General features: G+C 60.3%; 51 protein-coding genes and 1 pseudogene (2 of these 52 cut by a window edge). 23 read left to right on the top strand and 29 right to left on the bottom strand.

The genetic code is table 11. The annotated features are described in order from the left end of the window. Positions 1–199: the 5' end (the start) of a glycine--tRNA ligase gene (locus Q4B98_RS01580; RefSeq protein WP_303194956.1), read on the bottom strand. It extends 1220 nt beyond the left edge of the window; 199 of the gene's 1419 nt are visible here — the first part of the coding sequence; its start codon is at positions 197–199; its stop codon lies beyond the left edge, outside the window. Positions 200–401: 202 nt separating this feature from the next. On the opposite strand from Q4B98_RS01580, the gene Q4B98_RS01575 reads away from it, so the two are divergent. After that, complete coding sequence (locus Q4B98_RS01575) at positions 402–836, top strand: Fur family transcriptional regulator (protein WP_303194954.1); 435 nt, start codon at positions 402–404, stop codon at positions 834–836. Here the strand turns inward: Q4B98_RS01575 and Q4B98_RS01570 are convergent. Beyond that, positions 814–1488: a response regulator transcription factor gene (locus tag Q4B98_RS01570; RefSeq protein WP_303195578.1), complete on the bottom strand. Its 675-nt coding sequence runs from the start codon at positions 1486–1488 to the stop codon at positions 814–816. The genes Q4B98_RS01575 and Q4B98_RS01570 overlap by 23 nt on opposite strands. Before the next feature lie 250 nt (positions 1489–1738). Here Q4B98_RS01570 and Q4B98_RS01565 point away from each other — a divergent pair, with 250 nt between their 5' ends. Then, the gene (locus Q4B98_RS01565; RefSeq protein WP_303194953.1) at positions 1739–1948 is read left to right on the top strand and encodes a hypothetical protein; all 210 of its coding nucleotides are present in this window, start codon (positions 1739–1741) and stop codon (positions 1946–1948) included. A gap of 43 nt (positions 1949–1991) precedes the next feature. Further along, positions 1992–3170, top strand: a complete 1179-nt coding sequence (locus Q4B98_RS01560; protein WP_303194951.1) for a sensor histidine kinase — start codon at positions 1992–1994, stop codon at positions 3168–3170. Between the two features lie 59 nt (positions 3171–3229). Here Q4B98_RS01560 and recO read toward each other — a convergent pair whose 3' ends face one another. Continuing rightward, positions 3230–3970, bottom strand: coding sequence for a DNA repair protein RecO (recO, locus tag Q4B98_RS01555; RefSeq protein ID WP_303194949.1), 741 nt, complete (start codon positions 3968–3970; stop codon positions 3230–3232). A gap of 145 nt (positions 3971–4115) precedes the next feature. Here recO and Q4B98_RS01550 point away from each other — a divergent pair, with 145 nt between their 5' ends. Continuing rightward, positions 4116–4781 (top strand): hypothetical protein, encoded by a 666-nt coding sequence (locus tag Q4B98_RS01550; RefSeq protein WP_303194948.1) that lies wholly within the window; start codon positions 4116–4118, stop codon positions 4779–4781. 271 nt (positions 4782–5052) lie between these two features. Then, on the top strand, positions 5053–5754 hold the full coding sequence (locus tag Q4B98_RS01545; RefSeq protein WP_303195577.1) for an isoprenyl transferase: 702 nt from the start codon (positions 5053–5055) through the stop codon (positions 5752–5754). A gap of 25 nt (positions 5755–5779) precedes the next feature. On the opposite strand, the gene leuA is transcribed toward Q4B98_RS01545, so the two are convergent. After that, positions 5780–7504 (bottom strand): 2-isopropylmalate synthase, encoded by a 1725-nt coding sequence (leuA, locus tag Q4B98_RS01540; protein ID WP_303194947.1) that lies wholly within the window; start codon positions 7502–7504, stop codon positions 5780–5782. A 210-nt stretch (positions 7505–7714) separates the two neighbouring features. Between leuA and Q4B98_RS01535 the strand changes: the two genes are divergently transcribed. Continuing rightward, the gene (locus Q4B98_RS01535; protein WP_303194946.1) at positions 7715–9211 is read left to right on the top strand and encodes an amidohydrolase; all 1497 of its coding nucleotides are present in this window, start codon (positions 7715–7717) and stop codon (positions 9209–9211) included. 9 nt (positions 9212–9220) lie between these two features. Here the strand turns inward: Q4B98_RS01535 and era are convergent, their stop codons facing one another. The 4 genes from era to Q4B98_RS01515 are packed head-to-tail and all read right to left on the bottom strand — an operon-like array spanning position 9221 to position 13020. Continuing rightward, complete coding sequence (gene era, locus Q4B98_RS01530; RefSeq protein ID WP_303194944.1) at positions 9221–10249, bottom strand: GTPase Era; 1029 nt, start codon at positions 10247–10249, stop codon at positions 9221–9223. Then, positions 10236–11531, bottom strand: a complete 1296-nt coding sequence (locus Q4B98_RS01525) for a hemolysin family protein (RefSeq protein WP_303194942.1) — start codon at positions 11529–11531, stop codon at positions 10236–10238. Before Q4B98_RS01525 ends, era begins: the two co-directional genes overlap by 14 nt. After that, positions 11528–11995, bottom strand: coding sequence for an rRNA maturation RNase YbeY (gene ybeY, locus Q4B98_RS01520; RefSeq protein ID WP_303194941.1), 468 nt, complete (start codon positions 11993–11995; stop codon positions 11528–11530). Before ybeY ends, Q4B98_RS01525 begins: the two co-directional genes overlap by 4 nt. After that, positions 11992–13020: a PhoH family protein gene (locus Q4B98_RS01515; RefSeq protein WP_303195575.1), complete on the bottom strand. Its 1029-nt coding sequence runs from the start codon at positions 13018–13020 to the stop codon at positions 11992–11994. The genes ybeY and Q4B98_RS01515 overlap by 4 nt, the downstream gene beginning before the upstream one ends. 104 nt (positions 13021–13124) lie before the next feature. Between Q4B98_RS01515 and Q4B98_RS01510 the strand changes: the two genes are divergently transcribed. Beyond that, positions 13125–14201 (top strand): phosphotransferase family protein, encoded by a 1077-nt coding sequence (locus tag Q4B98_RS01510; protein WP_303194940.1) that lies wholly within the window; start codon positions 13125–13127, stop codon positions 14199–14201. A gap of 67 nt (positions 14202–14268) precedes the next feature. Here Q4B98_RS01510 and pip read toward each other — a convergent pair whose 3' ends face one another. Next, positions 14269–15273: a prolyl aminopeptidase gene (pip, locus tag Q4B98_RS01505; RefSeq protein WP_303194938.1), complete on the bottom strand. Its 1005-nt coding sequence runs from the start codon at positions 15271–15273 to the stop codon at positions 14269–14271. 37 nt (positions 15274–15310) lie between these two features. Between pip and Q4B98_RS01500 the strand changes: the two genes are divergently transcribed. Continuing rightward, complete coding sequence (locus Q4B98_RS01500; protein ID WP_303195573.1) at positions 15311–16084, top strand: queuosine precursor transporter; 774 nt, start codon at positions 15311–15313, stop codon at positions 16082–16084. Positions 16085–16108: 24 nt separating this feature from the next. On the opposite strand, the gene tgt is transcribed toward Q4B98_RS01500, so the two are convergent. Beyond that, on the bottom strand, positions 16109–17362 hold the full coding sequence (gene tgt / locus Q4B98_RS01495) for a tRNA guanosine(34) transglycosylase Tgt (protein WP_303194937.1): 1254 nt from the start codon (positions 17360–17362) through the stop codon (positions 16109–16111). A gap of 357 nt (positions 17363–17719) precedes the next feature. On the opposite strand from tgt, the gene Q4B98_RS01490 reads away from it, so the two are divergent. The 3 genes from Q4B98_RS01490 (at position 17720) to Q4B98_RS01480 (ending at position 21749) form a co-directional block, all read left to right on the top strand. Beyond that, complete coding sequence (locus tag Q4B98_RS01490) at positions 17720–18937, top strand: UDP-N-acetylglucosamine pyrophosphorylase (RefSeq protein WP_303194936.1); 1218 nt, start codon at positions 17720–17722, stop codon at positions 18935–18937. Between the two features lie 83 nt (positions 18938–19020). After that, positions 19021–21171 (top strand): RecQ family ATP-dependent DNA helicase, encoded by a 2151-nt coding sequence (locus tag Q4B98_RS01485; protein ID WP_303194934.1) that lies wholly within the window; start codon positions 19021–19023, stop codon positions 21169–21171. A 158-nt stretch (positions 21172–21329) separates the two neighbouring features. Next, positions 21330–21749, top strand: coding sequence for a DoxX family protein (locus Q4B98_RS01480; protein WP_303194932.1), 420 nt, complete (start codon positions 21330–21332; stop codon positions 21747–21749). Between the two features lie 110 nt (positions 21750–21859). Here the strand turns inward: Q4B98_RS01480 and Q4B98_RS01475 are convergent, their stop codons facing one another. Genes Q4B98_RS01475 through hrcA form a run of 3 tightly spaced genes read right to left on the bottom strand, consistent with a single transcriptional unit; the run spans position 21860 to position 24789 of the window. Further along, positions 21860–22594, bottom strand: a complete 735-nt coding sequence (locus tag Q4B98_RS01475; protein ID WP_303194930.1) for a 16S rRNA (uracil(1498)-N(3))-methyltransferase — start codon at positions 22592–22594, stop codon at positions 21860–21862. Further along, positions 22591–23766, bottom strand: a complete 1176-nt coding sequence (gene dnaJ, locus Q4B98_RS01470; RefSeq protein WP_303194928.1) for a molecular chaperone DnaJ — start codon at positions 23764–23766, stop codon at positions 22591–22593. Before dnaJ ends, Q4B98_RS01475 begins: the two co-directional genes overlap by 4 nt. 3 nt (positions 23767–23769) lie before the next feature. Beyond that, positions 23770–24789 carry a heat-inducible transcriptional repressor HrcA gene (hrcA, locus tag Q4B98_RS01465; protein WP_303194926.1) on the bottom strand — a complete coding sequence of 340 codons (1020 nt, stop codon included), beginning with the start codon at positions 24787–24789 and terminating at the stop codon, positions 23770–23772. 143 nt (positions 24790–24932) lie between these two features. On the opposite strand from hrcA, the gene Q4B98_RS01460 reads away from it, so the two are divergent. Continuing rightward, positions 24933–25616, top strand: a complete 684-nt coding sequence (locus Q4B98_RS01460) for an MBL fold metallo-hydrolase (RefSeq protein ID WP_303194925.1) — start codon at positions 24933–24935, stop codon at positions 25614–25616. 22 nt (positions 25617–25638) lie between these two features. Here the strand turns inward: Q4B98_RS01460 and Q4B98_RS01455 are convergent, their stop codons facing one another. The 3 genes from Q4B98_RS01455 to hemW form a co-directional block, all read right to left on the bottom strand. Next, positions 25639–26400 (bottom strand): inositol monophosphatase, encoded by a 762-nt coding sequence (locus Q4B98_RS01455; RefSeq protein ID WP_303194923.1) that lies wholly within the window; start codon positions 26398–26400, stop codon positions 25639–25641. Continuing rightward, positions 26397–27275 carry a DUF3097 domain-containing protein gene (locus Q4B98_RS01450; RefSeq protein WP_303195571.1) on the bottom strand — a complete coding sequence of 293 codons (879 nt, stop codon included), beginning with the start codon at positions 27273–27275 and terminating at the stop codon, positions 26397–26399. Before Q4B98_RS01450 ends, Q4B98_RS01455 begins: the two co-directional genes overlap by 4 nt. An 83-nt stretch (positions 27276–27358) precedes the next feature. Beyond that, complete coding sequence (hemW, locus tag Q4B98_RS01445) at positions 27359–28537, bottom strand: radical SAM family heme chaperone HemW (protein WP_303194922.1); 1179 nt, start codon at positions 28535–28537, stop codon at positions 27359–27361. Between the two features lie 150 nt (positions 28538–28687). On the opposite strand from hemW, the gene Q4B98_RS01440 reads away from it, so the two are divergent. The 3 genes from Q4B98_RS01440 to Q4B98_RS01430 are packed head-to-tail and all read left to right on the top strand — an operon-like array spanning position 28688 to position 31819. Beyond that, entirely contained in the window at positions 28688–29980 is a 1293-nt protein-coding gene (locus tag Q4B98_RS01440) for an ABC transporter substrate-binding protein (protein WP_303194920.1), read from the top strand. Beyond that, entirely contained in the window at positions 29977–30972 is a 996-nt protein-coding gene (locus Q4B98_RS01435; protein WP_303194919.1) for a carbohydrate ABC transporter permease, read from the top strand. Before Q4B98_RS01440 ends, Q4B98_RS01435 begins: the two co-directional genes overlap by 4 nt. Beyond that, the gene (locus Q4B98_RS01430; protein WP_303194917.1) at positions 30965–31819 is read left to right on the top strand and encodes a carbohydrate ABC transporter permease; all 855 of its coding nucleotides are present in this window, start codon (positions 30965–30967) and stop codon (positions 31817–31819) included. The genes Q4B98_RS01435 and Q4B98_RS01430 overlap by 8 nt, the downstream gene beginning before the upstream one ends. Positions 31820–32027: 208 nt before the next feature. On the opposite strand, the gene Q4B98_RS01425 is transcribed toward Q4B98_RS01430, so the two are convergent. After that, on the bottom strand, positions 32028–32495 hold the full coding sequence (locus tag Q4B98_RS01425) for an AMP-binding protein (protein ID WP_303194915.1): 468 nt from the start codon (positions 32493–32495) through the stop codon (positions 32028–32030). A 223-nt stretch (positions 32496–32718) separates the two neighbouring features. Here Q4B98_RS01425 and Q4B98_RS01420 point away from each other — a divergent pair, with 223 nt between their 5' ends. The 4 genes from Q4B98_RS01420 to Q4B98_RS01405 all read left to right on the top strand — a co-directional run bounded on the left by Q4B98_RS01420 (position 32719) and on the right by Q4B98_RS01405 (position 36738). Next, positions 32719–33267, top strand: coding sequence for a rhomboid family intramembrane serine protease (locus Q4B98_RS01420; RefSeq protein WP_303195570.1), 549 nt, complete (start codon positions 32719–32721; stop codon positions 33265–33267). Positions 33268–33317: 50 nt separating this feature from the next. Then, entirely contained in the window at positions 33318–34253 is a 936-nt protein-coding gene (locus tag Q4B98_RS01415; RefSeq protein ID WP_303195569.1) for a 1,4-dihydroxy-2-naphthoyl-CoA synthase, read from the top strand. 39 nt (positions 34254–34292) lie between these two features. Further along, a complete protein-coding gene (locus Q4B98_RS01410) occupies positions 34293–35459 on the top strand; it encodes an AMP-binding protein (RefSeq protein WP_303194913.1) in 1167 nt (388 codons plus the stop codon). Positions 35460–35547: 88 nt separating this feature from the next. Beyond that, entirely contained in the window at positions 35548–36738 is a 1191-nt protein-coding gene (locus tag Q4B98_RS01405) for an isochorismate synthase MenF (RefSeq protein WP_303194911.1), read from the top strand. 29 nt (positions 36739–36767) lie between these two features. Here the strand turns inward: Q4B98_RS01405 and menD are convergent, their stop codons facing one another. The 3 genes from menD to lepA are packed head-to-tail and all read right to left on the bottom strand — an operon-like array spanning position 36768 to position 41171. Then, positions 36768–38312 (bottom strand): 2-succinyl-5-enolpyruvyl-6-hydroxy-3-cyclohexene-1-carboxylic-acid synthase, encoded by a 1545-nt coding sequence (gene menD / locus Q4B98_RS01400; protein WP_303194910.1) that lies wholly within the window; start codon positions 38310–38312, stop codon positions 36768–36770. A 4-nt stretch (positions 38313–38316) separates the two neighbouring features. Beyond that, the gene (locus tag Q4B98_RS01395; RefSeq protein WP_303195568.1) at positions 38317–39300 is read right to left on the bottom strand and encodes an o-succinylbenzoate synthase; all 984 of its coding nucleotides are present in this window, start codon (positions 39298–39300) and stop codon (positions 38317–38319) included. A gap of 23 nt (positions 39301–39323) precedes the next feature. Further along, positions 39324–41171 carry a translation elongation factor 4 gene (lepA, locus tag Q4B98_RS01390; protein ID WP_303194909.1) on the bottom strand — a complete coding sequence of 616 codons (1848 nt, stop codon included), beginning with the start codon at positions 41169–41171 and terminating at the stop codon, positions 39324–39326. Between the two features lie 128 nt (positions 41172–41299). Between lepA and Q4B98_RS01385 the strand changes: the two genes are divergently transcribed. After that, positions 41300–43213 (top strand): alpha-amylase family protein, encoded by a 1914-nt coding sequence (locus Q4B98_RS01385; RefSeq protein ID WP_303194907.1) that lies wholly within the window; start codon positions 41300–41302, stop codon positions 43211–43213. A 125-nt stretch (positions 43214–43338) separates the two neighbouring features. Continuing rightward, positions 43339–43605, top strand: a complete 267-nt coding sequence (gene rpsT / locus Q4B98_RS01380; protein WP_303194905.1) for a 30S ribosomal protein S20 — start codon at positions 43339–43341, stop codon at positions 43603–43605. 121 nt (positions 43606–43726) lie between these two features. Here the strand turns inward: rpsT and holA are convergent, their stop codons facing one another. The 5 genes from holA to leuS form a co-directional block, all read right to left on the bottom strand. Continuing rightward, positions 43727–44725 carry a DNA polymerase III subunit delta gene (gene holA, locus Q4B98_RS01375; protein WP_303194904.1) on the bottom strand — a complete coding sequence of 333 codons (999 nt, stop codon included), beginning with the start codon at positions 44723–44725 and terminating at the stop codon, positions 43727–43729. Positions 44726–44757: 32 nt separating this feature from the next. Beyond that, the gene (locus Q4B98_RS01370) at positions 44758–46467 is read right to left on the bottom strand and encodes a DEAD/DEAH box helicase (RefSeq protein WP_303195566.1); all 1710 of its coding nucleotides are present in this window, start codon (positions 46465–46467) and stop codon (positions 44758–44760) included. A gap of 142 nt (positions 46468–46609) precedes the next feature. Then, positions 46610–48889 carry a ComEC/Rec2 family competence protein gene (locus tag Q4B98_RS01365; RefSeq protein ID WP_303195564.1) on the bottom strand — a complete coding sequence of 760 codons (2280 nt, stop codon included), beginning with the start codon at positions 48887–48889 and terminating at the stop codon, positions 46610–46612. A 40-nt stretch (positions 48890–48929) separates the two neighbouring features. Further along, positions 48930–49778 carry a helix-hairpin-helix domain-containing protein gene (locus Q4B98_RS01360; RefSeq protein WP_303194902.1) on the bottom strand — a complete coding sequence of 283 codons (849 nt, stop codon included), beginning with the start codon at positions 49776–49778 and terminating at the stop codon, positions 48930–48932. A gap of 151 nt (positions 49779–49929) precedes the next feature. Continuing rightward, a complete protein-coding gene (leuS, locus tag Q4B98_RS01355; protein ID WP_303194900.1) occupies positions 49930–52410 on the bottom strand; it encodes a leucine--tRNA ligase in 2481 nt (826 codons plus the stop codon). Between the two features lie 206 nt (positions 52411–52616). Here leuS and Q4B98_RS01350 point away from each other — a divergent pair, with 206 nt between their 5' ends. Continuing rightward, positions 52617–53372 (top strand): VIT family protein, encoded by a 756-nt coding sequence (locus Q4B98_RS01350; RefSeq protein ID WP_303195562.1) that lies wholly within the window; start codon positions 52617–52619, stop codon positions 53370–53372. A gap of 9 nt (positions 53373–53381) precedes the next feature. On the opposite strand, the gene Q4B98_RS01345 is transcribed toward Q4B98_RS01350, so the two are convergent. Together Q4B98_RS01345 and Q4B98_RS01340 are read right to left on the bottom strand one after the other, a co-directional pair. Next, positions 53382–54374 carry a DUF4192 domain-containing protein gene (locus Q4B98_RS01345; protein WP_303194898.1) on the bottom strand — a complete coding sequence of 331 codons (993 nt, stop codon included), beginning with the start codon at positions 54372–54374 and terminating at the stop codon, positions 53382–53384. A 171-nt stretch (positions 54375–54545) separates the two neighbouring features. After that, positions 54546–54848 (bottom strand): annotated as a pseudogene (locus Q4B98_RS01340) (hypothetical protein); the annotation flags it as partial. Here Q4B98_RS01340 and Q4B98_RS01335 point away from each other — a divergent pair. Beyond that, positions 54829–55086 (top strand): hypothetical protein, encoded by a 258-nt coding sequence (locus tag Q4B98_RS01335; RefSeq protein WP_303194897.1) that lies wholly within the window; start codon positions 54829–54831, stop codon positions 55084–55086. The pseudogene Q4B98_RS01340 and the gene Q4B98_RS01335 sit on opposite strands and share 20 nt — an antisense overlap. Before the next feature lie 110 nt (positions 55087–55196). On the opposite strand, the gene Q4B98_RS01330 is transcribed toward Q4B98_RS01335, so the two are convergent. Both Q4B98_RS01330 and Q4B98_RS01325 read right to left on the bottom strand, forming a co-directional pair. Continuing rightward, entirely contained in the window at positions 55197–56903 is a 1707-nt protein-coding gene (locus Q4B98_RS01330) for an NAD-dependent malic enzyme (protein WP_303194896.1), read from the bottom strand. Between the two features lie 41 nt (positions 56904–56944). Beyond that, positions 56945–57671 carry the 3' portion of an L-lactate dehydrogenase gene (locus Q4B98_RS01325; RefSeq protein WP_303195561.1) on the bottom strand. 242 nt of this gene lie beyond the right edge of the window, so only the last 727 of its 969 coding nucleotides appear in the window; its start codon lies off the right edge, out of view; the stop codon is at positions 56945–56947.

Raw genomic sequence — 57671 nt, 5'->3', positions numbered from 1 at the left:
GGGTGACCATGTAACGCCACCACTGCCTCTTAATGTTCTCCTTAAGTTCGACACCGAAGGGGCCGTAATCCCAGGCGGCTCGGGTGCCGCCGTAAATCTCCCCGCACGGGAACACGAATCCGCGCCGCTTACAGAGGTTGATAACGTTGTCGAGTGTGCTGGTGGAGGCCACAGCCGTCCCTTTCTTCCAAGTCCTCATTGGAGTGGACACCCGGATGGTGCCCACGCGGGCAGCGCCACCAACGGATCTGTGTGTCCGGGCAGCGAGGCCGGTGACTAGCCTACCGGCAACCACGCGATATCAGGACCTACGGAACTGGTGCTGCCCGCGAGAATGGACTTCGGAAACCCCCAACAGACCGCTGGAGTAGATTTGAGCCAATTCCACGCCCAGCAGTGAGGTGATCGTAGTGGAGAATCGACGCCGTACCACCAAACAGCGCGTTGCCATCCGTGCTCTGTTTGACGACGAGTCATTCTTCCTTACCGCCCAGCAGGTCCACGACCAGCTGAGGGAACGCGGGGATCAGGTCGGTCTGGCCACGGTGTATCGGAACCTGCAAACGATGGCCGAGGACGGCGAGCTTGACGCCATTCGCTCCGTGGATGGCGAAATGACCTATCGACGCTGTTCGTCAGCTCACCATCACCATCTCGTGTGCCGCAAGTGTGGCAAGGCCGTCGAGATTGGCCCGGAGAAGATACTGGAGGACTGGGCACGTGACGTTGCCGCTGAGCACGGGTTCAGCGACACCGGCCACGAACTAGAACTGTTCGGGGTCTGCTCGGACTGCTCAGCCAAACGCGAGCTGGTCAGCGACGAAGCCGAGGGGTAACGAGTCCCATCTCGCAGGCGCGCACCAGCACCTCGAGGCGACTGCGTACCCCCAGTTTCTTCGCCAGATGGCCGAGACGCTGTTTGACTGCGGACTCGCTGAGGCACAGTTCCTTGGCGATGGCCGCATTCGGCAACCCTTCAGCGAGAAGTTTGAGGACGTCGTCGTCAGCCTCAGAGAGTTCTACTGGCGTCATGTCAACGTGACGAGGTGCTCCATTGCCCCCGGTCTGAGCTGTGAGTGCCGCAACTACCCCTTGGGCAACTTCTGGAGAGACAGTCACCTGACCGGCCATGACGGCGCGCACCCCGGCGATGACGGCTTCAGGCTCAGACTCCTTGAGGAGATATCCGGCTGCGCCAGCCAGGATGGCTTCAACAACAATGTCTCGGCGGGCGAAGGTCGTCAACGCAACGACACGGACTGACGGGTGACGGGAAACGATCATTCGGGTGGCGGTCAGACCATCCATCTCAGGCATCTTGAGATCCATGAGGACGATGTCGGGCAACAGCTGGTCGACGAGCTGGACGGCTTCACGTCCATTGGAGGCCTGACCGACAACCTCCATCTCCTCTAACCGTGAGAAATAGCCCGCCAGAGCCTGCCTCATGATCGGATGATCGTCAGTAACGACGAGTCGAACTGACACCACGCCTCCCTATGCTACCGCTGGACTTACTGCGTCCTTGGCCAAGAAAATGACCACCCGAACATATGTCGCCAGCGCTCAGTCATGTACCGCCATCAACTCGAGGTATCCGGATAACCCCGCCGGGCTTACATCCTCGCACATCCTCTCACCCGACAACGGCGATCGCATGACTCTCATCACATTAATCACTCTGAAAAACACGCTAAGGCCGTTGTAGGTGAACCTGCCCGACGATAAGGTGGCTGCCATGAAGAAAGTGATCGCCACTGCCCTGGCCACCCTAGCCGTCAGCTCCTTCTCCATCGCCGCCGTTCCTGCTCAAGCTGCTCCGGAGCCCACCGCCGTTGAGAACGCCGTTGCCGCTCAGCCCAAGACTCAGGTCAGGGGAATTGCTTATGCCCTGTGCTCCTACTACCCCGACTGGTGTGGCCCACAGTGGCAAATTCCCCAGAAATGAGATAGATCTCACTATTGAATGACATATCTGGGACTCCATTCACATGAGTTCTCCTAGCCCATCGAAAACGAGCCCCGCACGTAAGGAAACTCAAACTCGACGCAGTATCGGTGTGGCGACTATAGTCATCACCGTTCTAATACTGTCGGGTATTGATGATATCCGCATTGCCGCGACACTAGGCGGTCACCATTATGCCTTTGTATGGGTCTTGGTGGCTTACGCTTTGAGTATCGCGGCATTGTTCTGCGCACGATGGCCACAGGCACAGGAGATATTACTCCTCGTTTCACTCATCGGATGCATTGTTATCGAGAATTTTGCACTAGGCTTGCTGATCTTGGGTCTGTTGGCTTTCCTCGCTAGCCAACATGGACTAAAGAAACATGGCTTGGCCATTTTTCTTGGTATTGCGGTGATGACTTCACCATCAATCATTTCTCCAACACATACCCCTTGGATATCGGCTCTTTTAATAGCCTTGACCGCCGCCGGTATCGGAACAGCCCTCGGCTCAGCCTTCCGCTGGATGGACAACCGCCGTGAAAAAGCCGAGGCCCAAGCCGCCGAAGCCTTGAAACAGGCGGCCCGCGCCCGCGCGGAAGAGCGTCAACAGTTGGCAGCCGAACTCCACGACGTCGTGGCCAAGGATCTCACTGTCATCACAATGCTGGCAGCTTCTCTGCGTCTCAATAGCGCTGACAAGGAAGTCGTCACGGCGTCGAAGTCCATTGAAACGACGTCCCGGACAGCTCTCGACGACCTTCAGCGTCTGTTATTGGTGCTGCGAAACCAGGATATTCCACTGGTGTCCTCCCCCACCCATGAAAGCTCTGTCGAGGCCACCGTGGCCGCCATGGTGAGACGACTGGAAACCTTAGGGTGGCACGTCGATTGGTCGGTTGATTGTGAACCAATGCCGATCAGTGTTTCTGACGCCGTCAACCGGATATTGGACGAATCGACGGCGAACGCCATCAAGCACAACGGACCGGCCACCGCAAAGATCATTGTTCGAGACGATGACGATGATGTCGTCGTCACCGTCTCGAACCCTGTTACTGAATCCGATATTGACCCCGTCCGCTCCACTGGAATGGGCATCGAGCGGCTCAATGAGCGCGTCTCTTTGCTGCGCGGAAAAATCTCTATTGGCCTGCGCAATGGCTGGTGGGTCGTCAATGCACGAATCCCACGCGCAAAACCCCTTCGCGAAACCTGATTGGACTTCCAAGTACTGATTCAGCACATACTCTTGCCGTCGCCGTTGGCCACTAGTTGCTACCGCTCCAGGAATGGCAACGAACGCAACCCTCGATCCATGTGCCAAGACACGAATGCCGCAACGAGGCCCGACCCCTCCCGGATTCTCGGCCATGTCACCTCCCGCGTAGCAGGCCAATCCCCCACCAGCAGCGCCCGCAAATAGGCGATTGTCTCCTCATGAGGATGAGGCGTACCCGGAGGCTGACAGTTAATGCAAACCACACCTCCCAGGCTGGGCGAAAACCCAGGGTGCGGCCCAGGTGCTCCACAGCGAACACAATCAACGAGGTCCGGGGCATATCCCGATGCCGACAACGACCTCAACAGGTAGGAATCCAGCACCATTTCAGGTGGACGCGGGCCGTCATTGGTCCCCTGTCCGAGAACCCGCAAGGCACCAGCAAGAAGCCGATACTGGGCTGGGGCTGGCTCCCGATCCACCGGGACCAAGTGGTCGGCGGCCTCGACCATGACTTCCGCAGCCGTGAACAGCCCATAATCCTGACGCAGAGGTGCGGAATAGGGGTGCAAGCACTCCACCTGTGCAACCACGTCAAGGTTTCGTCCTTGAACAAGCTGCAGATCGACGAGGTTAAAAGGATCGAGCCGGGCCCCAAATTTGCTGGACGTGCGTCTAACCCCTCTGGCCACCGCGCGAATCTTCCCGTGCTCCCGCGACAACATGGAGACGATTCGATCAGCCTCGCCCAACTTATGAGTGCGCAAGACAACAGCTTGATCGCGGTAAGTGGGCATGACCCTTATTGTCCCTCCGACACGGCGTTCACCTGAAAATGCTCTGCGCAAAATCGTCGCAGATGGCGTTTCAGAGGGTGTCCGCAAGCCTTGAACCTGCCCCACCCAGTAACGTTGTAGACACCCTTGGACCAGGAGAAGCCCCATGGATACCTTTGTCGCGCTGCTCGGCAGCGTGTGGTATCTGGTGCTCGTGGCAGCTGTCAGTCCGGTCATGATCCTCAATGCCAGCGCCGCTGTTCATGGCCAAAAACAAAACCATGGCTGGGCCTTCGTGTCTGGGGCAGGCCTGGTACTCGGCGCGATCGGTATCACGAGTTTTGGTTTGCTTGGAAGTGCCGCCACTGACTTCGCCTCCCGTCAGCTGGCCTCCCACACCGTTGACCGCGTGCTGGGTATTCTGCTGTTCCTCTTCGGCTGTTACTTGGCGTGGAAAAAATGGGGATCCCGCAGTATCCGAGGATTGCGACGCAAGAAATCGTCAGGTCCGCGATCCACAGGGACTCATGGCATGTTCACGTGGGGAGCCCTTGGCATGGCCACTAATTTCACGACGATTCCGCTGTTCATCTCGTCTAGCCAACGCATCGGAACAGCTGATTTGCCGCTCATCGTGCGTATCCTTACCCTCATCGTTTCCTGGTGGATCGTCCTCATTCCAGCATGGTTACCAGTCGTGATTGATCGCCTGCGGCCCAATTCCTCCGGTATCTCCGGACGAACTCGAGAACGTATCGGCCACTGGACCAGCGTTGCCTCAATCATCGCTTGTCTCGGATCGGGAATCATCATCGTCTGGACCACCCTGTGACGCAGCAAGTACACAGGCGGCGTCATGTTCCATGTGGCCGCCATGACGGACAACGGTTCGTCATCATCGTTTATCCGAATTGAAGCTGTTGACCCCGCCGACTTCAAGCAAGCATGTGCTGGGAACCAGGAAGTTTCGCGACGCCACTACGCTGTAACCCATGGCCCACACCACACCGCGACCCCCAAAGCGCGGCCCACTGCCGCATCCGTCTGGAGTTCGTCCCCCGCAGCTTCCCCCCGAGCTCATCCCCCAGCACGTCGCCATCGTCATGGACGGCAACGGACGCTGGGCCAAGCAGCGCGGACTCAAACGCACAGCGGGACATGCCCGTGGCGAAGACGCTCTCTTCGACGTGATCGAGGGTGCCATCGAGATGGGCATTCCGTACCTGAGTGCCTACGCCTTCTCGACCGAAAACTGGAAACGCTCCCCCGACGAAGTGCATTGGCTGATGGGGTTCAACCGCGACGTCATCCATCGTCGTCGCGACCAACTCGACGCCATGGGTGTTCGTATCCGCTGGGCCGGACGTCGGCCTAAGCTGTGGAAGTCGGTCATCAAAGAGTTGGAGTCGGCCGAAGAGCAATCGGCTGATAACACGGTTCTGACCCTGCAGTTCTGCGTCAACTACGGTGGTCGCGCAGAAATCGTCGACGCAGTGCGAGACATCGCTCGACTGGCCGCCGAAGGCAAAATCAACCCCGATCACATCACCGAGAAGACTTTCCGCACCCACCTCGACGAACCGGAGATCCCTGACGTCGACCTATTCTGGCGCTCCTCGGGAGAACAACGAACCTCGAACTTCCTGCTGTGGCAGTCGGCCTATGCCGAGATGGTGTTTTCCGACGTTCTGTGGCCCGACGTGGATCGCCGTGACTTGTGGGACGCCGTCCTGGAGTACGCCAAACGGGATCGCAGATTCGGTGGGGCCGTGCCCAACGAGGTAAACCCCACCGATAATCGCTGATTGGCCCTACCACTGATCGGCCATGTCAGCGTCGGGAGCGATTCACCGCACTAACAACGGCTTTGAAAGACGCCTGCGTGATGTCGGGATCAATTCCGACGCCCCACAGGATCTGCGAGGTCTCTCCGTTTCCAATCTCGCATTCCACATAAGCGGCCGCCTTCGCGGTACCGCCGGAGGTCATGGCGTGCTCGGAGTAGTCGAGCACCTGGACGGCGATGTCGAGGGAAGCCAGAGCGTCGATGAAGGCCGAGACCGCCCCGTTGCCCTCGCCATGGATCTGGGTTTCCTTGCCGTCATTTCTCAGGTTGGCAGTGAGCTGGTAAGTACCAGACTCCGTCGAGGTTGTGCTGCTGACCAACTCGATACCGGGGGCCTGAAGGTATTCGCGGTTGAACAGATCCCAGATCTCGTCGTGGGAAATCTCGCGGGCCTGGTCGTCGGTGTAGCTCTGCACCGCGTGAGAAAACTCGATCTGCAAACGACGCGGCAGGTCAACCTGGTGCTCGGTCTTCATGAGGTACGCCATGCCGCCCTTGCCAGACTGGCTGTTGACGCGGATGACGGCCTCATAGGTACGACCCAGGTCGTGCGGGTCGACAGGCAGGTACGGGGCCTCCCAGTCAATCTCGTGGATACCGATACCCTGTTCCTCGGCGCGACGTTCCAGGTCCTCCAGACCCTTCTTGATGGCGTCCTGGTGAGATCCGGAGAAGGCGGTGAAGACCAGATCGCCCGAGTATGGTTGCCGAGCGGGAACCGGCAGACCGGTGCAGTACTCGACGGTGCGCCGGATCTTCGGCATATCGGAAAAGTTGATACCAGCGTCAACTCCCTGGCTGACCAGGTTCATGCCCAGAGTGACCAAATCAACATTGCCGGTACGCTCACCGTGCCCGAAAAGGCAGCCCTCGACGCGATCGGCGCCAGCCATCTGGGCGAACTCGGCGGCTGCGACTGCGGTCCCCCGGTCGTTGTGGGGATGCAGAGAGACGCACACGTACTGTCGGTCACGGATATTGCGGCAGAAATACTCGATCTGATCGGCGTAGGTGTTCGGCGTGCTCATCTCAACGGTGGCCGGCAGGTTGAGGATGATCTCACGGTCCGGTCCGGGCTGCCAGACGTCCATAACAGAGTGGCATACCTCAATGGCGAAGTCGGTCGGGGTCTGGGTGAAAATCTCCGGGGAATACTCGTAACCAAACTCAACGTCGTCCAAGTACTTCTCGGCGTACTTGACGACCCATTCAGTGCCGCGGTGAGCCAGGTCAATGCACTGTTTTTCGTTAATCTTGAACACGACGCGACGGAACAGTTCGGCAACCGCGTTGTACATGTGAATGGTGGCGCGGTGAGCACCAACGAGACTCTGTGCGGTGCGTTCAATGAGATCTTCGCGAGCCTGGGTCAGTACAGAGATAGTGACGTCGTCAGGGATGATCCCGGACTCAATGACTTGACGCACGAAGTCGAAGTCAGCCTGGGACGCCGACGGAAAACCAATCTCGATTTCCTTGTAGCCCATCTCGATGAGCAGCTCGAACATACGCATCTTGCGAGCCGGCGTCATGGGGTCAATCAATGCTTGGTTGCCGTCGCGCAGATCTGTAGACAGCCAGCGAGGGGCGTGATCGAGGGTCTTGTCGGGCCAAGTGCGGTCAGGCAGCTTCTGTGGAACGAAAGGCTTGTAACGACCGATAGGCATATGGCCGGTCAGCTGACATGGGCGGGGCTGAATTCGCGTCATCAGTAGTGATCTCTCCGAACGTGTGTGGTTTCTCGGGCAGCCCGATCACCCGCAGCGAGGAGGCCACCCTTTCAACGGGCCCCGCTGCGGCACACAAGCAGGAGCGCGCGCGACATGGCTGTCACAGTACACCGAGTCGCGAGAACTCGCAGTGGTTCTCAAAATCGTCCGAAGTATGACATAGACCTCAGACGGTGGGACCATCTGGACATGCTGCTGCTTCACGACGCCCGCATTCTCGACCTGGTTGACGGGTCAGCCGGCGAACCCACCGATGTGCTGCTGAATGGTCGCGTCGTCGCCGTGGGTCCACAAGCCCGGCAGCGTGCCACCGACTCCGCCGAGGCTGTGCGGAGTATCGACCTCGAAGGACGCATTCTCATGCCTGGGCTGTGGGACGAGCATGTACATACCGGACAATGGGCGTTGGCGTCACGTAAGTTCCTGGTGAGTCAGACCGCCGGTTACCAAGAAGTGCTCAAAGAAGTCGCTGCTCACGTCCAAAGACGCATGGACAGTGACGAACCCGTTCTGCAAGGGTTTGGTTTCCGATCCTCAATGTGGGGTTCTGATCCCGACGCCGCTCAGCTCGACGCTGTGACCGGGAACCGTGCAGTCGTCCTGGTCTCTGCTGACCTTCATTCGGTGTGGTGCAATACCGCAGCAATGCATGAACTCGGCATTCAGGGCAATGGATTATTCCGTGAACAAGCCAGCTTCGACATCCAGACTCAGCTCTCCCACGTCGATCCACACGTGCTCGACGGTTGGGTGGGGAGCTGCGCTGGAGCTGCCGCGAGGCTGGGAATCATCGGCATCCGTGACATGGAATTCGACACCACCGTCGAAACCTGGCTGCGCCGCGAGGCCGACGGACGTTGCCCGGTGCGGGTCGAAGTCAGCGTCTACCCCGAGCGTCTTGAGGAGGCCATCGCACAAGGGCTAGCCACCGGGCAGTCCCCTATTACGCACAAGCCTGGCCCTAGCCGGGTCTCGATGGGTCCGCTCAAGGTCATCGTCGACGGATCGATGTCGACACGCTCGGCCTGGTGCATGGACTCGTACCCGGCCGGAGGCGGGCCTGACGGGGCGGGGGTTGACTCGATTACGCCCGAAGACCTCGTCGACCTTATGATGCGGGCGAAAACTGCCAACCTGCAGTGTGCCGCCCATGCGATTGGCGACCGCGCTGTCCGGGAAGTCCTCGACGCCTTCCATGCCACCGGTATCACCGGATCAGTGGAGCACGCCCAAGTCCTCACCGATTCCGACCTGCCCCGATTCGCACAACTGGGTGTACGAGCCAGTGTCCAGCCCTTGCATATGGTTGATGACCGCGATGCCATCGACGTCATGTGGGCAGACCGAGCCGACCGCTGCTTTCGATTCGCCGACATGGTGAAATCCGGAATCACGTTGGCTATGGGATCGGACGCCCCGGTCTCCCCCATCGATCCGTGGGCTGCCATACGGGTAGCCGTCGAGAGAACCGGGGACCATCGCCCGGGGTGGCACCTGAGACAGGCCCTCACCATCTCCCAGGCCCTGTTGTCGAGCACTCGCCATGTCGCCAAGGTGGTCGAAGACGGCCCGAGTGACGTCATCGCCGTGGACCGTAACCCTTTCGACCTCTCCGGGGAAAAGCTTGCGAAAATGACCAGTGATCTGACGATCGTCGGCGGCGAAGTGACAGCCTCAGCGATGTGAAGACGTCACTCAGAACCCCAACCGGCTGAGGTATTTGGGGTCAGACTGCCAGTTCGGCAACACTTTGACCTGCAAGTCCAGGTGAATTGGCGTTCCCAGCAGAGCAGTGATCTGGCGGCGGGCCTGGGTGCCGACCTCTTTGATGTGGGATCCACGGTGGCCGATCATGATTCCCTTCTGGGATTCACGCTCGACGATCAAGGATGCGTGCACGTCGAGCAACGGGCGGTCCTCCGGACGCCCCTCGCGCAGCCTCATCTCCACGACTTCCACCGCTAGCGAGTGCGGAAGCTCCTCTCGCACACCTTCCAGAGCGGCCTCGCGAATGAGCTCAGCGACGAGGGTCTCGGTCGGCTCGTCGGTGACCTCACCGTCCGGGTAATAGGCAGGTCCCTCCGGCAGCAGAGATGCGATGACGTCGTGAACCTCGTCGATCTGCTCGCCCGAGACTGCGGAGCAGGGAATGATCTCAGCAAACTCAATACCAACCTCAGCCTGCAGCTTGTCTATGGTGGCGAGGTGTTCAGCCATTCGCACTGAGGAGACCAGGTCTGACTTCGTCGCCAAGGCGATGAGGGCAGGCTTGCGAGGAAGGTCCGCGATCTGCTTGACGAGGTAGGTGTCCCCCGGCCCGATCCGCTGATGAGACGGTAGACAGACCCCGATGACGTCAACCTGGGTCCAGGTGTCGAAGACGAGGTCATTCAAGCGCTGTCCCAGCAGAGTACGCGGCTTGTGAAGCCCCGGGGTGTCGATGACGACAATCTGGGAGTCCTTGTCGGTGACGACTCCGCGAATAACATGACGGGTCGTCTGGGGTTTGGAAGACGCGATCGCGATCTTTGAGCCGACCAAGGCATTCGTCAGGGTCGACTTACCGGCGTTAGGCCGCCCGACGAAGCACACGAACCCGGAATGGAATCCGGCGCGGGTGGACTCCGCCACCCGGGCAGCTACGTAGTCGACGTCGGAGATCTGCTCATCGTCGCCGTCCATGAGATCGGCAAGAGAGGGCATCTCGTCGTCACTCATCGTCATCCTCCTCAGAGATTTCCTCGGGTGCCCGCTTCACCAGACAGGTATCCACCTGGTGACGTCGACCGGTTGCCTTCTCAGCAGTGATCTCTAATCCTTCCCAGATGATGACAGATCCGGGAATGGGGACAACGGACAATTCTTTAGCCATCAGGCCACCGACGGTCTCAACGTCGTCATCGTCGACCTTGAGGTCAAACAGCTCGCCCAGGTCGTCTACCGGCAAACGCGAGGAAATCCGGAAGACCCCGTCCTCAATTTCTTCGGTGAGGGTCGGCTCAGCGTCGTACTCGTCGACAATCTCGCCAACGATCTCCTCGACGATGTCCTCAATCGTCACCAGACCAGCAGTGCCGCCGAACTCGTCGACAACGATGACGAGGTGATTGCGGTCGCGCTGCATCTCGCGCAACACTTGGTCAACCGGCTTGGAATCAGGTACGACAACCGCCGGGCGCATGATTGACTCGACAGTCTCGGAAGCGTAACCCTCCGGGTTGTCGAGGACTCGCCGAGAAAGATCCTTGAGGTAGACGACGCCACGAACGTCATCAAGACTCTTGCCGACGACAGGAACTCGGGAGAATCCGGAGCGCAGGGCCAGAGACATGGCCTGGCGCAAATTCTTGGTGCACGGCAAGAACACAACGTCGGTACGCGGGACCATGACCTCCTTGGTAAGGGTGTCACCCAGCTCGAAGACCGAGTGGATCATCTCGCGCTCGCCGGCCTCAATGAGGTCCGAGGCCTCCGCATAGTCAACCATCTCGCGCAGCTCGGCCTCGGAAGTGAACGGCCCCTCGGCATAGCCCTTGCCGGGAGTCAGCGCGTTACCAATGAGAATAAGCAGAGCCGCGACAGGACCGAGGACCTGAGACAGCACTCCCCACGGACGCGACCAAAAGGTGCAGATCGCAGAATCGTGCTGGCGGCCCAGGGTGCGGGGAACCACTCCCCAAGCCATGAAATCGACGAAGACCATGATCGCTGCGACGACAAGAACCTGCTGCCAGGGCAGATCAAAATGACCGAAAATGAGGAGGGCAACGAGCGTCGTCGCTGTCACTTCCGAGACGACCCTCACCAGCATTGCGGTGTTAATAAAGGGGGCCGGATCAGCGACCATGTCTTGCACCCGGATATGAGGCTTCCGCCCATCGGCAGCCAGCTCCTCAGCCTTCGAGTGAGACATATGCTGCAGGGCCGTCTCCATGGCCACGTTGAGACTTGCCAACACCGTAAAGATGACGGCAATCACCAAAATGACCCATTCTTGCTGTGTCACAGTTGACCTGCCTGTTCTCGACTGTCATCCCACGCAGAGATGATCTCGTCGTTGAGCTCGAACATGACCCGTTTTTCCTCCGGCTCGGCGTGGTCATGGCCAAGCAGATGAAGCAAACCGTGGATGAGGAGGTATTCCGCCTCTCCGTCAGGCGTACGACCGTTCTCGGCGGCCTGGCGAGCTGTCACAGTTGGGCACAGCACAATGTCCCCCAGTAGACCGGAGGGCGGGTCCTCGTCGTTTCCGGGAGCGCGCATCTCGTCCATGGGAAAACTCAATACGTCGGTCGGTCCGGGAAGGCCCATGAACTTCTCGTGGTAGGCCGCCATCGTTTCCTCGTCGACGAGGATGATTGACAATTCCGAAGAGGGGTGGATTCGCAGCTTCTCCAAGGCGAAGGTCGCCAATCCGACGAGCCCCTCCTCATCGGCTGGGGAGCCGGACTCATTGGTGATGTCGATCATCGGGTATTCCTGTTCTTACGCGGTTTTCTAGAGCCATGGGGCTCAGCGACAATGTCGTAACGGTCGTAAGCGGCGACGATTTTGCTGACAAGGCGGTGTCGGACGACGTCGCGACTGGTGAGGTTGCAAAAGGCGATGTCGTCGATCCCGTCCAGAATCCCCTGCACCACGCGTAGGCCGGATTTCACTCCGCCCGGCAGATCAACCTGGGTGATATCTCCGGTGACGACGATCTTTGATCCGAACCCCAGGCGGGTGAGGAACATCTTCATCTGCTGGGGTGACGTGTTCTGAGCCTCGTCGAGGATGACGAACGCGTCGTTAAGGGTGCGGCCACGCATGTAGGCCAGCGGTGCTACCTCGACGGTTCCAGCGCCGATGAGACGCGGGATCGAGTCCGGGTCAACCATGTCACGCAGGGCGTCGTAAAGCGGGCGCAGGTAGGGATCAATCTTCTCCGAGAGAGTGCCGGGGAGGAAACCGATCTTCTCCCCCGCCTCCACAGCCGGACGGGTGAGAATAATCCGCATCACTTGCCTGGTCTGCAGGGCCTGCACGGCTTTGGCCATCGCCAGGTAGGTCTTACCGGTACCCGCCGGACCGATACCGAACGTGACGGTATTGGAATCAATGGCGTCGACGTAGCGCTTCTGGTTGAGGGTCTTGGGACGAACCGTCTTGCCGCGATTGCTGAGGATGTCAGCCGTCATGATTTCGGCCGGCCCCTCTCCGTTTCGGGTCATGGCGACGATTCGGTCTACATCGTCAGCCGACAGTCCCTGGCCGGTGCGGATGATGGTGATCATTTCAGTAAGAATGTCACTGGCGTCGGCAAGGTCGGCGGGATACCCGGCGAGGTGAATCTCATTACCGCGAACCAAGATGTCGGCACCGAGGGCGTCCTCGAGATGTTTGAGGAACTCGTCGTTCGGCCCTACCAGCGTGACCATAGGAATCGACGCGGGCACCGTTACGACCCGGCGCGCTGGACCGTGCTTGTCGGTATCGGTGTTGTCAGGGTGCAGGGTGGTGGTCAGGGTTCTCTCCGGTGTGAGGGGGAATGTGTACTCTCCCACTGTAGACGTAACCAACGACGGTTCTCGTTGCCGCAGTGTGCCAGGAGGTGGAGATGGGACTGGGCTGGATTGACGACGCCGCGTTCGTTCTGGGCACAGAATTGTCCTTTGCCGAGGTGCTGCGCGACGGCGTGCGCAGCAGCGTAGTCCGGTGCTGGGTAGATGGTTCCACTGTCGCTAGCCGGGGAGCTCGCACCGTCATTACCAAGTATTTCCGGTCCAAGGCCATGGCTCACAACTCCGGCGGTTTCGGGATCGTGAGGGAATGGGCTGGGCTCGCGACAATTCCCGGGGCACCTCGTTTGTTAGCCGCTGACCTGGATCTCAGAGTTATCGTCATGGCAGATCTTGGCCAGGTGACGACCCTTGCCGACGTGCTGTCCGGGTGCAATCCCGAGGCCGCTGTCGAGGCTGGCCGCGCCTGGGGTCGCGGACTGGGAGCGACAATGCGTAGCGCCGATGCTGCAGCCTTCCGGCGACTCGTGAGAAAAGCCGACCCGAGGACCGTCACTGCTGGCGGACCAGCATCACCTAGGCTGCCCAGTCGCGGAGCAACAAGGCTCGCCGACCTGATGGACGACGGGGTACTCAGCGAGGAGGCTTCAGCAGAGCTCGGACTGTTTGTCGAACTCGCAGGCGGGGATGAGGCGGTGCTCACGCAAGCGGATCCGTGCCCGGGGAACATCATCATTCCCGCCGATGGCAGCCACGCCACCTTTATCGACTTCGAGGCCAGCAGTATCCACCACCCGGCGGTCGACGTGGCTCATCTGCAGGTGCCATGGGTCGGTTGCGATGACTCCGGTCAGGTCAGTGCGACCTTTCGGGAAGCTGCCATGGCCGGTTATCGGGAAGCTGGCCCGGAAGTCAGCACTGACATGATTGCCCTAGCTGCAGCTGCAGCCACCTTGCAAACCACCGAGTTGTCGCTGAAACCGTTGCAGCGTAGGGAGACATCTGGTCGGTTCGGCAGCGGTCGTCAACGTCTGGTCTCGCGGTGGCGGTGGGTAGCCGATCACCCCGGAAAGACGCCGAACCTGGCGCGGATGTGTGGTCGGGCCGCAGACCTGGCCGTCCAGGAGTGGGGTTGGCCCGAGGAATTGGAGACGGTCCCCTGTTTCCGTAGGTGAGCAGTAGAGGATCAGAATCAGAATAGGGGTCGGCACCTTTCGACGCCGGCCCCAACATTGACACGTATCAGCCACGGAACTGGTCGGTGGCCTTCACCAGCTCGGAAGCAATGAGCGGCTCGAAGGCAGAATGACCAGCGAGCACGATACGCAGGTCCGCGCTTGGCAGTGCCTTGGACAGGTCGACGGCGGTGACGTCGGGGCAGCACATGTCGTAACGGCCTTGAACGATGATCGTCGGGATGTCGGCCAACTTGTGGGCGTCACGCAGTAGCTGGCCTTCAACCATGAACCCGTGGTTGACGAAGTAGTGGTTTTCGATGCGAGCGAAGGCCAGCGCGAACTCCGGGTCTGAGAACTCCTCGACGTGAGACGGGTCAAAGGACAACGAGGTTGTCGCACCCTCCCATGTTGTCCAGGCCACAGCGGCTGGGCCGTAAACGTCCGGATCGTCATCCCAGAGCAAGTCGTAGTACGCGGCGATGTTGTCGCGAGAGAAGTCGTGTCCGGCTCGGCGCAGTGGTTCGCAGAACTTATCCCACAGGTCTGGGTAGATCTCAGACGCGCCGAAGTTGTAGTACCAGTCCAATTCCTGCTGCCGCAAAGTGAATATCCCGCGCAGCACCAGCTCAGTCACGCGCTCGGGATGGGTCTCAGCGTAGGCCAAGGACAGACACGACCCCCACGATCCACCAAAGACCTGCCAGCGGTCTATGTCCAGCGACTCACGAATCTTCTCCAGATCCTCCACGAGGTTCCAGGTGGTGTTGGTAGCCATCTCTTCGGGAGAGCGAGCCTTGGCAATGTGCGGAGTCGACAAGCCACAGCCACGCTGGTCGAACACGACAATATGGTAAGCGTCGGGATCGAAGAATTGGCGACGCTCAGTCCCACCGCCGCCGCCAGGGCCACCGTGCAGGAAGACCACCGGCTTGCCATCTGGGTTGCCACATTGCTCGACATAGAGCTGCTGACCATCACCCACATCGACCATCTGAGTGGCATATGGCTCGATCGGCGGGTACAAGTCCCGCTGCGGGCTGATGCCGAATTCCGAGGTTGCAAGTGTCACGGAAGCCTCCTTTGGTCGTGGTTATCACTTCGATGGTATTCGCCAACACGGTTACGATTTTGCCGTGACATCAGACAGCACCAGCCGCAGGTCATCTACCACTGTCAGCCCGGCTTATGCCGATCGCGGGTCTGGGCACTACGACATACTGCTCACACTCATGTGCGTCGTGGTCATCCTGTCCAACATCGGCGGGTCCAAGGGGGTGCAGCTCGGCCCCATCACGACTGACGGCGGGTTCTTCCTCTTCCCGCTCGCCTATGTCATGGGAGATATCACCACCGAAATCTACGGAATCAAGGCAGCGCGCCGCGCCATCATCATGGGGTTCATCTGCGCAATCCTTTCGATGTTGTGCTTCTGGGCCATCATCGCACTGCCAGGATTCAACGACCCCTACTCCGTGGCCCACGACGCAGCCTTGGAGATGTCGCTGGGACCACTATGGCAGATGGTGCTAGCCGGGGTATGCGGATTCCTCGCTGGACAGTTCACGAACTCGATCATCATGGTTCGCCTCAAAGCCAAGTGGCTGGAGCGCGGTCTGGTCGGTCGGTTGATGGGGTCCACCGGTGCCGGCGAGGCCGTAGACACCGTTATCTTCTGCGCGATTGCGGCCCCGGTCGTTGGAATCACCAGCTTCTGGCAGTGGTGCAATTACGCCTTCTTCGGGTTCCTGTGGAAGACCCTCGTGGAGTATGCCTGTATCCCGGTCACAACTCGGATTATCGCCTGGATCAAGAAGCACGAACCGACCTACCAGGAGAGACTGGCGGGTTTATCAGCGAAATCTGCCAAAAAGCGCCGATGATGGCGCTGACATCGCAATTTCGGGCTATTTTTTGGCAGATTTCGCTGATGCCAACCTTCCACCGTTGGCATTCCAGCGACCCATGAACTCGGTTTCAAGGGCGTCGAGGTCTCCACCACGCATAGCAGCACGAATCTGGTCAACCAGCCGCACTGTCCAACGCTCGTTGTGGATCGTTGCCAAGGTGTTGGCCAACATCTCTTTCGCCTTGAAGAGGTGATGTAGATAGGCGCGCGAGTAGTGGGTGCAGGTGTAGCAGTCGCAGCCCTCCTCCAGTGGGCCAAAGTCGCGCCGGAACCGAGCGGTGTCGACGTTGTAACGCCCGTCAATCGTGTAGATCGCCGCATTACGGGCCACCCGAGAAGGGTTCACACAATCGAACGTATCGGCACCGGCGCGACATGCCGCAAACAGGTCATCAGGTTCAGAGATGCCCAGCAAGTGACGAGGACGATCCTCTGGCAGTTCCTCAGCGCACCAGGTAACGATCCGCCCGAGATTGACCTTCTCGATGGCGCCACCCAGCCCAAAACCATCAAAGCGCTGACCATTAATCTCCATCTCAGACAGGTCCCGGCACGCCTTGCGCCGAAGATCCTCATACTGGGCTCCCTGGATGACACCGAAAAGGGCCTGGTAGGGCTTACCCACTCGGGCCTTAGTGAGGCGTCGATGCTCAGCCAGACAACGCTCGGCCCATCGCCGAGTTCGCTCCAAAGCCTCCTCCTGATAAGCGCGGGTGTTCATGAGAGTAGTCAACTCGTCGAAGGCAAACATGATGTCCGCGCCAAGGTGGTGCTGAATTCTCATCGACACTTCGGGGGTGAACCGATGGCGATCCCCGTTGAGGGGACTGCGGAAAGTAACACCGTCATCGTCAACCATTGCCTTGCGATCCGCGTCAGCCGCAATGACGTCCGCCTCTGTTAGTTGAGAAACATCCATCGCAAGCGTCTTTTTGAACCCAGCACCGAGGCTGAGCACCTGGAAGCCACCGGAGTCAGTGAAGGTCGGACCAGGCCAGTTCATAAACCGTCCAAGTCCCCCGGCATCGTCCACGAGATCCGGACCCGGTTGGAGAAACAGGTGGTACGCGTTGGCGAGTACCGCCTGAGCGCCTAGCTGAGCCACCGATTCAGGCAACAAAGATTTCACGGTCGCCTTAGTCCCGACGACGACAAATGCCGGGGTCTCGATGGAACCGTGTGGGGTGTGAATGACGCCAGTACGCCCTGGGGAATCGTTAAGACGTGACGTGACATCGAATCCAAATGGCATGACCGTCATTGTATTGGCGGAGCTAACAGTAGTGCCGACTCGACTATTCTCGGCCACGAATCCGTGTAGGTCCTCTCCTCTGGGCTGGTCTCAGCAACCGAACGCGGGAAAACCTGACTCACCATAAACGACGTCGGGAAGGTCAAAACCTCTTGAACCGCAACAGCTAGCGGCAACGACCCTGTGCCTGCCATGCGATCGGCAGTGGTAGTTCCAGGGTTGTCACGCTCGTTGTCGACTTAGACTCTCGCTGTAGCAAGTGCCAACGTTCTTGGTGGTCCTCGCTATAGCGGCACGACACACTGCTGACAATGACTAGGGTGACTGTAACGGATCACGACCTCGAAAGGACCATCGATGGACATCTACCCCCATGCGTTGGAACCGCGCGGCCTGGACAAGATAGCCAACCTCATCGACAAGGGGGTGCGCATTCCAAACCCACTGACAGTCGACATTGATGACGACGTGGACATCGACAACATCAGTGGTGAGGGAGTAGTCATTGGGCCCGGATGTCGTATTCGTGGCCGTCGGACTGTCATCTCACCGGGTTGTGTGCTCGGCGATGAGGCTCCCATGACGATTCAGGACTGCCAGCTTGGTAGCGGGGTCAAGCTCAAGGGAGGATTTGCCCAGGACGCCGTCTTCTTGACTGAGGCAAGCCTGGGTTCTGGGGCCCACATCCGTGGTGGCACCATCCTTGAAGAAGAGGCCAATGGAGCCCACACCGTCGGCCTGAAACAGACGATTCTGTTGCCTTTCGTCACTCTTGGCAGTCTCATCAACTTCTGTGATGTCCTCATGGCCGGTGGAACCTCGCGTTCGGATCATTCCGAGGTCGGCTCCTCCTATATTCACTTCAACTTCACCCCCGATGGAGATAAGACGACAGCCTCTCTCTTCGGAGACGTCCCGCACGGAGTCCTGCTCAACCAGCACCCGATCTTCCTTGGTGGTCAAGGTGGCACCGTTGGCCCGGTGGCTACCGGGTTCGGGACCGTGGTGGGCGCTGGGTCAATCCTGCGTGATGACGTCCCCGACGATGACCAGCTGATTCTCACTGCTGCTCCTGCCGGTCGTCAGCGCCCGGTAAGTCCAGCCAGCTACCACAAACTCGATCGGATTATCGCCCACAACGTCACTTATCTGGGAAATCTGTCGGCTCTGCAGGCTTGGTACCGCCAGATCCGTCGTCTTTTCATGTCACGCGATCGACTATCTGGGCTGGTATGGAAAGGGGCCGTCGACAACCTCGACTCGGCGCGTACCGAGCGGGTCAAGAGACTCAAGTCTCTCATCGGCAAAGTCCAGCCAACCGATACCGGGCGTACTCAGTTAGTCAACAATTGCGACATTTTCCTGTCATCCCTGTCCGCCGTCGACGCCCCCGCTCCTGCTGACGTGGTGCGTTTGTGCGGTGCAGCCGCGAACAGTGGCGCCGATTACCTCGACGTCATACAGGGATTCGACCCAGCCACTCGAGAAGCGGTCGTCGAATGGCTTGGTGGAATCGTCTCCGCCCAGCAGTCCCAAGCCCAGGAAGTTGTTGACCAGCTACCGTTACCGTTCTGACTTCGTTGTTCTCTTGGCGTTCCGGGGTCTCGACGCGAAACCGTCCTTGACCCCGGGCACGATGAGGGGCGAAAGGAGGGGCCATGACGACAACTTCTGAAACAACCCCCAACGACCTGCGAAGCCGCGGATTGGCCGTCTTGCGTCACCTCGTCGGTCGTGATGATGTCGACTTCCACCCTGGCCAGTGGGAGGCAATTGAGGCTCTGGTAGCCCATCACCGTCGTGCTCTTGTGGTGCAACGAACCGGATGGGGAAAGTCGGCGGTCTACTTCGTCGCGGCCCTGTTGCAACGAGCTGCCGGATTCGGTCTCACCCTCATCGTCTCCCCTCTCATCGCCCTTATGCGTGACCAAGTAGCTGCCGCGAAACGCGCCGGGGTGCGGGCAGCCACGATCTCCTCAGCCAATGCCACCGAGTGGGACCACATCGCTCATCGCCTCGACGCTGACGACATCGACGTCCTGTTAGTATCTCCCGAAAGACTCGTCAATCAGAAGTTCGCCAACGAGCAGCTGCCCGATTTGGTGAGGCGAATGGGCATGCTCGTCATTGACGAAGCCCACTGCATCTCAGATTGGGGCCACGATTTCCGCCCCGATTACAGACGTATTCGCAATCTTGTCTCCGCACTGCCCAACGAGGTCCCGGTGCTGGCGACGACAGCCACCGCCAACTCGCGAGTCGTCCAAGACATTTCCGAACAGATCGCGCCGTTCGATAACCGCGATGAGGTATTCGTACTGCGTGGCCCCCTGGCCCGATCCTCCCTGCGCCTGGGAGTCCTCAACCTCCCCAAACCGACAGACCGCCTGGCCTGGCTCGTTCAGCACCTGGGTGAGTTGCCGGGATCAGGAATCATCTACTGTCTGACGGTCTCCACGGCGGAGGAAACCGCGACGTCACTGGCCGAGGCCGGTTACCACGTGCGGGCCTACACCGGACGCACGGACCCCGAGGAAAGGACTGATCTTGAGGAGGCGCTACGCAACAACCAGGTAAAAGCTCTCGTCGCTACGAGTGCCCTAGGCATGGGCTTCGACAAACCCGATCTGGGATTCGTAGTTCATCTGGGAGCGCCAAGTTCCCCTATCGCCTACTACCAGCAAGTGGGTAGAGCTGGTCGGGCCACTAAGAACGCTGACGTACTGCTGCTTCCTGGCCCAGAAGATCAGGACATTTGGACCTACTTTGCAACGGCGACCATGCCAACCCGAGAACACGCCGAGGCTGTTCTCAAAGCACTGTCCAATAGTGAGGTGTTGTCAGTGCCTGCGCTGGAGGCCCACGTCGGAATCAAGCGCAGCCAGCTTGATCTGTTGCTCAAGGTGATGGCGGTCGAGGGGGCGGTCGAGAAGGTTCGCGGCGGGTGGCAGGCCACTGGAAAACCGTGGGTTCATGACACTAGGCGATATGAGCGAGTGTCCCAGGCGCGACGCGATGAACAGCGAGCAATGCTCAGCTACGAACGGCTCGACACCTGCCGAATGGCCTTTCTTACTGGAGAGCTTGACGACCCGTCTGCGGCTCCCTGTGGTCGCTGCGATATCTGCGCAGGTTCGTGGTACCCGACAGATATTGATCCGTCGGCATCATCCTTGGCGAAGACCATCCTCGATCGAGTCGGTGTTGTCGTCGAACCGCGTACGACGTGGCCGTCGGGTATGGGCACCTTGGGTGTCGACCTCAAGGGTCGTATCGACGCCGACGAGACCGCCGAAGAGGGCCGCGTCATCGCCAGGCTGTCCGACGTGGGTTGGGGCGGCCCGGTGCGTAACCTGCTTCGAAACGACGACACCGGCACCCCTATTGACGCCGATATCACTCCGGCACTGGCCAAGGCCTGCGTCCGGATGCTGGCTGAATGGAACTGGGCTCATCGTCCGTCTGCTGTGGTCCGGATACCGTCTGTCACCCGGCCCCACCTCATAGACTCCCTCGCCTCGGGACTCGCCCGCGTGGGGCAACTCCAGGATCTTGGCTGGCTCGATCTTGTAGAAAACGCGCAGCGTCTGGATTCGTCAACAAATTCGGCTTACCGACTGCGCGACGTGTATGCCCGTTTTAGTATTGGGCCGCAGCTCATGTCGAGGCTGTCCCACCTCGGTGGTGCACCTGTTCTCCTTGTCGACGACGTCATTTCCAGCCGGTGGACAATTACTGTCGCTGCCCGGTTACTGCGGCGAGCTGGGTCGGGACCCGTCCTGCCGCTGGCTCTCGCGTTAACCCACTGACATTCCGGCCTACTACCCCAAGCACCCATGTGCATCAATCACCAACCTTGGCCTGTCCTCATGAAAAAAGAAATAGATTCGTCGCCTCAACGCGAACGGGGCCGGACAAGCGAGCCTTGATGCGGCACGATGGAGGTAGTACAACACCAGGAGGATTCATGTCCCTTGCCAAGTTCACCGCCCGTTCTGCTCTGTCGGCCATCTTCATCACCGGAGGTCTCGGCGAAATTAAGAACGCCAATCAGCTTTCCGGTGCTGTCGACGGACTCTTCGAAAAGCTCCCCGAGTCGGTTCGCTCGCAGCTTCCCGACGTTGATCCCAGCCTTCTGGTGAAGGTCAACGGCGGCACCATGCTGACCGCTGGATCCTTGCTGGCCCTCGGCATTAAGCCGCGCCTGGCTGCCACCATCTTGGCGGCTCAACTCGTCCCCGTAACGCTTGCAGGACATCCTTTCTGGGAGAAGGATGGCGATGAGAAAAACGGCGAGCAAATTCAGTTCTTCAAGAACCTCAGCCTCATCGGCGGTCTACTTGTCGTCGCCTTGGGAGGTGCCACCAAGAGCACCAAGAAGAAGTGATTCCCCAGCTGCCGTCGAGTCACGGCAGCCCATACTCTGCGCCAACGATGGGGCCGGACGGATTATCCGTCCGGCCCCATCAATCGTCCAGCATGAGACAGTGCAAGAAATCACTCAGCGCTATCGGCCATGGCCCGCAACTGGGCCAGCCCGACTACACCGGCTGTTGAGGTTCTCAATACCCCGTCGGAGACGGTCACTGGTCGGGCTCCGGCTGAGACGAAAAACTCAACTTCTTGGTCGGTGATTCCACCTTCAGGTCCGACGACGAAGATCACTTCACCAGACTCCGGCAGATCTTGGCGCACCAGAGGCTCGGTGGCAGATTCGTGGAGTACATAGGCAGCGTCGGCGGCACGAATCCTCTCAACAACGTCCTTAGTCTGAACCAGTTCGACCTTGGGAACGAGGAATCGCCGCGACTGCTTGGTGGCCTCACGGGCTGCTGCCTGCCACTTGGCCACACCCTTGGTTTGCTTGTCACCTTTCCAGCGCACGATACAGCGGCTAGCCTGCCATGCCAGGATCTCGTGAACGCCCATCTCAGTGAGGGTCGCCACCGCGAGCTCAGCACGGTCTGACTTCGGTAACGCCTGGACGGCGACCCACCGATGGGCGGTGTCCGGAGCCGAGAGCACCTCAGTGACCTCAACGCTTACAGACCCCTTCGTCACCTCAACAGCAGGTCCACGAACTGCATGACCTTCGCCATCGGTGACAAGAACGGACTCTCCCACCCGGATACGGCGCACCGAACCGGCATGATGTCCTTCTGCACCGGTGATATGGACTACTGTTCCGGGCCTAGCTCCGGCGACGTCCCCGAGGAAGCAGGCGTCGCTCATCCGCCAAAGGCTTCTTTGATGCGGGAGAACATGCCCCGTCCCCCGGGCTTCTCCACGCAAGCTGACACCTCAGTCTCACCTCGGGCCTCGGCCAACTGACGCAACAAATCCTTCTGGCGGGAGTCCAGCTTGTTCGGTGTCTGGACGATGAAGGTAACACCAAGGTCGCCTCGTCCCCCCCGACGAAGTCGCGGCACACCACGCTCAGGCACGACAATTCGGGTTCCCGACTGGGTCCCAGCCGGCACTTCAACAGTCACTGACTTCTCGGACTCCTCGAAATCCTCGCGATCAGCCTCGAGGGTGCGAACCGGAACTGTAGTCCCCAGTGCGGCCGCCGTCATCGGGATCGTGACGACCATCTCGAGGTCGTCTCCCTCTCGGGTAAAGACCTCATGCGGGCTGACCGTCATCTCGATGTACAGGTCGCCGGCTGGGCCGCCGCCGGGCCCCACTTCTCCCTGAGAATCTAAGTGGATCCGGTTACCGTCGGCAACACCAGCAGGAATCTTGACATTAATCGTGCGGGTGGTGCGTACTCGTCCCTCACCGGAGCACTCCTGGCACGGATTCGGAATGACCGTGCCATAGCCCCGACACGTCGGGCAAGGCTGGCTGGTGCGAATGTCACCCAGGAAGGACCGCTGCACCGTTATGACCTCACCGCGACCTTGGCAGGTGCTACAGGTCACCGGCTCAGAGCCGGATTGAGCTCCCTTTCCTTGACATTTGGGGCACACCACAGCGGTGTCGACGTTCAGTGGCTTGGTGACACCGAACACCGCTTCAGCCAAGCTCAGCCGCATCCGGACCAAGGCGTCCTGACCGCGTCGGGTCCGCGAGCGAGGTCCGCGCCCGCCACTGCCGAACGGCGTTCCGCCACCGAACATGGCGTCAACGAGATTGGTGAAATCGAATCCAGCGCTGCTAAATCCACCCTCACCAAACCCGCCCATGCGAGCATTCGGGTCGCCGCCACGGTCGAAGACAGCGCGCTTCTGGGGATCCTGGAGGACCTCGTACGCCTCCTGGACCTTCTTAAACTCCTCCTCGGATCCCGGTCCAGCGACATCGGGGTGGAGCTTCATGGCCTTGCGACGATAGGCCTTTTTGATCTCGTCAGCGCTCGCGTCACGGGAAACGCCAAGAATCTCGTAGTAATCGTTGCTCAAGGATCATCCTTCTGCCAGGAACCGGCCGACATAACGGGCCACGGCTCGCACAGCTGCCATGGTCGAGGGGTAGTCCATTCGGGTGGGTCCGACCACGCCGAGGCTCGACGGACCATCGTCAGGACCGTATGTGCTCGCCACCAGTGACGTGGATTGGAAAGGCACGTCAGTGTTCTCGGCACCAATACGCACCGTGACCTCACCGGCTTCTCCGGCGGTGGCCTCGCCGAGTAGCCGCATGAGGACGACCTGCTCCTCGAGAGCCTCCAGAACCGGACGCACCGTCGTCTCCCACTGTGCCCCGAATGCCGTGAGATTGGGAACTCCTGCGACCACCACACGCGCAGAAGGATCGACGGCGAGGATCTCCAGCACGGTCGCGACGACTGACGTTGCGCGCGACCCCTCGACCGGTCCAAGCTCGTCGAGAAGCCGGTTGAGAGCCTCTGCGGCCTCCGCCACCGTCAAACCGACCAGAACCCGGTTAAGCCTGGTGCGAAGGGCAGCGAGATTCTGCTCATCGTGACCGGGAAGCTCGACGATCCGTTGCTCCACCGACCCCGACGACATGATGAGAACGATGAGGATACGGTCGGTCGACAGGCTCACCAACTCGAGGTGACGGATGGTGGCCGTCGTCGCCACCGGGTACTGCATAATCGCGACCTGATGAGTGATCTGGGCAAGTAGCCGCACGGTGCGTCGCACGATGTCATCGAGGTCGACGGCTCCGGTCATGAAGGCCTGAATAGCTCGACGCTCCGGACCAGACAGCGGCTTGAGGGTCGCTATCCGATCAACAAAGAGGCGGTACCCCTTGTCGGTTGGGATACGACCAGCGCTGGTATGAGGGTGGGTGATGTACCCCTCCTCCTCCAGCACAGCCATGTCGTTGCGAACGGTGGCCGGCGACACTTGGAGTCCGTGACGTTCGACCAATGCCTTGGAACCCACCGGTTCCTTGCTGGAAACATAATCGGTGACGATGGCCTTGAGCACGTCGAGCTTGCGATCGTCGAGCACAATCCCTCCTCACGCGATCCCATCGGGTACGAGTCCCACTTTGGCACTCTCGGGCACCGAGTGCCACCTTATCGCGTTCACCTGGAGCACTTCTGCTTCTCTCGCTGGCAGCTGGTTCACCTCGACGTGCCACACTGGTGGCCATGTCGACGAATCCCAAAACTCCCCAGTGGTCCGCTCTCACTCCCCGGGTATGGGTAACGACAGTCGAACCAGAAACCGTTACCTGTGGACTGATCGCAGGCGACACTCACGTCCTCCTCATCGACACCGGATCGACTCCTGAGCAAGGACGAGCCTTGGCATCATCAGCAGCAGGTATGTTAGGGCGTCCAGTCGATCGTGTCGTCGTCACCCACCACCACTATGACCACAGCGGCGGGCTTTCAAGTCTTCAAGGAGTCGAAGCCTGGATGCACGAGGCCGCCCTAGCCCACTGCCCCCATCTCCACGTCGATCACCCCATCTCGCTGATGGCGTATGTCGATTTGGGTGGTCTCGGTGCCGAGGTCATCCATCCAGGCCCCGCCCATACCGACGGCGATCTTGTCGTCATCGTCCGCGACGAGAAGGTGACGTTCGTCGGGGATCTCGTGGAGACTGCCGGGCAACCACAGTCCGATGAAACGACCGATGTCCGGGGCTGGCCGCGAGCCATCGACTCGGTCATCACCGGCACTGATGGGGCAGGTATCTATGTGCCTGGCCATGGGCAGCCCATCGACGCCACTGCCGTGATGAAACAGCGGGCCGAACTTGCCGAGAGGATTCCCTCCGATATCCCGCTGACCCCGGTGAGCAGGCATGTCCCTCCCCACCTGGCCTGATTGAGGTCCGGGTGGTAACGGGTCAGCGCAACAGCTCAGCGACGACTTGGTAGGCGTCCTCATCAGCGGCGACCACGAGCTTGCCCGACATTTCGGAAGGTCCGTACTCGGCACCATCGACGGTTCGCACCACGCCCCCGAGTTCGCGAACCATAAGGGTGCCTGGCAAGTGATCCCACGGGTAGGAGTGCTGATAGACGGTGACGTCGTTCTCCCCCAGACAGATCAGCGGGTAGTCCACCGCACAGCACCACTTCGACGCCCGCCACTCCACCCGTGGCGAGGAAATCTTGTATACCTCGTGGGTCGTCGCAGCGCGAACCGGGGTGTGCGACCCGCCCCGCGTCACTGTGCCACCGTCGCAGGTGACTCCGGCACCACGCTCGGCACACCACATATGGCCATACTGCGGCTGCCAGATCCACGACCTCACCGTTTCGCCACGCTGAAGCTGGGCTAGCATGACACCATGGTCTAGCGAACCATGGACATAGTTCTTCGTGCCGTCAATGGGATCGATGACCCACGCCAGGTCGGCGTCTGGAACGGCCCCGAGAATGGAGGGGTCAGCGAAGGCTGCCTCCTCCCCCACAACGACACCACCAGCCTTTGCGGTCAAGGCCGCAGCAAGCTCCTTCTCGGCTTGACGGTCAGCATCGGTGACGAAATCGCCAGGCTTCTTCTGGTGAATCTGATAACCCTCCAGAGTCCGGAACCCCGGATCGATGACCCTGGCGCTGACGTCTCGAATAATGTCCGACACCGTGTCGACATCGATACTCATGCCATCTCCTCATCGTCGAACTCGTCGACATGGTCGCACGTGACGAAATCGATGAGTTTCTCCATCTCAGTGTTGAACCGTGGGTCCAGATCGTGCCAGTCACGCACCCTTTTCAACATGGCCTGCCACGCCTTGCCAACGTCTGCCTGGGTGGCATGAGGAAGACCTAAACGTTTCAGGGTGCCGAGCTTGAAATCCTCGTCCATCGGGACCTCCGGCCACTCCTTGCGACCGATCCGCTCGGGTTTGATGGCCTGCCAGATGTCAATGAACCGATGCCCGGTAATCATCACGTACTCGCCATATCCACCGCGTCTCACCTCGGCTGCCACGCGGGATTCCTTGGTCCCGGCGACGAGGTGGTCGACGAGAACTCCCAGTCGGTGCCCGGGACCCGGCTTGAACTCAGCGACGATTCCGACCAGATCGTCCATGCCACCCATGTACTCCACGACAACCCCGACGTGACGCAGATCGTCTCCCCAAATCTTCTCAACGAGCTCAGCGTCGTGACGGCCCTCGACGTAGATCCGACTGGGCAGAGCAACTCGGGCAGGCTCAGCTGCGCCTGCAATGGATCCTGACGCCGTGTGCTTGATCCTTGCAGTGCCTTGCCGAGGCGGAATACACAGGTTAACGGGCTTACCATCGACCCAAAAACCCGGACCGATAGGGAACGATTTACGCCTGCCCTTGCGGTCCTCGAGCACGACCAGGCCGTTCTGCCACGCGACGACCGCACCGACGTACCCGCTCGACGGGTCCTCGACAACCATGTCAAGTTCCAATGGCATGTCGACGCTCTTCTTCATGTGAGAAGTGCGCCAGCCGCCTGCGAGAACATCGTGAGAATATCGGTCGATCACGGTAGCCACTGTATTGCCAGGCGCAGCCATGACGCGCCACCAGTTGAAACAACTGGCGTTGCCCCTTTGGCATGTCTCCCGTTCCGGAGCCATCACACCAGCAGATTCGTGATGATTCGGTCAGCCACCATACGCCCCGACAGATTGAGCACCAACCGATTGCTCTCGATCATCCCGAGTCCCTGGGTCACGACGCGCTCAGCCCGGTGCCGTTCCAGCTGTGTCAGCTGGGACATCGGCAGTCCATCAGCCAGCCGCAGCTGCAATAGTACCGTCTCCTCATGGCGTTGCTCTTTGTTCAGGACCTCGTAGTCCTCGACTGGCAGACGCCCATCGGCCAACCTGCTGCGATAAGTGGCTGGGTGCTTGACGTTCCACCATCTCGTTCCATTCACATGGGAATGGGCTCCCGGACCTATCCCCCACCAGTCGTATCCCAGCCAATACCCCATATTGTGACGACACCGGTGGTCACGGTCCCCACGCGGACGAGCCCAGTTCGACACCTCGTAGTTGATGTATCCGGCCTCCACCAGAGTTTTCTCCGCAATGAGATATTTGTCAGCAAGGTCATCTTCGTCGGTCATGGGCAATTCACCGCGCCTTATGCGCGCCGCCAGCCTGGTGCCGTCCTCCACGATGAGGGAGTAGGCGGAAACATGGTCGGGTTCAGCCGACAGCGCGGCGTCGAGACTGCGTCGCCAAGAATCAAGGTCCTCGCCGGGAACTCCGAAGATAAGGTCAAGGCTTACATCGTCAAATCCAACTTTGCGGGCCAACCTCGCCATCTCCACGGCACGACCTGGGCGATGACGACGATCTAGGACGGCCAGGACCGACTCATCGGAAGACTGCATTCCCATGGACAACCGGTTAATACCGGCGTCCAACAACCCCGAAAGCACATCCTCGTCGAGTGTTTCCGGGTTAGCCTCCGTGGTGATTTCGGCGTCGTCGTCGATACCCCACAGGGTCCGCAGATGGTCGACAAGCTCGCCCAGCTGCTCGGGGGTGAGCATCGTCGGCGTACCTCCCCCGAAGAAGACGGTGGACACCGGCGGACGCTCTCCCAACATCTGCCTAGCAAGTTCCAACTCACGATGGGCTGCCTCAAGGTAACCCGAGACGGCGTCTTCCCCCATGGCCGATAGCACATAGGTGTTGAAGTCGCAGTAGCCGCACCGAGAAGCACAGAACGGTACATGCAGGTAGACGCTCCAGGGCCCGTCAGCCGGGTGGAGCTGTGGCAGATCACCATCTGCGTGCGTCATGATCCTCCTGGGCCGCGAGGTGAGGCGTCGTATGTGCATAATGCCACTTGGGTCAGGTGGCTGCTGATCGAGCCGTTACAGCGCATAACTATCCGGATGGCGAACACTCGACGGGTGAATCTTCAACAGTTCGAGGCTTAAGGTGTCATTATGGATTTTTCTCGCCGTCACTTCCTCGGCGCAACTGCAGGTTTAGCAACTGCGGCGGTCCTGACCGCATGTGGGTCGAACACCGGTGGTGTCTCGACCGGCTCGAATTCCAGTGTCGCTTCGGGAAACTCCGGAAAGATCGTCCAGTGGTACCACGAATATGGCGAAAAGGGCGTCCAGCAGGCTGTCACTCGCTACGCGAAGGACTATAAGGACGCCACGGTTACTGTGAAGTGGAACCCCGGCACCGATTACATGAAGCTGCTGGGCACTACCTTGCTGTCTGGGTCTGGGGTTCCCGACGTTTTTGAGTCCGAGTACGGCGCCACCCTTGACATGATTCAGAACAACCAGGTTGTCGACCTCACCGACACCATTGGTGACGCCACATCCAAGTTCTCCCAGGCCGTACTGGACCGCATGACCCTTGACGGGAGGATCTACGCGATCCCACAGGCCGTCGACATGCAGTTGATCTACTACCGCAAGTCGGCTTTAGAGAAAGCAAAACTGCCAGCCCCGACCACCTTCGAGCAACTCGTCGACACCGCCAAGGCCGTCAAGACCAAGGACATGGGCGGATTCTTCGCCGGTAATGACGGCGGTATCGGCGTGCTCGGCAACCTCCTCATCTGGGCTTCCGGCTTCGAACAGCTCACTGACGACCACACTGACGTCGCCTTCATGGAACAGTCCTTCTTTGATGCCGTCACGTCCTATCGTGACTTCTACAAGTCGGGAGTTCTGCTGACTGCCGCCTCCAAGGATTGGTCTGACGCCTCCCCGTTCGTCAATGGTGAGACGGCTATGCAATGGGGTGGCCTATGGTCCCTCAGCGATATCTCCTCGAAGTGGAAGGATGATTTCGGCGTCATCCCGTTCCCTGCCATCGGGGACTCGGGCAGGCAGGCCATACCCTTCGGTGCCTACGGCTCCTGCGTCGCTGCCAAAGGGGCGAGCAACGATGTCGAGGCTGCCAAGGAGTACGTCAAGTGGTTGTGGATCGATCAGACAGACAAGCAGGTCGATTTCGCAAATTCCTACGGCACGCACATCCCGTCGCAGCCTGACCTCACCAAAAAGTGCTCCCGGATCAACAGTGGTATCGGCAAGGAAGCCGCTGAGATGGTCGACAAGTATGGCAAGGCCGCAAGCTTGTTTTGGACATCCAAGATTTCCGACGCTTACAGTGCCGCACTCACGAATGTGGTCAAGAAGGGCACAGACCCGAAATCAGCCTTCGCTCGAGTGCAGTCGACGGCCAAGGCAGAGCTCAAGCGCGTCACCAAGTGAGTTCATCGGCGGTTTCCAGGCCTCCTTCCCGTAGCTTGTGGCAACGGGTTCGGGGGCACCAGGGGCGCAACCTCTGGTTTGCTCTGTTCACTGCACCGTTCCTGATCGGGCTGCTCATCTTCGTCTACATCCCGATCATCTGGAGCGCGTACCTGTCGTTCTTCGACGCCCGGGCGACCTTATCCCCTACGACGTTTGTCGGTTTCGCGAACTACCAGAATCTGTTGTCGGACGCCTTGTTCCGCAGCTCGATGCTGGTTTTCATTGTCTTCGCGATCCTCATCGTCCCGCTCACCTATATCTGCTCCCTGGCCCTCGCGCTGGCCCTCAACAACGTCGGCAAGTTTCGAGCCTTTTTCCGCTCCTCCTTCTTCATCCCGACGGCCTGTTCCTACGTCGTCGCGGCGATGGTCTGGAGACTCAGTTTCTTCAATGGGGTCCGATTCGGTCTGGTCAACTCCCTGCTGCGCAAGGTCGGTGGTGACAACGTCGACTGGTTGTCCGGAATGGGCTACTGGTACTGGATCGCACTGGTCTCACTGCGGCTGTGGCTGCAGATTGGCTACTACATGATCCTGCTCATTGCAGGTCTCAACCGTATTCCCATTGATACGTATGAAGCCGCTGCCATTGACGGTGCTGGCCGCTGGGCGACCCTACGTCACGTCACCCTGCCACAGCTGCGGGGTGTGAGCGCGGCCGTCCTTATGCTTCTGCTCATCGGCGCTTTTCAAGCCTTCGACGAGTTCTACAACCTGCTGTCCTCCTCGGGCACCTACCCGCCCTACGCCCGTCCCCCGCTGGTACACCTGTACCTCGTCAGCGTCGGTGGAGCCGATCAAGACCTCGGCATGGGTGGAGCCGGGACCGTCATTCTCACCGCCATCATCGTGTTGTTCGGACTGGCCCAGAACTGGGTCATGACCGGTCAGGAACGTCGCGAGAAAAAGGCTATCAAGAGGGCTGGCCGAAAGGAGATATCTCATGGTTGACGAACGTTTCCACATGGTCAATGGCCGTTCCGGACATTTCCTTCACGGTCTTAAGATCGTCGCACTGTTCATTCTGGCTCTGCTGTTTCTGCTGCCTTTCTATGTCATCTTTCGCAATGCCTTCAGTAGTTCGGAAGCCTTTGTCGCTTCGGATTGGCAATGGCTACCTGACAACCTCGATTTCTCGGTGCTGCGGGATCTGTTCTCCGACACTGACCTCAACCTGTCTGGAGCTATGCTCCACTCAGCTGTCCAGGCTGTCGGCCAGACGGTATTGACGGTCGTCGTCAGTTTCATGGCCGGGTACGGTCTAGCGAGGTTCCGCAATAAGGCTGCGACAGTGGTGCTACGTTTGACGGTCCTCACCTTGATGGTGCCGACCACCGTCACCTTCGTGCCCAGTTTCATCATGACGACCCGGTTCGGGTGGATTGACTCCTACCGAGGTCTCATCATCCCAATGATGTTCTCGGCCTTCGCGACATACCTGTTCCGACAGTCACTGCTGGAGTTTCCCAAGGAATTGGAGGAAGCGTCCCACCTTGACGGGGCTAACCCGTGGACGACCATGTGGCGCATCGTCGTCCCCAACTCCAAGGGGATCATCGCAGCAGTGTCGACGATTACCTTCATCGGCGCCTGGAACTCTTTCCTCTGGCCGCTGCTGGTGGCCCGGGACAACACCATGACCGTCCAGCTCACCCTAAGTCGGTTCATGACGAGCCAAGGAGTCAAGTATTCCGAACTCTTCGCTGGTGCCCTGGTGGCGATCGTGCCGGTCGTCATCATCTTCCTTGTCCTACAGCGCTACCTGGTTCAGGGCTTAGAAACCTCCGGTATGGACTGAGCCGACCGCCTGAATTCGCTGTCACGAGAGGGCTGGGCCGCCGGATGGCCTCATCGACGACGGCGGCTTCCGGACCGAAAACCGGACGACCAGCGGCTCCTGGCTTGAGCGGCATAGCGGGAACAGTAGTGATCCGGAACATCCCTGTCTCTGTCTGCCACCACGTGTCGGTGATAGGACATGTACCGTTGCCGACGACATCGTGGAATCAACGCCAGGCTTCCGGATTAATCGGCTCGCCGACCGATCCGAGAATGCGCAAACTGGACAGATCATGTTTACGTACCCAAGCATCGCCAAAGCGCATGAGGGTACGGATGGCTGTCGGAGCGGTGTAAAAGCCTGTACTGCCGTAATACTCGACGAGCTGCCACCAGCCGTCCGGATACGGGTAGGTCGGTCCGCCCTCATGCATGAACACGGTGGCGCCGTTGAGCAGCGGACCATACACGAGGTACGAGTGGCCGGTAATCCAGCCCGGATCAGCGGTACACCACCAGCGGTCCTCTTCTTTGATGTCGAAACACTGTTTGAGGGTAGTGTATGTGCCGACCTGATACCCACCGTGCGTGTGGACAATGGCCTTCGCCTTCTCCTCGAGAGCCTTCCAGTCTGAAACCCAAGCGTTGTCGATAATGCTCTGATCGGGTTCGAAGACGTCTTGTTGGTCCGCCATAGGGTCCTCCTCGACCTTCTGCCGCCCTTGCGGCGTCCATTGCTTGGAGACGGTGGAAGCACACTGACGGGTCATTTGTGAAGAACTTCACACGATTTTTCCGATTTTTGTTTGACACACTGGATACATGACTTCCTACTTGGCTCCGTCGTCCACCCCGGCCCGCCGACGTCAGACCCAACCACCAAGCCGCATGAACTCCATCGCTAGTAGCGCCGGCGTGATGGCTGTCATCGTCGCGATCATGTGGACCCTCGAAGTCGTCGACACCGTGCTCGGTAACACCCTCGACCAGTTCGGGATCCACTCGTGGACTAGCCAAGGATTGTGGGAAATCATCACAGCCCCGTGGCTGCACTACGGCTGGGCTCATCTGGCTGGTAATTCCATACCTCTGTTCGTCCTTGGCATGCTCGTCTATATGGAATCGACGCGAACCTGGGTCATCTCTGGCCTCACCATCACGGTGTGCTCGGGACTCTTCGCATGGTTGTTCAGCGCGCCCGGGACCATCACTCTTGGAGCCTCCGGGATTGTCTTTGGCTGGTTGGCGTATTTGCTAGTCCGAGGTCTATTCACCAAGAGGCTGCGCGACATCCTGGTAGCAATCGTCGTCTTTTTCATCTACGGATCGGTGCTGTGGGGTGTGCTTCCAGGTCAAGCTGGGGTGTCTTGGCAAGCCCATCTGGGTGGCGCGATCGGCGGCGTCATGGCTGCATCATGGTTAGCTCGTCGTCCCAGGAGAGACAGGGTGGTAGCTTCCACCCAGTGAGCACCCTTCCTTTCGTCTCTGACACCTTCGACGCACAGCGTTGGCGCGAGATCAGTCTTCCGGGTAACCCCCTGACTGACATGACCTTCCATCGCCTCATCTCGCGAGGAGAAGTCGATCACGCCCCGGCCGACGAGGATCTGCCGGTGGTACGGATCGCCTTCGACCGTCCGACCATCCGCAATGCTTTTCGGCCGCACACCGTCGACGAATTGTACCGCTGTATCGACGCGGCTCGTTGTACTCCCGACGTGGCAGCTATCATCTTGACCGGTAATGGCCCGTCCCCGCGCGACGGCGGATATTCCTTCTGTTCGGGCGGCGACCAGCGCATTCGCGGCGCTGCTGGCTACCAGTACGAGTCCGAAGAGTCATCTGGCGACGAAAACCTGGACACTGACGCCCGTCGGGAGCGGATAGCCAAGGGACGCCTGGGACGTCTCCACATCCTTGAGGTTCAACGCCTCATGCGCACCACCCCCAAGCCCATCATTGCTGCCATACCAGGCTGGACGACCGGTGGGGGCCACTCCCTTATGGTGGTAGCCGACCTGGCTGTGGCTAGCCGGCAGAACGCTCGGTTCAAGCAGGTCGACGCCAACGTCGGTTCTTTCGACGCCGGATACGGTTCAGCACTCTTGTCTCGTCAGATCGGTGACAAGAGAGCCCGCGAAATTTTCTTCCTCGCCCAGACGTACACTGCCGAGCAGGCCGAGCAATGGGGCGTCATCAACCGCGCCGTCGACCACACCGAACTGGAGAACACCGCCATCGAGTGGGGGTTGACGATTGCCGGAAAATCGCCGCAGGCCATTCGGATGCTCAAATACGCCTTCAACATGGTTGACGACGGTATTGCGGGACAGCAAGCCTTTGCCGGGGAAGCGACGCGCATGGCGTACATGACCGAGGAGGCTCAGGAGGGTCGCGACGCCTTCCTTGAGCACCGCTCCCCTGACTGGTCCGCCTACCCGTATTACTTCTGACTCCTCACCTCTGAACGCGACAACCCCTCAGGAGGACCGATGGCCGAAACCGCACGACTGCACGTCGTCCGGGTAGAACGCACCCAAGCAGACATCGACTGGTTGACCGAGCGCTTGACGCGTTTGTTCCATGGTTCGACGCGATCAGTTCTCGTGCCAGCCGGGGGCGATGAGAACCCTGTGGCTGCCCTCGAGGATGTCGAGAGACGGACGATATTCCTGCCTGATGAGGTCGGGCTGGTCATGCGCACCTCTGGGTCGACCTCTGCCCATGGGCGTCTGGTAGGTATCTCAGCTTCTCAGCTGCTGTCATCCATCCACGCCACAGACGCACGACTTGGCGGGTCCGGGACTTGGGTTCTCGCCCTTCCTCCCAACCACATTGCCGGACTTCAGGTGGTTGCCAGAGCTGCAGTCGGGGATCGCCCGGTAGTCGTCGTCGAGGGAAAGGTGACGCCTCAATCCCTGGCTGACGCCATCGACGACGCGGTACACAAGGACCCAGCCGCTCGCGTATATCTGTCCTTGGTTCCAACCCAGTTGACCGATTGCATGACTGACCCAGCCGCTCGTGAAGCTTTGACACGGTGTTCAGCAATTCTCGTCGGGGGTGCCGCGACCCCCACGCAACTCATTGCCGAAGCGCGTGCGGCTGGAATACCGATCGTACTGACCTATGGAATGAGCGAGACCTGCGGCGGGTGCGTCTATGACGGCATTCCCCTCGACGGTGTGAAGGTGCGTCTGAACGAGGACGGTCGGGTGTCACTGTCTGGCCCTATGGTGATGTCGGGGTATCTCGACGAAGGTCCGACCGGAGATTGGTACCTCACCGGGGATATCGCCCACTGGCAGGACGGTCGTCTCGTCGTCGAGGGTCGCGTCGACGACCTCATCGTCTCCGGTGGGCTCAAGATCTCCCCTGACCACGTGGCCCGCGCAGTAACTGCAACCGGGTTGGTCAAGAACTGCGTCGTCGTCGGTCTGCCCGATCAGCGGTGGGGTCAGGTCGTCACCGCAGTTGTCACCGGCTGTCGGAATCCAGAGCACATCCGGGAGGCCGTCGATCTGCCCCGCGAATTACGTCCTCAGGTCGTCGTGTCAGCTGAAGCTATTCCCATGCTGGCTTCCGGAAAGGTAGATCGACTCAAGGTGCGCAGTCTGGCTCAGCAGGCCAGGGATGATGGATCTGCGTGGATGCGATGACTCAGGCGTATCTACCGTCGCAATCCCAAGTGCTGGCTCCACGGCGATTACACGGCCTGACGACGCGTCCGGAGTAGCATTTCCCCTCGTGCACACCTTGTCCTGCGATCTCGACCTGTCCGCTGCAAGTGGGGCTCGATGGTTGAACGCGGCGCGTCGCTACTGCCCGCCGGAGGCAGAGCCATGGATATGGGTGGCCCCCGACACCGACGACGCTCCAGCTATGGTCGGTTGGGGAGAGCAAGCCCGTTTCACCGCACACGGCCATGGTGCCGTCCAGAACGCATACCAGGCCTATTCGTCGTGGGTTGCTGAACACCCTGGCTCAGCTCCGGTAGCTTTCGGTTCTTTCCCGTTTTCCCGTGACGAGGAGGGATTCCTCGTCGTCCCCGCTGTCCTCCTCGTACGTCATCACTTGGGCGAGCCCACCCTCGTCTTTGGTGCACAATCCGCCCTGGTACGCGGTGATGATTCCGACCTGCCAGTCATTGACACCCAGCTTCCCGACCTTGACGCCGACCACTGGCGGCAAGCCGTCGCCTCCGCGACCACCCGGCTGTCTGAGGACTCGGACTTGGAAAAAGTGGTGCTCTCCCGGTCAGTGACCATCCAGGCGTCTGCCCCGATGAATCGCGGACTTGTCGCTGCCAGACTCTCGGAGAAGTTCAGTGGCTGCTGGACTTACTGCCACGATGGTCTTGTTGGGGCAACTCCAGAACTGCTCGTCGACTGCCGCGACGGCCTGTTCCGGTGTCGGGTACTTGCCGGCACTCGCAAGCCATCCTGGTCTCATGAGTTGCTGCAAGACCCCAAGGAACATCGTGAGCATGAGCTCGCGGTTACTTCGGTGACCCGACGATTAGCCGAGGCGGGACTGTCTGATCCTGCGGTTCGAGGCCCCTTCCTGTTGGAACTGCCCAATGTCACCCACCTGGCCACCGACATCACCGCGAGGGTCGGCACGACGAACGCTGCCCAGATCGTCGATGTCATCCATCCCACGGCAGCGGTATGCGGCACTCCACGAGAACTCGCCTACCAGTTCATTGAGCAGACCGAGGTCGTCGACCGCGGGCGGTTCGCCGGGCCTGTCGGCTGGATGTCGCCAGACGGCTCCGGCCAGTGGGCTTTGGCTCTACGCTGCGGCCAGTTCTCTAACGACAACCGATCTGTGCGGGTCCATGCTGGCGCTGGAATCATGCCCAGCTCCGACCCGGACAAGGAGTGGATTGAGACCGGGGCCAAGATGGAGGCCTTCAAGTCGGTCCTGGAGGGTTAAAAAGCTGGAGCTGAGAGGCCGTCGAGGCTTCAGACCCGGGGCAATGTCACCTCGACAATGCTGCGTCCACACACAGGTTCAGCCAGAAAATCCGTAGTGTCGACGCGACGATAGCTGGCCCCCACGGCCTTCGCCAACCCCTCCAGATCGAGCTGCTGAGGGGTAAGAAAGAACCTCTCCAAGACCGGACGAGGAGCAGCAGCATGTTCCAAGCCGGCGAAAATCGCTCCCCCAGCGTCATTGAGCACGACGGCTTGGACATCGACATCGCGTTCTGCGGCTCCCCTGAGGAGAGCAGTCGCGTCGTGGGCAGCGGTGAGGTCTCCGACGACGACTCGCACCGGCATCCCCAGCCCCATATGCAGGCCTACACCGGTCGAGATGGTGCCGTCGATACCGGCCAGTCCACGGTTGGCGATCGCTACCGGTCCTCGCTGGCCGGGGACAGCACACCGGTCGAAGGAACGAATGACGGCAGAGGCACCGAGCACAAGAAGCGGCCCCTCCCCGCGACAGGCGTCGGCCCAGATAGCCGCGCAGATCTCGTCTTTCCGGGTGACGAACGAAGGAGAGTCGGCGTGTTTCCACCTGGCCAGCCATTCCTCGTCCCGGGCGATGGAGCGCACAGTGGCGGATCCAGGGACAACTCGGGCACCACCAGCGACGTCAGTCCACCGGCAGCGGTCAGTAACGACGGTGACGGGGTGGTTGGCCAGCAGCTGTGTGACAGGACGCGACAAGGTGGGATGGCCGAAAACAAGAACGGCCTCAACCTCATCAGCCAAATCAGTTCCGAGCACACCTTGGTAGTCAGTGAGCGCGTTATCCCCCACTCGTGCCCCAGAGGTCGGCTCAGCGAGAAGTGGCCAGCAGCCCTCCTCAGCGACGGTAACTGCGCCACGACCGGCACCGTCACCAGCGACGACAACAGTGCGGGAAGGCATAGCGACCTCGGTTGACGTCCTGACGAGGTTGTCAACGATTCGGGGCTGGGGCGCGACACAATGCCACGGCTTGTCTGGGACAAGTGGGTCTCGGAATCCGACATTGAGATGGACCGGGCCAGGGTCCGCCGACAGTGCCCCGCTGGCAGCCGTGACAGCGCGAAACACAAGTCCGTCGAGACGGTCGTCGGCGGGATAACCGGCAGGAATGGCACCGAAAAACCTTGGTGCCGTCCCGTAGATGCCTTCCTGGGTGGTGGTCTGGTTCGCGCCGGTCTGCCACATCTCGTGGGGACGATCAGCAGAACACACGATGAGCGGAACCCCGCTGGCATCGGCCTCCAACACTGCTGGGTGCAGGTTGGCCACCGCTGTCCCGGAGGTTGTCACGACGACAGCTGGGCGCCACAGTCCTTCCAGAATCGAAGCTCGTGACAGTCCCAGGGCGACGAATCCGGCAGAACGTTCGTCGAGGCGAACATGAACCCGTAACCACCGTGCTGTTTCGGCGTCAGCAAGAGCGTAACCAAGGGGGGCGTCGCGCGATCCGGGACAGTAGACGACATCTTCGACCCCGGCTCCGACAAGGGCATTCACCAGTCGTCGGGCCACTGCGGTGGAGGAGTTCACAGCCTTATCTCCGTTCCACGTCGGCCAATGCAGCCAAGGTCAGATCCAGACGCTTAGCCCATCTCAAGCACAGATCATCGTCGGGATTGTCAGCCTCGACGTCAACCACGGCGCGCTGCGGTGTCAGGTAACCATCGACAGGTATCAGCGGTGAATCACTGACGTCACCGTCGAAAAGCCTTAGGGTTCCTAGGCCGCAGGCATGATCGAGGCTGGGCAAGGCAGCGGCCAGATAGGTCGCCAGTCCAATACCAACGCTGGTGTCCAGGGCCGAGGAGACAACGACTGGCAACCCGGCAGCGTCGATGACCTCAAGGACTCGCGAGATACCGGCCAGCGGCTGGACCTTGACGATAATGAGATCGGCTGCTCCGGCTCGTGCGACCGCAACCGGGTCCTCGGCACGGCGCACCGATTCGTCTGCTGCTATTGGGACCTTCACTTGGCGCCGCACTTGCGCCAGCTGGTCAACCTGGGGACAAGGCTGCTCGACATATTCCAATCCCTCAGCAGCGGCGTCAAGTTCGCCGATAGCCCGCACCGCCGTCTCGACGTCCCAAGCGCCGTTTGCGTCTACCCGAATCCGGCCACCTGGCATGGCCTGGCGTACTGCGGCGACCCGTCGACAGTCGTCGCGTAGCTCGCTGCGAGGATCAGCAACCTTGACCTTGGCAGTGGTGCAGGCCGACTCGGCCGCCATTGTCCGGGCCCGATCGGGGCCGACAACCGGAATGGTAACGTTCACCGGGATGTGATCTCGTCGAGTCGGCGGTACCGGTTGGGTGGCACCCTCAATCCCGGCGCGCAGCCAGGCAGCAGACTCAACCGGGCCGTAATCCCAGAACGGGGACCACTCTCCCCACCCTTCCGGACCGTGCATGAGGGTTCCCTCCCGCACCTCAATGCCACGGAACATCACCGTCAGCGGCACCGTGAAGGCAACCATCTGGTCGATTCCGCAGTCAGCAAGCTGCGGCGGAACCTGCATCCGATGGGCTCTCAGCTGGGAACTCACTTTTTCTCCGTCGACTCGCCGGTACGCAAAGCAGCCACAAAGGCCTCCTGCGGCACTTCGACCGAGCCGACCACCTTCATCCGCTTCTTACCGGCCTTCTGCTTCTCCAACAACTTGCGTTTTCGGGAGATGTCTCCGCCGTAACACTTGGCCAGCACATCCTTACGGACGGCGCGAATGGTCTCGCGCGCAATAACCCGGGCACCGATCGCGGCCTGAATGGGCACCTCGAACTGCTGACGCGGGATGAGTTCCTTGAGCTTGGCAGCCATTGCGACGCCATAGGAATAGGACTTATCGCGGTGGACGATCGAGCTGAGCGCGTCAACCGGATCCCCATTGAGCAAGATATCGACCTTGACGAGATCAGCAGCTTGCTCGCCAGCTTCATGGTAATCGAGCGAAGCGTAACCCTTGGTGCGGGACTTGAGCTGGTCAAAGAAATCGAAAACGATCTCCGAGAGCGGCAGGCGATACCGGATTTCCACGCGATCTGCAGACAGATATTCCAGCCCCTGCTGAACCCCGCGACGCTGCTGACACAACTCGAGGATGGCACCGATGTACTCAGCGGGACTCAGAATGGTGGCGTCGACGATCGGCTCCCGCACCTCGGCGATTCGCCCGGAGGTCGGATACTCCGACGGATTGGTGACAGTCACCGTCGACCCGTCCTCCATGAGGACGTGGTGCACCACCGACGGGGCCGTCGAGATGAGGTCAAGATCGAACTCGCGTTCCAGACGCTCACGCACGATCTCCATATGCAACAAACCGAGGAAGCCGACGCGGAAACCGAATCCCAGAGCCGTCGACGTTTCCGGCTCGTAGATGAGGGCGGCGTCATTGAGCTGCAATTTGTCGAGGGCGTCGCGCAGGTCCGGAAAGTCCTTGGCGTCAATCGGAAAGAGTCCCGCGTACACCATTGGTTTGGGATGCTGGTACCCACCAAGGTCCTTCTCGGAGGGCTTGGCAGCATTGGTGACGGTGTCACCGACTCGAGACTGGCGGACGTCTTTCACTCCGGTTATGAGGTAACCGACCTCCCCAACCGACAGCCCGGCAGCGGGAACCATCTCCGGGGAGATGACCCCGATTTCAAGTACCTCGTGAGCAGCCCCGGTACTCATCATGCGGATCTTCTCGCGGTGACGCAGCTCGCCGTCAACGACACGAACATAGGTGACAACGCCGCGATACGTGTCATACACAGAGTCGAAGATGAGGGCACGGGCCGGGGCGTCGGCCACGCCTTCCGGGGCAGGCACCTCGGCAACGATGGTGTTGAGCAGATCATCAACCCCGTCACCGGTCTTCGCCGAGACGCGCAGCACCTCCGACTCATCGCACCCAATGATTCCGGCGATCTCAGCGGCGTGGCGATCTGGTTCGGCACCTGGGAGATCAATCTTGTTGAGGACCGGAATGATCTCCAGGTCGGCCTCCAAGGCCAAGTACAGATTGGCCAGGGTCTGCGCCTCAATACCCTGGGCTGCGTCAACGAGCAAAATCGCCCCCTCACAGGCTTGCAGGGACCGCGATACCTCGTAAGAGAAGTCGACGTGACCGGGAGTGTCGATCATATTGAGGATGTAGGTGACGTCATCGACCTCCCATGGCATTCGCACCGCCTGCGACTTGATGGTAATGCCGCGTTCCCGCTCGATATCCATACGGTCTAGGTACTGAGCGCGAGCGCTGCGCTCGTCAAGAACACCGGTGATCTGCAGCATACGGTCGGCCAAGGTCGACTTGCCGTGGTCGATGTGTGCGATGATGCAGAAATTCCGAATGACGGCTGGATCTGTGCTGCCAGGCTGAGGCGCGGACATCTGCTCCCTCATGTCTCGACGATGGTGCCGGGAATGCCCGGCTCAATTTCCAGTCTCTCACGCCCCGACGACACCGCGTTCACCTCACGTCGGGCGACCGCACCGTCAGTTCTTACGCCCGGGTCGACTAGGCTCGAATCATGGTCGCCGACGACAGTCTCCCCAACGTGAGCCTCGATCCGTCCACCCAACAATCCTTCGACCTCCGGTGGGACCGTTACCTACCCGATCTATGGATTGGCCTGAGCAAGGTTTATGGCGATCGCGCTGACGAAACCCTGCAAAGAATACGCGACATCCTTCTCACCCGGATCGCAAAGCGCCCTGAGGATCTCAAGCGCCTCGACGAGGCTCGGCTGCTGGAACCCGACTGGCTGCAACAGCCATGCATGATCGGATACACCGCCTACACCGATCGTTTCGCAGGCACTCTCGCGGGTATCAACGATCACCTGGATCATCTGTCTGAGATGGGAGTGCGATACTTGCACCTCATGCCCCTGCTGACACCACGGCAAGGAGCCAATGACGGCGGCTACGCTGTCGCTGACCATCGCACCATCCGCACCGATCTGGGCACGATCGACGACCTTTCCACCCTGACGGCTACGCTGCGCAACCACGGGATCTCCTTGGTCATGGATGTGGTCGTCAACCACGTCGCCGCCGAGCATGAATGGGCTCAGCGGGCTCGCGCCGGTCAGCAGAAGTACCGGGATTACTTCCACATCCTGCAAACTCAGCAGGAGGTTGACGGCTGGGAAAGGAATCTCCCTGAGGTTTTCCCTCACTTTGCGCATGGCAATTTCACTTGGAGCGATGACTGTCACGGCTGGGTCTGGACGACATTTAATGAGTTCCAGTGGGATCTCAACTGGTCCAATCCCGACGTCTTTTGTGAGTTTCTCGACCTCATGTGCGCCCTCGCCAACCGGGGAGTTGAGGTCTTCCGCCTAGACACCATCTCCTTCATCTGGAAACAGCTCGGTACTACCTGCCAGAACCTTCCCCAGGTTCACGACATCACCCAGTCGCTGCGTCAGGCGATACGAATCGTCGCTCCTGCGGTGGCTTTCGAGACCCAGACGGTTGTCGGCCCGGGCGACCTCACTGAGTACTTGGGGCAGGGCCGCCACTGGGGCAAAGTGTCGGATGTGGCCTACCACAACAGCCTCATGGTGCAGCTGTGGAACTCCCTGGCCACCCGCGATGTGAGTCTCATGGAAACGGCATTGAGCCGGGTTCCCGACAAGCCCTCGACCACGACCTGGGCCACTTATGCACGATGTCACGATGACATCGGTTGGGTGATCGATGACGCGGACGCCCGCGAAACCGGGTTGGACCCCGTCGCCCACCGTCACTTCCTCTCGCAGTTCTACTCCGGAGATTTCCCCGGATCTTTCGCCCGTGGGTTGACCTTTCAGGACAACCCCGAGACTGGGGAAAGCCACATCAGTGGCTCGCTGGCCAGTTTGGCCGGGTTGGAGAGCGCTCTAGAGGCCAAAGATCCGGCCCTCATCGACGCCGCCATTGCCCGCATTGTTCTGCTACACACCGCGATTCTCGGTTACGGGGGCGTGCCGCTCATCTGGATGGGCGACGAGGTCGGAATGCTCAACGACGATTGGCAGGGCGATCCCGATCATGGCGACGACAACCGGTGGGCTCATCGCCCGGCGATGGATTGGTCTTTGGTGGAGCAAGCTCAGGACGAACCCCACAGTGTCGCGGGTCGAATCTGGCGCGGGGTACGCCGCGCCATCAATGCTCGACGTCGCAGCCCCGAGTTCCACGCCTCAGTCGAGACAGTCGTGCTGCCCTCTCCCAGCCGCAAGGTCATCATGTGGGGACGACCACATCCGGAGGGCCGGATGATCGAGCTGTACAACGTCAGTGAACATGAGGTCTGGTTCCCGATGGAATCTTTGCGATCTGAGCTCGACGATGTCGTCACCGAGCTATTGAGCGGGTTCGACTACGATCTCACCCCGATGAATCTTCGGCTGGCCCCTTATGACTGTCTATGGTTGAGCGCCAGATCTGGACAGTGATGGCCCCGAGACTCGGGCTAAAACTACGAACGATTTGGGGGCGACCGCGCTCATTTGGTAGCGTGTCCTGTCGCGCCTGTTTGGCGCTTTCTACGTACATCGATCGAGGAATCAGAGGCTGCCCAGTGCCGAACATCAAGTCGCAGATTAAGCGCGTGAAGACCAACGAGAAGGCGCGCCAACGTAACAAGGCCGTCAAATCCGCCCTGCGCACCTATGTGCGCAACTTCCGCCGCGCCGCTGAGGCCGGCGATGTCGAGGCCGCCACTAAGGCGGCTAGGATCGCCAACCGTCAGCTCGACAAGGCCGTGTCGAAGGGTGTTATTCACAAGAACCAGGCCGCCAACCGTAAGTCGGCCATCTCCAAGAAGCTCAACTCGCTGGCCGCCTGAGTTTTCCTCCCCTGCGGGGATTCGCACAGCGCCTCGACCCACTGGGTGGTCGAGGCGCTTCATGTGCTTCTTCTGCTGACGTACCGAAGGGCGTCCCCTGCTTGGCGATCTTGGGCCTTGTTCAGGCCCGCCGGGCGTTCTCGACGTTGATGAGCATTGACTCCAGGGCATAGTTGGCGTCCACAGCAGCACCCTTGACGGCACCATCGCAGGCGTTGACGAGTCGGATTGCCCTTGCCACGCCCGCCTTGCTCCAGGACCGTGCCTGTTTGTTGAGAGCCTTCAGCTTCCACGGCGAGACTCCGATCGCCTGCGCCAGCTGCTTGTCTCCCATTGGCTGACGGCGCATGTCCAAGAACAGCCCCAGAAAACGCAGACCGCGAGCCATGGCAGCCGTCACCGCTGCCGGCTGAAGTCCGGCCGACAATCCCCACCGCAAGGTTTCCAACGCGTCAGGGAGTCGTCCTTCTAAGCTGGCGTCGGCAACATTGAATGCCGAGATCTCAGCCCTGCCACCGAAATAGGTCGTGATGGTTTCAGCAGTGATACGACTATCTGGTGAATCACTTCCCAGTTGGTCAATTGCGGCGGCCAAGGTACGCAGGTCATTACCAAGACCCTGGTGCAAGGCATTGACGGCGTCATGGTCCATGTCAAGATGGGCTCGACGAGCTTCCTTGGCGATGAAGTCTGGGATGGCCCACGGTTTGGGTGTATCCGCTTTTACCGTCTCGATCTTGGCCTTGGACAGCTTAGTGAGCAGCCCTTTTCCCTTCACCCCGCCGGGATGGACCAAGATGAGACACAAGTCGTCCGCAGGGTGGGCTGCTGTGGTAGCGACGAGATCGAACAAGTCCTTGTCCAGGTCAGCTACAGAGTCGACGACGACAATCGTCGCCTCACTGAAAAGAGATCCACCGGTAGCTTCCACGAATCGACCGGCGTCGACGTCACGCCCCTCCAATTCGACCAGCTCAGCCTCCGGAACCTCCCGTCGGGCGGCTTTTACCCGGGCGTCGACGGCCCTATCCGACAGCAGGGTCTCCGCCCCCTGAACCAACAATGCTGTGCCGTAGACCGATCTCACTTTTCCAAGAATGCCAGAGGATGCCCTCGACATTGCGCCAGGTGGTGTTCTGCCTTGTCGGAGGGTCAGTGAGAGTGCAGCCATTCCAATCGAGTGCGCAGAAGGTCCATCGAGGCCGAATCGTTCTTCGGGCCTGGCACCTCTCGGTAGAGCTGTCCCCAGCCCGCTTGCGGCGTCAAGTCGTGATACCGGGAGTAGTCAAGAAGGGCGCGGTGAATCTCTCGGCGCATTTCACGTGGATCGCTGATTGTGTCATACACCGAACCACCACGACGTTGCAGAGCTACGAGGTCGTCACGTCGGGCCTGTCTTTCCTCGGCCGCCTTCGATGCCTTGGAGGCTCGGCGAGCTGACGCCACCCGGCGGGCCTGCTCAGCCCGGATTTTCTCGTCCCGGGCCAGCAGAGCGCGTTCCTGCTCGGGACTCAGGAGACCGTCGAGAGCGAAGAGCCCATCATCGCTAGGTGCGTAGGTGTCGATGACCTCGCCAAGGATGGCGTCCGAGGCGACGGCCTGCCAGCTGCCAGTATCAGGATCAGGCTCGCGGCGTTCTCGGGTATCGAACTCCTCGATGAGATCGGACTCTTCGGGCGGCCCAATAACATGGTCGCGGGTTTCCTCCATCTCGGAGGCCAGATCGAGGAGACGTCCGACTGCCGGCAGAAAGACTGTGGCACGCTCGCGGCGATTGCGAGCACGAACCACACGCCCTACCATCTGGGCGAAAAACAGCGGGGTGGAGGCCGTCGTCGAGTAGATCAACACCGCCGCGTCGGGAATATCGACACCCTCGGTGATAAGACGCACACAGACTGCGCAGATCTTGTCCGGGTCGTCACGGTAGGCAGTCAGTTTCTTGGCTGAGGCCGCGTCCTCCGACAAGATCACCGAGGGGTCATCGCCGGTCACCTGTCGCCAGACCTCGGCGTATTCCTTGGCCACTTTCTGGTTCGAGGCCGGAATGAGCACCTTAGCGTGCGGGATAGTACCGGAATCGCGCAGCTGATTCACCCTCGCCCACGCGGCCGCCATGACGTGAGCGATCCACTCTCCGTCAGAGTCCAGTGCTGTGCGCCAAGCCATCTCCTCGTTAGCTTTGGTGAGTTCGGAGTCTCCAAGAATGGCGGTGTGTGTTTCCCCTACTGCGTCAGTCCAGGTGGATCGTCCGGTGTACGTGGCGAAGGTGACGGGACGTACAACGCCGTCACGTAACGCGTCACCGTATCCATAGGTGTAGTCAGCGACGGACTGGAAGACGCCGTCTCCCACTTCTTCGTAGCGGACGTGGGCGATTTTGGCCTCGTCAGAACGGAACGGGGTGCCGGTGACACCAAGTCGTCGCACTGCACCCGAGAAGGCCTCAATGACGCCCGCCCCCCAGCTCATGACGTCACCGGCGTGATGAATTTCGTCAAAAATGACCAGGGTACGCATATTGGTGGCACGGGCGGCATGAAGGGCCGGTTTCTGGGCCACCTGAGCGTAGGTGACGACACATCCGTGACAGTCGGGGGGAAGCGCCTCCGCGTTTGTAGTGTCACGCAGGTCGAAGCCGAGTCTGCGCGCCGCCACCATCCACTGAGTGCGCAGGTGATCGGTCGGACAGACGACAATGACGCGGTTGATGACGTGGTCCTGCCACAAGTGCGCAGCGACCGCCAATGTAAAGGTGGTCTTACCAGCGCCCGGGGTAGCGCATACCAGCCAGTCACGTGGGCTAGCAGCCAGGTAAGAATCCAGCGCCTCCCGTTGCCAGGTACGCAAGCGCATTGGCATACGAGGTCCCTTGGTTGTGAACCGTGACGCCACCTGTTCTCCTTCCCCGACAGCCCGGATCGGCAGTTCACATTAGCGCGCCCACCCGACACCTCCACATCAACAAGCCACCATTGTCGTTGCCGAAACGAGCGCCCCGAGGTCACATCCGAGTGCGCACTAAGACCGCCTCACCACGACGCGCCATCATGACCGCACCTTGTTCATCAGTGCGATAAACCTTCATCCCCATCTCCTTAGTCAAACCAACAGCCTTATGCGACGGATGACCGAAAGAATTGACCTTACCTGCCGAGACCACCGCGACGCTCGCCCCGGTCGCCGCCCAGAACTCGTCGTGTTGGTGCGCAGATCCATGATGGGGTACGACGAACACATCGCTCGACAGATCCGCGTGGCTGGCCAGAATATGACGCTGCTCGGCGGGTCCGGCGTCTCCTGGAAGAAGAACTCGCAACCCCTCAACCGTTGCTTTGACCACGACAGAGGAATTGTTCTCGACGGCAGACTCCTCCGATTCGTCGGCATCGACCAACTGGACTGCACCGAAGAGCTCAAGCCGCGCCATACCAGCCGTCACGACCTGGCCCGGGCGGGCCGCGCGAACCTGTGCCCCCATTTGTGCTGCGGCCTGTTTGACCCGCTTGACCGCCCCGTCCGGAAGGCCCACCTGGGAGACGATAAAAGTCCCAGTCGGCCCATGATCGCGAAGTGCGTTCAAGCCATCAATGTGATCGGCGTGGTAGTGGCTGAGAACCACCACGGGCACCTGATCGACGTCGAGATCATCGAGACAGCGGCCCAGCTTGCCCGGATCGGGACCGGTGTCGACAACGACTGCTGAACGTGGGCCGGAACGGACCACAGCCGCGCTCCCCTGCCCGACGTCGCAGACGGCAATGTGCCAGACGCCTGGCCACCCTGGAACCGGAGGTCGGACAACGGTCGCCGCAACCATCACAACCGCCGCCATCACCGTCAACCACGGACGCGCCAAAACCGTCGGCGTGACCAAAGCCAGCCCCAGACACAGCCCCGCGAGGACGACGAGAGCTGTCCGTCCAGCTGGCCATGTCAGGAGTCCCGCAGGAGCTTTAGCTCCCAGGTGAGCGATCCAGAGGATTGGCTGAACACACCATCCAGCCAGGCGTCCCAGCGGCACGGCCAAGGGTGGCCACATAAAAGCAAGGATTCCCGTCGTCATCCCGAGCACCGAGGCCAACGGGACGAAAGGAGCGGCTGCCATGTTAGCGACCAACCCAGTGGTGGATACCGTCCCTGCCATCCAGGTGACGACGGGTTGGGTCGCTAGTTGGGCGGCCCATGGCACGGTGACGGCTGCTGCCAGCCACGTTGGTGCCCATGTCATCGCAGCTATCCACGGTTGGGCCCACCACAAAATTCCAGCGGTGGCGCAGACGGACAACCAAAACCCGACAGATCGCACCAGCCACGGGTCGACAAGCATGAGGCCGATCACAGCAACCGCCAGAGTTCGAACTCCCCCGCGACGATCGAAGGCCACTCCGGTGGCTGTCATGGCCACGACCCCCATGGCGGCAGCGCGCACTACGGAGGCCTCAGCTCGACACACCACGACGAAGCCGACGACTCCGGCCACCGAGAGTACCCGTAATCCGCGCCTCTTCATCCCACACCACGCCCCAATCCACCACAGCAGAGCGGTCGTAGCAGCGAGATTGGCTCCCGACACGGCCATAAGGTGAGTCAACGCGGTGGCGCGGAATTCCTCAGACACCTCCTCCGAGACCGCAGCAGTATCCCCAACAACCAGGGATGGCACGATGGCGCGTTGCTCGTCAGAGCACCCTTTCACCGCCTCCACCAGACCGGCGCGAAAGCGATTAACCACCCGATCCAGCGGACCAGCGGGAGCGACAACCGTGGGAGGCGACCGCAGTTTCATGACGGCTGCTTCTGAGCGTCCCTCCTGTGGTGGGGTCAGCAGACCCCGAACCTTGATGTGTTCCCCCACAGAGACGTTTGCGGCAGCGGCCGATCTAGCCCCAGTTGCCATGACGACGACCCGCGCCGACTGTCTGATGATGCGCTCGTCTGAGCTGACTCGAGTGACAGCGAGGCTTAACACGACCGTCGATCCCGGCGAGCCATTACCCTCGAAGGTCCGTGGCTCCGCCACAACTCGACCTATCAGCGTCGCCATGACCCCTTGGTCGGCAAGCTCAGCTACCCCCATGCCATGAACGATGTGATCGCGCATTCCGGCAGCGACAACGACGCTGAGACCCACGAGGGCCGCGACGACCACCAGCCATTTCCTGCACCATGTCGCGATCATGGTCGCGACAAGGCAGCCTGCAGCGGCACCGGCGATCATCCAGTGATGACCGCTGATCCCGAGTGCAGCTGCCGCGCACGCCGTCACCGCAACTGGGACCATACGCACATCTGGAGTGACGGCCTGCTTGCCGTGAACAGCCTTAGACCGAGACATGGGGTTTGATCTTCTCGAAGGTCTTGGGTCCGATACCAGAAATCTCACGCAGCTGGTCAACCGAGGTAAAACGGCCATGTTCCTGCCGCCACGCCATGATTCGGCCTGCCATGACGGGACCCACCCCATCAATCGACTCAAGCTCACTCTGGCCGGCAGTATTGAGATTGATTAAGGTCCCAGCAGCCGATGACCCACCAGCTGCCGCACCGGCACCACTTGGTTCAGACCCTTGCCCCTTCATGCCACCGGCCGCTTCGCCAGGTGCAGTCACTGTTCCATCCCCGCGAGAAGGAATCCATATCTGGCAGCCATCACACACCGGGGCGGCAAGGTTGAGGCGTCCTGGGTGAGCTCCAGACGCCATACCTCCTGCCGCCTTGATGGCGTCCGCGACCCTCGCACCGGAAGACACCGTGTAGACACCAGGGTGCCGCACCTGACCCGCCACATGGACTTGGACACTGTGAGTCGGAGTTGGGGAGGGACTCAATGCTGGCGCTGAGACCGGTGCAGCGCCCGCAACGAGCGGCGTGTCCGTGTCACTGCTGGTAGAACCGGGCAAGGTGGCACCCTCAGGCACTGTCGAGACGGCGACCGCCCCGGCAGGTATTTCGGTGGGCTTGGACCTCAACAAGCCCACAGCCACCACTGACAACACCAATACCAGCAAGATTCCCACCGCCGAGGCGTGAACTCGGGTTACTGATCGTTTCGGCCTCGCAGGCTCCTCCGGTTCTTCGCCCCCAGGACTGGCAGATCGTCTCGGTCCCAGATTTCGGGCAGGCAAACGCGCCATGAGATTCTCGAGGCGTTCTCGGTATTCGTCGCTCATACTTACAGTTATCGTCGGAGGTCCCCGAGATCCACCACCCTTCTGCAAATCTGTGGACAACGCGACGCGGCGGCGAGTCTGTTGTCCACAGGCTCGCCGCCGCGTCGTCAGGATGTCAACCTTCAACCGGCATCACAGAAAGCTCACATGGTCACTTCGCAACGATGGAAATCATCTTGGGCAGTCGGGCAATGACCTTGACGATCTCCTTGCCCTCGGTGAACCGCTGAACGTTGGAATCAGCCAACGCCAATTCACGGGCCTCGTCCTCGGTGATATCAGGACTCACCTGAATCTTCGCACGGACCTTGCCGGTCACCTGGACCACCATGGTCACCTCCTCGGCAACCAGCAACGACTTGTCGGCGGTCGGCCACTGGGAGTTGGCGACGGACGGCTCCAAGCCAAGCATCTCCCACATCTCCTCAGCCACGTACGGGGCCACCAGGGACAACGCCTGCGCGGTAAAAGTGACGGCCTCACGCACCGCTGGATCGGCCGGCCCACAACCAGAGTTGATCGCCTTGCGCGTCGCATTGACCAGCTCCATGATGCGTGCCACCACCACGTTGAATCGACCGCCATCGAGCAGCTCAGTGATGTCGGCGATACTGCGGTGGGTCACTCGGCGCAGCCCTGCGTCACCCTTGGTCAGGTCGACGTCTGGGTCGCTGGTGACTTCAGAGGCCACCCGCCAAGCACGCTGCAGGAATTTTAAGGTCGAGGCTGGGGAAACGTCCGCCCAGTCAATATCCTCATCCGGCGGGCCAGCGAAAATGACGGTGGTCCGCACGGCATCGACGCCGAACTCGTCGATCTGCTTACCCAGGTCAACGCCGTTGCCCAGTGACTTAGACATCGCCCGGCCCTCGTTGATGACTTGGCCCTGATTCATGAGCCGCTGGAAAGGCTCGGTGAAGTCGATCATGCCAAGGTCGTACAGCACCTTGGTAAAGAATCGCGCATACAGCAGGTGCATCGTGGCGTGCTCGACGCCGCCGATGTACTGGGCGACCGGCATCCACCGACGCACGGCCTCAGCGTCGAACGGCCCCTGATCGAAATGGGGGGAGCAGTAACGCAAGAAGTACCAAGACGAGTCCACGAACGTGTCCATGGTGTCGGTGTCACGCTGTGCAGGCTTGCCACACCGGGGGCACGAGACCTCACGCCACTCGCGCGCCTCCTCACCGGCAAGCGGAGACTTCCCTTTGGGGGCTAGATCAGCACCGCGCAAGTCGGGCAGTTTGACTGGCAGCTGGTCATCGGGGACGGGGACGTCGCCACAGGAATCACAGTGGATGATCGGGATCGGACATCCCCAGAAGCGCTGACGGCTCAGCAACCAGTCGCGCAGACGATAGGTGATCGTCGGCTCACCGGAGCCCTTGTCATCAAGGAATTCACACATCTTCTTGATGGCTTCGGCCTTGGTGGTGATCCCGTCCAGGAATCCGGAGTTCTGGTAAGCACCGTCACCGGTAGTGGCAACACCGGACTCGCGCGGATCAGCCTCGCCGGTGTCGATAACCGGGATGACGTCAATGCCGTATTTGCGAGCGAAGTCAAGGTCACGCTGGTCGTGAGCCGGCACGGCCATGACAGCGCCGGTGCCGTAGTCAGCCAGCACGTAGTCACCAGCCCATACCGGGACCTTGGCCCCATTGACCGGGTTCGTCGCCTCGACTCCGAGAGGCACGCCGGTCTTCTCATGCTCGGTGGATTGACGCTCAATCTCGGACTTCTTCTTAACGTCGTCAAGGTAAGCCTCGAAGCCCGGACGGGCCTCATCGGAGACGATCTCCTGGGCCAGAGTCGAGTCGGGAGCGACGACCATAAAGGTTGCCCCATAGAGGGTGTCGGGACGAGTGGTGAAAACCCGCACCGGCTCCTTGCGACCGTCGATGGTGAAGTCGACGTAGGCGCCCTCCGAGCGTCCGATCCAGTTGCGCTGCATCGACAACACTCGATCGGGCCACTTGCCCTCGAGCTGATCCATATCGTCGAGCAGACGCTGCGCGTAGTCAGTAATGCGGAAGTACCACTGGTTGAGCTGACGCTTGGTGACGACCGCTCCGCACCGTTCACAGCAGCCATCCTTGACCTGCTCGTTGGCAAGGACAGTCTGGTCATTGGGGCACCAGTTGGCCCAGGAATCCTTTCGGTAGGCCAGTCCTTTCTCGAAGAAGCGGTTAAACAGCCACTGGGTCCAGCGGTAGTACTCCTCGTCAGAAGTGTGCAGCCTCATTGACCAGTCGAAGGAGACGGCATATCGCTTGAACGAGGCCGCCTGGGTGTCGATGTTGTTGTAGGTCCATTCGGCTGGGTGAGTGCCATGCTTGATGGCGGCATTCTCGGCCGGTAGGCCGAAGGAGTCCCAGCCGACTGGGTGCAAGACGTCATACCCGCGCAGCCGCCAGTATCGTGCCAGCACGTCGCCAATGGCGAAGGCCTCGGCATGACCCATGTGTAGGTCGCCAGAGGGGTAGGCAAACATGTCGAGGACGTAGCGACGCTCCTTGGAGCCATCGTCAAGGGCTGCGAAGGTGCGGTTCTCCTCCCAGTACTTGGACCATTTCTCTTGGGCTGCGGTTGCGTCGTAGCCCGTCGTCTCGCGCACCTGGTCGCTCACGTCACACCTCTCGGATCCATTACGGGTCTTACCAGACCCGCGACACATACGGGCCAAAGTTTAGCGACACTGCCCCACATATACCGTGAGGGTTCCCTGTCCTTCCTTGTGAACGCTCGTTCAATAAGAGCACAGTTGATCTCGTGAGCACCACGGCATATCGCTCGACTAGGCCTGCGGAGAAGACCGAAACGGCCTCCGTTCCGGTGCTGTCCGCCCTGCCCCCCGACATCTCAATAGATTCTTCCACTCCCGCCCGTAAGCGTCACGACGCTGACAAGGGCATAGGAAGTCTCAACTCCAAACTCAACTGGCTGCGCGCTGCAGTACTTGGAGCCAACGACGGCATCATCTCAACAGCAGGCATCGTCATGGGCGTTGCCGGTGCCACCGTCGATCGTTCCTCCCTCCTCATCGCCGGCTTGGCAGGTCTTGTCGCCGGCGCGCTGTCAATGGCCGGTGGCGAGTATGTCTCCGTGAGTTCCCAGCGCGACATCGAGAAAGCTGTCATGGCCAAGGAGGCCGCTGAACTACGCGACTTCCCTGGCGAAGAACTCGAGGAACTTGCCAAGATCTACTCAGACAAGGGGCTGTCTGAAGGGACTGCTCGCCAAGTTGCCCGTGAGCTCACCGCTCGCGATCCGCTACGCGCCCACGCTGAGGCTGAGTTGGGTATCGACCCTGACGAGTACACCAACCCTTGGCACGCCGCTTTCGCCTCGATGAGTGCCTTCACCGTTGGTGCCCTCGTCCCGCTGCTCGCCATGGTGTGTTCCCCCATGACGATCAGGGTCTACATGACTATCGCCGCGACGATCATCGGCCTGTTCCTCACGGGCCTGGGTTCGGCCCTCGCCAGCGGCGGCGGCAAAATCCGCCCGATCGCCCGCAACATCATCGTGGGTATCTGCTCGATGACGATCACCTACCTCATCGGTCACCTTGTCGGCACACAGGTCTAGACCTGTAACTCACTCGTCCAGGGGAGGGTGAGCGATCAACGTCGGGTCGTGGTCCATGACGTCCCACAGTTTGGGAGGCACGAAAGCACCGACGATAGCCGCCAAAGCCTCCGGCAGGTCCGCTCCCCCTGCCATCCCCTCACACCGGCAGGCACATATTGACGCCACTGCCCCGTCCCCGCTCAGCCATCCGGCCAACCCGCACAAGGCCAGCGGAGCTGGAGCCATCCGATCTGGGATCATCGCGAGGGCTTGGGCCCAGATCGTCAGCCATTCGGCAGCGTGCTCCCGTTCCATCGTCATCCATAAGGTGCGCGCCACCTCAGGGCGTTGGGCAGCTACCGCCATCTCCACGACGACGGCACTGTCAATCGGTGAGCCGGACTTCACGAGGGCACGGCACCTGGCAGCGACCACGTCATCGCTACGACGAGAAAGCCGTCTCCGCGCGTTTGTAATGAGTCGGCGGGTATCGGGGTCACAGGTTCGTCCAGGCCCTGACAGTTGATCGACGAGTTGGGTACGACTTGGTACAACAGTGAGTCCCCGATACACCGCCTCGGCAGCAATCTTCGGTGCCGGAATGTATGGGTGATTCTCCTTACAGTTCTGTTCGTCGCAGAAAACGCTGCGCCAACTCTGGCCGTCAGTCCAAGCGGCGTCACCAATATTCATACCCTTCATTGCGCGAGTGGCCAGGTGTAGCACCGCCATGCCACGGTCTTGATCCTTGCTAAAGGCCAACATGACAGTCCGTCCTTGCCCGGCCAGGGAGATGACTCGATAAGCAAAGGAATCCATAGCTGCGGCTGAGGCAACGTCGCCAAGATCAACCCGGGCGACGAAACCCTGGCAGGCGGCGCCATCGTCAGCAACGATCAAGAGCAGGCTCTCGCTGGGGGCGAACCCCAGCAGATAAGGTGCCAGGGTTATCGCCTCGTCGACGGTCCTGACTGTTAGCGGATCACGGTTGTCGGTCATGGATGAATGCAGTGTTGTCATACCTATAGTTGTCGTCTCAACCCTGCAAAATCCGCCAAGCAATTTCGAATCTGTGGATAACTCACGACCCCGTCATCTCGTCTCACCGTCAACCTGTGGACAACGCTGATACCCGTCGACCACGTACAGTGGAGCCACCATGAGCCAACCGCCTGACATCAGCCAGTATCAACCCCCGAAACGCCACGGCGGTTGGATCGCTGCCATCGTCGCAGCAGCGGTCATCGTCGCCCTCGTTGTGGTCGCCCGCCGGGTCACCAGCGAGTCTGAGATTTCCTCGACCCCCACACCAACCCCGGTGGCGACACCGTCATCAACATCCACCCCGACACCTATCCCGGCATCGGTCACCGCTATCGCCTCGTCAGTACCGTTCTCCTCCAAGGACAACTCATCCGAAGGAACATGGTCGATCGACAACGTCAGCTGGGGTCCGGGAAACGTCACCCTCACGGTGAGCGTCGAAGTGACCAAGGGGACTCTGAGTGACTACACCCTGTTCATCATGGAAAACGAGTCGACGAATATCCATGAGCCGACCTTTCCGCCCACCGGAACATTCGGCGACACCGTTTCTCCAGGCCAGAAGGTCCACGGCACGGTCACCTTCGACTGCCCACGCACTGACTCCACCGTCATGCTCACCCACGGGTCCGGGATGTCCTCCCCCATTATGTCCTCCCCCATTTCAGCGCTGACCATTAAAGCCTGATCGGTACCTGCGGTGCCCATGTCGCATAGGTAAGGGACCCGCGCCAAACGAGGGACTCAGCGTCAAGCCGAGTCCCTCATGGTGAGTTCTGTGTCAGAGAGTCCGTGCCATCAGACGACCTCGATACGCGGGTAGCGTGGCTGCCACATCGCCGAGAACACCTTCTCAACCGGGTTGTCCGTCGCCTCGGTCGCCACACCTTCCTCCATCGCCTTCTGAGCGACGGCAATGGCCACCGACGCCGACAGCGGCCTTAGAGTGTTGATAGACGGCAACAGAGAGGCCCCCATCACACGGTTGTCCACGTGCAAAGCGACGGCCTCGGCGGCAGCTGCGATCATCCCCTTAGTGACCCGAGAAGCCTGTACAGCGATGGTTCCTAGACCGATACCTGGGAAGACCAGAGCGTTGTTAGCTTGGGCGATCTGATAGGTCACGCCGTTTATCATGACCGGCTTGAACGGCGAACCGGTGGCCACCAGGGCACGTCCGTCAGTCCACGTGAGAATGTCAGAAGGCAGCGCCTCGGCCTTTCGAGTCGGGTTCGACAACGGCATGATGACCGGACGATCACAGTGAGCCGCCATTGTCTTGACGATCTCCTCGGTGAACGCACCTGCCTGAGCTGAGCAGCCAATAAGGATCGTCGGATGGACATTACGCACCACGTCACTCAGCGTGTACTGGTCAGGGGTGTCGATGATCCAGCCTTCCAGTTCTTCCTTGCTCCGTGCGAATGGCTGCTGGAAGTCACGCAGTCGCAGACCTTCTCGCAGCAGTCCCCGTGATCCCAATCCCCAAAAGTGAGAACGCGCGGTCTGCTCATCCGTTCCCTGGCTGACCATGAGCTGTATCAGGAGGTTGGCGATACCCGTACCAGCCGAGCCAGCCCCGTGAATGACGATGCGGTGCTTGCTCAGCGGAATGCCAGAAGTCTTGACAGCACTCAGCACAGCGGCGACGACCACAGCCGCCGTGCCCTGAATGTCGTCGTTGAAGGTGCAGTAGTCATCGCGATACTTGTTAAGGATTCGAGTGGCGTTGCCGGCAGCGAAGTCTTCCCAGTGCAACAGAGCGTGCGGGAACATACGGTGCGCAGTCTCCACGTAATGCTCAATGAAGTCGTCGTAACGCTCGCCGCGTACACGTGGGTGCCGTACGCCGAGGTAACCGTCGTCATTGAGACGTTCCATGTTGTCGGTGCCGACGTCGAGGACGACTGGCAGTACTCGGTGCGGATGGATTCCGGCAGCAGCGGTGTACACCGCCAGCTTTCCTACGGTGATCGCGACGCCACCGACCCCCTGGTCGCCGATACCCAAAATTCCCTCTGCGTCGGTGGCCACGATGAGGTCAACATCGTCTGGACCATGACCCAACTGCCCGAGAGCCTGCTCCATGTCTTCCGGATCGTCAATGGACAGGTAAATCCCGCGCGGGCGGTCATACCAGTGGCTGTATTCCTCAATCGCCTTGCCGATCGTCGGGGTGTAGACGATGGGCAGCATTTCCTCGATGTGCTCGGCAATAAGGCGGAAGTACAGCACCTCGTTACGGTCATGCATGTGGTTGAGGTACAGGTACTTCGCCAGATCGTCCGGCTGCGCCGAGTACTGCGCGTAAACCCGCTTGAGCTGGTCGGTGATCGTCATGACTCCCGACGGGAGAAGACCCGTCAGACCAAGGGCCTTGCGCTCTTCGAGGGTGAAGGCCGTTCCTCGGTTGACTAGGGGATTCGTCAACACTTCCTGGCCGCGAGCCGCAATCTTCAGAACTTCCCCGTCACTGTCCTGTACGTAATGAAAAGGAACCGACATACCCCCTAGCTTAGAGGCCGACAGCACAAATGCTCAGCGCGTCACGAGATGGATGACAACGTGTCACGCAAACGTTCTGCAGATGCCTTGAGGGAGGAAATCTCTTCTGCACTCATGGCGATGGGAACCACTCCCTCGATGCCGTCACGGGAGACAATGCACGGCAGGGACAAAGCCACACCGGAGACGCCGTGAACATCTTCGATGACGCTGGACAGCGGCAGGACGGATCGGCCCGCACTCAGCAGTGACTCTGCAAGACGAGCGCCCGTCAAACCGATGGCGTAGTTCGTCGCACCCTTCCCCTCAATAATCTTGTACGCGGCGAATGCAGCCTCGTGAGCCAGGTCGGCCAGCACCTCTTCGGTGAAGACACGCTCACCCTCGACGGTCCAATCCCGGATCGGCACACCTGAGATGTTGGCAGTCGACCACAGTGGAAACTCGGAGTCGCCGTGCTCACCCACGATGGTGGCATGGACGTGGCGCTGCTCGACGTTCGCCCACTGCCGAATCAGCCAGCGCAACCGCGAAGTGTCGAGCATGGTGCCGGTGGAGAAAACTCGATGGGCTGGCAGCCCGGTGGCCTGCTGGGCGACGACGGTCAGGACATCGCAAGGGTTCGTGACGAGAACGAACAGCGCGTTCGGGGACTGCTCAACCAACTGCGGCATGAGAGAACGCAGGATATTAGCGTTGACACCGGCGAGTTCGAGTCGGCTCTGGCCCGGCTTCTGACGAGCCCCGGCAGTGATGAAAACGACATCA

The sequence above is a fragment of the Cutibacterium sp. genome (genome assembly GCF_030525615.1).
Taxonomy (GTDB): Bacteria; Actinomycetota; Actinomycetes; order Propionibacteriales; family Propionibacteriaceae; genus Cutibacterium.
Note: the sequence above shows the minus strand (reverse complement) of the source record. Positions and strands in the feature narration are given on the sequence as shown.

Bases quoted from the DNA above. Each gene is read 5' to 3' on its own strand.
- Q4B98_RS01535 (WP_303194946.1), top strand. From the start codon at position 7,715: ATGCTGCTGCTTCACGACGCCCGCATTCTCGACCTGGTTGACGGGTCA.
- ybeY (WP_303194941.1), bottom strand. From the start codon at position 11,995: ATGATCGACATCACCAATGAGTCCGGCTCCCCAGCCGATGAGGAGGGG.
- Q4B98_RS01425 (WP_303194915.1), bottom strand. From the start codon at position 32,495: ATGGCGGACCAACAAGACGTCTTCGAACCCGATCAGAGCATTATCGAC.
- lepA (WP_303194909.1), bottom strand. From the start codon at position 41,171: ATGAGGGAGCAGATGTCCGCGCCTCAGCCTGGCAGCACAGATCCAGCC.
- Q4B98_RS01365 (WP_303195564.1), bottom strand. From the start codon at position 48,889: ATGGTCCCAGTTGCGGTGACGGCGTGCGCGGCAGCTGCACTCGGGATC.
- Q4B98_RS01420 (WP_303195570.1), top strand. From the start codon at position 32,719: ATGGCTGTCATCGTCGCGATCATGTGGACCCTCGAAGTCGTCGACACC.
- Q4B98_RS01360 (WP_303194902.1), bottom strand. From the start codon at position 49,778: ATGAGCGACGAATACCGAGAACGCCTCGAGAATCTCATGGCGCGTTTG.
- Q4B98_RS01550 (WP_303194948.1), top strand. From the start codon at position 4,116: ATGGATACCTTTGTCGCGCTGCTCGGCAGCGTGTGGTATCTGGTGCTC.
- recO (WP_303194949.1), bottom strand. From the start codon at position 3,970: ATGCCCACTTACCGCGATCAAGCTGTTGTCTTGCGCACTCATAAGTTG.
- Q4B98_RS01560 (WP_303194951.1), top strand. From the start codon at position 1,992: ATGAGTTCTCCTAGCCCATCGAAAACGAGCCCCGCACGTAAGGAAACT.
- tgt (WP_303194937.1), bottom strand. From the start codon at position 17,362: ATGCCATTTGGATTCGATGTCACGTCACGTCTTAACGATTCCCCAGGG.
- Q4B98_RS01510 (WP_303194940.1), top strand. From the start codon at position 13,125: ATGGGACTGGGCTGGATTGACGACGCCGCGTTCGTTCTGGGCACAGAA.
- Q4B98_RS01485 (WP_303194934.1), top strand. From the start codon at position 19,021: ATGACGACAACTTCTGAAACAACCCCCAACGACCTGCGAAGCCGCGGA.
- holA (WP_303194904.1), bottom strand. From the start codon at position 44,725: ATGTCGAGGGCATCCTCTGGCATTCTTGGAAAAGTGAGATCGGTCTAC.
- Q4B98_RS01395 (WP_303195568.1), bottom strand. From the start codon at position 39,300: ATGCAGGTTCCGCCGCAGCTTGCTGACTGCGGAATCGACCAGATGGTT.
- Q4B98_RS01440 (WP_303194920.1), top strand. From the start codon at position 28,688: ATGGATTTTTCTCGCCGTCACTTCCTCGGCGCAACTGCAGGTTTAGCA.
- Q4B98_RS01565 (WP_303194953.1), top strand. From the start codon at position 1,739: ATGAAGAAAGTGATCGCCACTGCCCTGGCCACCCTAGCCGTCAGCTCC.
- Q4B98_RS01330 (WP_303194896.1), bottom strand. From the start codon at position 56,903: ATGTCGGTTCCTTTTCATTACGTACAGGACAGTGACGGGGAAGTTCTG.
- Q4B98_RS01385 (WP_303194907.1), top strand. From the start codon at position 41,300: ATGGTCGCCGACGACAGTCTCCCCAACGTGAGCCTCGATCCGTCCACC.
- Q4B98_RS01480 (WP_303194932.1), top strand. From the start codon at position 21,330: ATGTCCCTTGCCAAGTTCACCGCCCGTTCTGCTCTGTCGGCCATCTTC.
- Q4B98_RS01490 (WP_303194936.1), top strand. From the start codon at position 17,720: ATGGACATCTACCCCCATGCGTTGGAACCGCGCGGCCTGGACAAGATA.
- leuA (WP_303194947.1), bottom strand. From the start codon at position 7,504: ATGACGCGAATTCAGCCCCGCCCATGTCAGCTGACCGGCCATATGCCT.
- Q4B98_RS01455 (WP_303194923.1), bottom strand. From the start codon at position 26,400: ATGAGTATCGATGTCGACACGGTGTCGGACATTATTCGAGACGTCAGC.
- Q4B98_RS01410 (WP_303194913.1), top strand. From the start codon at position 34,293: ATGGCCGAAACCGCACGACTGCACGTCGTCCGGGTAGAACGCACCCAA.
- Q4B98_RS01370 (WP_303195566.1), bottom strand. From the start codon at position 46,467: ATGCCAATGCGCTTGCGTACCTGGCAACGGGAGGCGCTGGATTCTTAC.
- Q4B98_RS01345 (WP_303194898.1), bottom strand. From the start codon at position 54,374: ATGACAACACTGCATTCATCCATGACCGACAACCGTGATCCGCTAACA.
- Q4B98_RS01475 (WP_303194930.1), bottom strand. From the start codon at position 22,594: ATGAGCGACGCCTGCTTCCTCGGGGACGTCGCCGGAGCTAGGCCCGGA.
- Q4B98_RS01430 (WP_303194917.1), top strand. From the start codon at position 30,965: ATGGTTGACGAACGTTTCCACATGGTCAATGGCCGTTCCGGACATTTC.
- era (WP_303194944.1), bottom strand. From the start codon at position 10,249: ATGACGATGAGTGACGACGAGATGCCCTCTCTTGCCGATCTCATGGAC.
- hemW (WP_303194922.1), bottom strand. From the start codon at position 28,537: ATGACGCACGCAGATGGTGATCTGCCACAGCTCCACCCGGCTGACGGG.
- Q4B98_RS01460 (WP_303194925.1), top strand. From the start codon at position 24,933: ATGTCGACGAATCCCAAAACTCCCCAGTGGTCCGCTCTCACTCCCCGG.
- Q4B98_RS01545 (WP_303195577.1), top strand. From the start codon at position 5,053: ATGGACGGCAACGGACGCTGGGCCAAGCAGCGCGGACTCAAACGCACA.